The sequence below is a fragment of the Leucobacter sp. 7(1) genome (genome assembly GCF_900163635.1).
Lineage (GTDB): Bacteria > Actinomycetota > Actinomycetes > Actinomycetales > Microbacteriaceae > Leucobacter.
Genome location: NZ_FUID01000015.1, coordinates 1 through 56,515, shown reverse-complemented (window position 1 = coordinate 56,515; position 56,515 = coordinate 1). Strand labels below are relative to the sequence as shown.

At 64.8% G+C, this 56,515-nt stretch carries 63 protein-coding genes (1 of these 63 cut by a window edge); 12 read left to right on the top strand and 51 right to left on the bottom strand.

Translation table 11 applies throughout. The annotated features are described in order from the left end of the window. Together rplM and truA are read right to left on the bottom strand one after the other, a co-directional pair. A protein-coding gene (gene rplM, locus FM113_RS03915) for a 50S ribosomal protein L13 (RefSeq protein WP_087011717.1) crosses the window boundary here: on the bottom strand, positions 1–49 show its 5' end (the start). Its footprint begins 398 nt before the window's first position; 49 of the gene's 447 nt are visible here — the first part of the coding sequence; its start codon is at positions 47–49; the stop codon falls past the left edge of the window. A 373-nt stretch (positions 50–422) separates the two neighbouring features. After that, positions 423–1,325, bottom strand: coding sequence for a tRNA pseudouridine(38-40) synthase TruA (gene truA / locus FM113_RS03910; RefSeq protein WP_087011715.1), 903 nt, complete (start codon positions 1,323–1,325; stop codon positions 423–425). A 106-nt stretch (positions 1,326–1,431) separates the two neighbouring features. Between truA and FM113_RS03905 the strand changes: the two genes are divergently transcribed. Next, on the top strand, positions 1,432–3,372 hold the full coding sequence (locus FM113_RS03905; RefSeq protein ID WP_087011713.1) for an acyltransferase family protein: 1,941 nt from the start codon (positions 1,432–1,434) through the stop codon (positions 3,370–3,372). Between the two features lie 68 nt (positions 3,373–3,440). On the opposite strand, the gene rplQ is transcribed toward FM113_RS03905, so the two are convergent. From rplQ to rpsJ, 29 genes are all read right to left on the bottom strand, one after another. Further along, positions 3,441–3,950 carry a 50S ribosomal protein L17 gene (rplQ, locus tag FM113_RS03900; RefSeq protein ID WP_087011711.1) on the bottom strand — a complete coding sequence of 170 codons (510 nt, stop codon included), beginning with the start codon at positions 3,948–3,950 and terminating at the stop codon, positions 3,441–3,443. A gap of 46 nt (positions 3,951–3,996) precedes the next feature. Next, a complete protein-coding gene (locus FM113_RS03895; protein WP_087011709.1) occupies positions 3,997–4,986 on the bottom strand; it encodes a DNA-directed RNA polymerase subunit alpha in 990 nt (329 codons plus the stop codon). Between the two features lie 150 nt (positions 4,987–5,136). Next, a complete protein-coding gene (rpsK, locus tag FM113_RS03890; RefSeq protein ID WP_025133724.1) occupies positions 5,137–5,535 on the bottom strand; it encodes a 30S ribosomal protein S11 in 399 nt (132 codons plus the stop codon). Positions 5,536–5,583: 48 nt separating this feature from the next. After that, complete coding sequence (gene rpsM, locus FM113_RS03885) at positions 5,584–5,952, bottom strand: 30S ribosomal protein S13 (RefSeq protein ID WP_087011707.1); 369 nt, start codon at positions 5,950–5,952, stop codon at positions 5,584–5,586. A 157-nt stretch (positions 5,953–6,109) separates the two neighbouring features. Further along, positions 6,110–6,226 carry a 50S ribosomal protein L36 gene (rpmJ, locus tag FM113_RS03880; RefSeq protein ID WP_005050492.1) on the bottom strand — a complete coding sequence of 39 codons (117 nt, stop codon included), beginning with the start codon at positions 6,224–6,226 and terminating at the stop codon, positions 6,110–6,112. Positions 6,227–6,294: 68 nt separating this feature from the next. Next, entirely contained in the window at positions 6,295–6,516 is a 222-nt protein-coding gene (infA, locus tag FM113_RS03875; RefSeq protein WP_025133723.1) for a translation initiation factor IF-1, read from the bottom strand. 128 nt (positions 6,517–6,644) lie between these two features. Next, positions 6,645–7,487: a type I methionyl aminopeptidase gene (gene map, locus FM113_RS03870; protein WP_087011705.1), complete on the bottom strand. Its 843-nt coding sequence runs from the start codon at positions 7,485–7,487 to the stop codon at positions 6,645–6,647. A 3-nt stretch (positions 7,488–7,490) separates the two neighbouring features. Continuing rightward, entirely contained in the window at positions 7,491–8,087 is a 597-nt protein-coding gene (locus FM113_RS03865; protein ID WP_087011703.1) for an adenylate kinase, read from the bottom strand. Continuing rightward, positions 8,084–9,409: a preprotein translocase subunit SecY gene (secY, locus tag FM113_RS03860; protein WP_087011700.1), complete on the bottom strand. Its 1,326-nt coding sequence runs from the start codon at positions 9,407–9,409 to the stop codon at positions 8,084–8,086. The genes FM113_RS03865 and secY overlap by 4 nt, the downstream gene beginning before the upstream one ends. A gap of 214 nt (positions 9,410–9,623) precedes the next feature. After that, on the bottom strand, positions 9,624–10,085 hold the full coding sequence (rplO, locus tag FM113_RS03855; protein ID WP_087011698.1) for a 50S ribosomal protein L15: 462 nt from the start codon (positions 10,083–10,085) through the stop codon (positions 9,624–9,626). Continuing rightward, a complete protein-coding gene (gene rpmD, locus FM113_RS03850; RefSeq protein ID WP_087011696.1) occupies positions 10,082–10,270 on the bottom strand; it encodes a 50S ribosomal protein L30 in 189 nt (62 codons plus the stop codon). The genes rplO and rpmD overlap by 4 nt, the downstream gene beginning before the upstream one ends. After that, on the bottom strand, positions 10,270–10,983 hold the full coding sequence (gene rpsE / locus FM113_RS03845) for a 30S ribosomal protein S5 (RefSeq protein WP_087011694.1): 714 nt from the start codon (positions 10,981–10,983) through the stop codon (positions 10,270–10,272). Before rpsE ends, rpmD begins: the two co-directional genes overlap by 1 nt. Further along, positions 10,980–11,354 carry a 50S ribosomal protein L18 gene (gene rplR / locus FM113_RS03840; protein WP_087011692.1) on the bottom strand — a complete coding sequence of 125 codons (375 nt, stop codon included), beginning with the start codon at positions 11,352–11,354 and terminating at the stop codon, positions 10,980–10,982. The genes rpsE and rplR overlap by 4 nt, the downstream gene beginning before the upstream one ends. Positions 11,355–11,357: 3 nt before the next feature. After that, positions 11,358–11,894 (bottom strand): 50S ribosomal protein L6, encoded by a 537-nt coding sequence (rplF, locus tag FM113_RS03835; protein ID WP_087011690.1) that lies wholly within the window; start codon positions 11,892–11,894, stop codon positions 11,358–11,360. 6 nt (positions 11,895–11,900) lie between these two features. Next, positions 11,901–12,299: a 30S ribosomal protein S8 gene (gene rpsH / locus FM113_RS03830; RefSeq protein WP_087011688.1), complete on the bottom strand. Its 399-nt coding sequence runs from the start codon at positions 12,297–12,299 to the stop codon at positions 11,901–11,903. 116 nt (positions 12,300–12,415) lie between these two features. Continuing rightward, positions 12,416–12,994 carry a 50S ribosomal protein L5 gene (gene rplE / locus FM113_RS03825; protein WP_087011686.1) on the bottom strand — a complete coding sequence of 193 codons (579 nt, stop codon included), beginning with the start codon at positions 12,992–12,994 and terminating at the stop codon, positions 12,416–12,418. Then, positions 12,994–13,356 (bottom strand): 50S ribosomal protein L24, encoded by a 363-nt coding sequence (gene rplX / locus FM113_RS03820; protein ID WP_087011683.1) that lies wholly within the window; start codon positions 13,354–13,356, stop codon positions 12,994–12,996. The genes rplE and rplX overlap by 1 nt, the downstream gene beginning before the upstream one ends. A gap of 4 nt (positions 13,357–13,360) precedes the next feature. Continuing rightward, on the bottom strand, positions 13,361–13,729 hold the full coding sequence (rplN, locus tag FM113_RS03815) for a 50S ribosomal protein L14 (protein ID WP_087011681.1): 369 nt from the start codon (positions 13,727–13,729) through the stop codon (positions 13,361–13,363). Between the two features lie 28 nt (positions 13,730–13,757). Further along, entirely contained in the window at positions 13,758–14,030 is a 273-nt protein-coding gene (rpsQ, locus tag FM113_RS03810) for a 30S ribosomal protein S17 (RefSeq protein WP_046456195.1), read from the bottom strand. A 2-nt stretch (positions 14,031–14,032) separates the two neighbouring features. Continuing rightward, entirely contained in the window at positions 14,033–14,344 is a 312-nt protein-coding gene (rpmC, locus tag FM113_RS03805; protein ID WP_087011679.1) for a 50S ribosomal protein L29, read from the bottom strand. Further along, on the bottom strand, positions 14,344–14,763 hold the full coding sequence (gene rplP / locus FM113_RS03800; protein ID WP_087011677.1) for a 50S ribosomal protein L16: 420 nt from the start codon (positions 14,761–14,763) through the stop codon (positions 14,344–14,346). The genes rpmC and rplP overlap by 1 nt, the downstream gene beginning before the upstream one ends. Before the next feature lie 2 nt (positions 14,764–14,765). Beyond that, positions 14,766–15,524 carry a 30S ribosomal protein S3 gene (gene rpsC / locus FM113_RS03795; protein ID WP_024356779.1) on the bottom strand — a complete coding sequence of 253 codons (759 nt, stop codon included), beginning with the start codon at positions 15,522–15,524 and terminating at the stop codon, positions 14,766–14,768. Further along, positions 15,525–15,908: a 50S ribosomal protein L22 gene (gene rplV, locus FM113_RS03790; protein ID WP_087011675.1), complete on the bottom strand. Its 384-nt coding sequence runs from the start codon at positions 15,906–15,908 to the stop codon at positions 15,525–15,527. A gap of 26 nt (positions 15,909–15,934) precedes the next feature. After that, positions 15,935–16,216, bottom strand: a complete 282-nt coding sequence (rpsS, locus tag FM113_RS03785) for a 30S ribosomal protein S19 (RefSeq protein WP_025133706.1) — start codon at positions 16,214–16,216, stop codon at positions 15,935–15,937. A 22-nt stretch (positions 16,217–16,238) separates the two neighbouring features. Then, on the bottom strand, positions 16,239–17,075 hold the full coding sequence (gene rplB / locus FM113_RS03780; protein WP_087011673.1) for a 50S ribosomal protein L2: 837 nt from the start codon (positions 17,073–17,075) through the stop codon (positions 16,239–16,241). Between the two features lie 20 nt (positions 17,076–17,095). Beyond that, entirely contained in the window at positions 17,096–17,395 is a 300-nt protein-coding gene (gene rplW / locus FM113_RS03775) for a 50S ribosomal protein L23 (protein WP_087011672.1), read from the bottom strand. Next, a complete protein-coding gene (rplD, locus tag FM113_RS03770) occupies positions 17,392–18,045 on the bottom strand; it encodes a 50S ribosomal protein L4 (RefSeq protein ID WP_087011671.1) in 654 nt (217 codons plus the stop codon). Before rplD ends, rplW begins: the two co-directional genes overlap by 4 nt. A 3-nt stretch (positions 18,046–18,048) precedes the next feature. Continuing rightward, positions 18,049–18,702: a 50S ribosomal protein L3 gene (gene rplC, locus FM113_RS03765; RefSeq protein ID WP_087011668.1), complete on the bottom strand. Its 654-nt coding sequence runs from the start codon at positions 18,700–18,702 to the stop codon at positions 18,049–18,051. 13 nt (positions 18,703–18,715) lie between these two features. Then, a complete protein-coding gene (rpsJ, locus tag FM113_RS03760; protein WP_025133701.1) occupies positions 18,716–19,024 on the bottom strand; it encodes a 30S ribosomal protein S10 in 309 nt (102 codons plus the stop codon). A 463-nt stretch (positions 19,025–19,487) separates the two neighbouring features. On the opposite strand from rpsJ, the gene FM113_RS03755 reads away from it, so the two are divergent. After that, the gene (locus FM113_RS03755; RefSeq protein ID WP_087011666.1) at positions 19,488–21,926 is read left to right on the top strand and encodes an S-layer homology domain-containing protein; all 2,439 of its coding nucleotides are present in this window, start codon (positions 19,488–19,490) and stop codon (positions 21,924–21,926) included. 136 nt (positions 21,927–22,062) lie between these two features. Here the strand turns inward: FM113_RS03755 and FM113_RS03750 are convergent, their stop codons facing one another. The 11 genes from FM113_RS03750 to FM113_RS03700 form a co-directional block, all read right to left on the bottom strand. After that, positions 22,063–23,160: a UDP-phosphate alpha-N-acetyl-D-fucosaminephosphotransferase gene (locus tag FM113_RS03750; protein WP_087011664.1), complete on the bottom strand. Its 1,098-nt coding sequence runs from the start codon at positions 23,158–23,160 to the stop codon at positions 22,063–22,065. Continuing rightward, positions 23,157–24,956 carry a nucleoside-diphosphate sugar epimerase/dehydratase gene (locus tag FM113_RS03745; protein ID WP_087011662.1) on the bottom strand — a complete coding sequence of 600 codons (1,800 nt, stop codon included), beginning with the start codon at positions 24,954–24,956 and terminating at the stop codon, positions 23,157–23,159. The genes FM113_RS03750 and FM113_RS03745 overlap by 4 nt, the downstream gene beginning before the upstream one ends. A 166-nt stretch (positions 24,957–25,122) precedes the next feature. Further along, positions 25,123–26,316, bottom strand: coding sequence for an elongation factor Tu (gene tuf / locus FM113_RS03740; protein WP_087011660.1), 1,194 nt, complete (start codon positions 26,314–26,316; stop codon positions 25,123–25,125). Positions 26,317–26,476: 160 nt separating this feature from the next. Beyond that, on the bottom strand, positions 26,477–28,591 hold the full coding sequence (gene fusA / locus FM113_RS03735; protein ID WP_087011658.1) for an elongation factor G: 2,115 nt from the start codon (positions 28,589–28,591) through the stop codon (positions 26,477–26,479). Between the two features lie 116 nt (positions 28,592–28,707). Further along, a complete protein-coding gene (gene rpsG, locus FM113_RS03730; protein WP_087011656.1) occupies positions 28,708–29,178 on the bottom strand; it encodes a 30S ribosomal protein S7 in 471 nt (156 codons plus the stop codon). Continuing rightward, the gene (gene rpsL / locus FM113_RS03725; protein ID WP_025134286.1) at positions 29,178–29,549 is read right to left on the bottom strand and encodes a 30S ribosomal protein S12; all 372 of its coding nucleotides are present in this window, start codon (positions 29,547–29,549) and stop codon (positions 29,178–29,180) included. Before rpsL ends, rpsG begins: the two co-directional genes overlap by 1 nt. 305 nt (positions 29,550–29,854) lie before the next feature. After that, on the bottom strand, positions 29,855–30,493 hold the full coding sequence (locus FM113_RS03720; RefSeq protein WP_369676682.1) for a spermidine/putrescine ABC transporter substrate-binding protein: 639 nt from the start codon (positions 30,491–30,493) through the stop codon (positions 29,855–29,857). After that, on the bottom strand, positions 30,493–30,975 hold the full coding sequence (locus FM113_RS03715) for a hypothetical protein (RefSeq protein ID WP_087011654.1): 483 nt from the start codon (positions 30,973–30,975) through the stop codon (positions 30,493–30,495). Before FM113_RS03715 ends, FM113_RS03720 begins: the two co-directional genes overlap by 1 nt. Further along, positions 30,972–32,015, bottom strand: coding sequence for a hypothetical protein (locus FM113_RS03710; RefSeq protein ID WP_087011653.1), 1,044 nt, complete (start codon positions 32,013–32,015; stop codon positions 30,972–30,974). The genes FM113_RS03715 and FM113_RS03710 overlap by 4 nt, the downstream gene beginning before the upstream one ends. Before the next feature lie 208 nt (positions 32,016–32,223). Continuing rightward, a complete protein-coding gene (locus FM113_RS03705; protein ID WP_087011651.1) occupies positions 32,224–36,117 on the bottom strand; it encodes a DNA-directed RNA polymerase subunit beta' in 3,894 nt (1,297 codons plus the stop codon). Between the two features lie 35 nt (positions 36,118–36,152). Then, positions 36,153–39,650, bottom strand: coding sequence for a DNA-directed RNA polymerase subunit beta (locus tag FM113_RS03700; RefSeq protein ID WP_087011649.1), 3,498 nt, complete (start codon positions 39,648–39,650; stop codon positions 36,153–36,155). A gap of 317 nt (positions 39,651–39,967) precedes the next feature. Between FM113_RS03700 and FM113_RS03695 the strand changes: the two genes are divergently transcribed. The 6 genes from FM113_RS03695 to FM113_RS03670 are packed head-to-tail and all read left to right on the top strand — an operon-like array spanning position 39,968 to position 43,872. Beyond that, complete coding sequence (locus FM113_RS03695; protein ID WP_087011647.1) at positions 39,968–40,441, top strand: hypothetical protein; 474 nt, start codon at positions 39,968–39,970, stop codon at positions 40,439–40,441. Next, complete coding sequence (locus FM113_RS03690) at positions 40,438–41,481, top strand: BadF/BadG/BcrA/BcrD ATPase family protein (RefSeq protein ID WP_087011645.1); 1,044 nt, start codon at positions 40,438–40,440, stop codon at positions 41,479–41,481. The genes FM113_RS03695 and FM113_RS03690 overlap by 4 nt, the downstream gene beginning before the upstream one ends. Before the next feature lie 58 nt (positions 41,482–41,539). After that, positions 41,540–42,250, top strand: a complete 711-nt coding sequence (locus FM113_RS03685) for a phosphatase PAP2 family protein (RefSeq protein ID WP_087011642.1) — start codon at positions 41,540–41,542, stop codon at positions 42,248–42,250. Between the two features lie 4 nt (positions 42,251–42,254). Continuing rightward, complete coding sequence (locus FM113_RS03680; protein ID WP_087011640.1) at positions 42,255–42,566, top strand: glutaredoxin domain-containing protein; 312 nt, start codon at positions 42,255–42,257, stop codon at positions 42,564–42,566. 9 nt (positions 42,567–42,575) lie between these two features. Next, positions 42,576–43,430, top strand: coding sequence for a spermidine synthase (locus FM113_RS03675; RefSeq protein WP_087011638.1), 855 nt, complete (start codon positions 42,576–42,578; stop codon positions 43,428–43,430). Further along, entirely contained in the window at positions 43,423–43,872 is a 450-nt protein-coding gene (locus FM113_RS03670; protein ID WP_087011636.1) for a SprT-like domain-containing protein, read from the top strand. Before FM113_RS03675 ends, FM113_RS03670 begins: the two co-directional genes overlap by 8 nt. A gap of 31 nt (positions 43,873–43,903) precedes the next feature. On the opposite strand, the gene FM113_RS03665 is transcribed toward FM113_RS03670, so the two are convergent. Further along, positions 43,904–44,479, bottom strand: coding sequence for an NUDIX hydrolase family protein (locus FM113_RS03665; protein ID WP_087011634.1), 576 nt, complete (start codon positions 44,477–44,479; stop codon positions 43,904–43,906). 60 nt (positions 44,480–44,539) lie between these two features. Here FM113_RS03665 and FM113_RS03660 point away from each other — a divergent pair, with 60 nt between their 5' ends. After that, positions 44,540–45,388, top strand: a complete 849-nt coding sequence (locus FM113_RS03660) for a carbon-nitrogen family hydrolase (protein ID WP_087011632.1) — start codon at positions 44,540–44,542, stop codon at positions 45,386–45,388. 10 nt (positions 45,389–45,398) lie between these two features. On the opposite strand, the gene FM113_RS03655 is transcribed toward FM113_RS03660, so the two are convergent. Then, the gene (locus FM113_RS03655; RefSeq protein ID WP_087011630.1) at positions 45,399–46,658 is read right to left on the bottom strand and encodes a CapA family protein; all 1,260 of its coding nucleotides are present in this window, start codon (positions 46,656–46,658) and stop codon (positions 45,399–45,401) included. 60 nt (positions 46,659–46,718) lie between these two features. Between FM113_RS03655 and FM113_RS03650 the strand changes: the two genes are divergently transcribed. Further along, a complete protein-coding gene (locus FM113_RS03650; RefSeq protein WP_087011628.1) occupies positions 46,719–47,516 on the top strand; it encodes a M15 family metallopeptidase in 798 nt (265 codons plus the stop codon). 30 nt (positions 47,517–47,546) lie between these two features. Further along, positions 47,547–48,005, top strand: coding sequence for an NUDIX domain-containing protein (locus FM113_RS03645; protein ID WP_254908853.1), 459 nt, complete (start codon positions 47,547–47,549; stop codon positions 48,003–48,005). 197 nt (positions 48,006–48,202) lie between these two features. Here the strand turns inward: FM113_RS03645 and FM113_RS03640 are convergent, their stop codons facing one another. The 7 genes from FM113_RS03640 to FM113_RS03610 form a co-directional block, all read right to left on the bottom strand. Beyond that, positions 48,203–48,541, bottom strand: coding sequence for a TfoX/Sxy family protein (locus FM113_RS03640; protein WP_087011626.1), 339 nt, complete (start codon positions 48,539–48,541; stop codon positions 48,203–48,205). A 300-nt stretch (positions 48,542–48,841) separates the two neighbouring features. Then, positions 48,842–50,314 (bottom strand): mycothione reductase, encoded by a 1,473-nt coding sequence (locus FM113_RS03635; RefSeq protein ID WP_087011624.1) that lies wholly within the window; start codon positions 50,312–50,314, stop codon positions 48,842–48,844. An 8-nt stretch (positions 50,315–50,322) separates the two neighbouring features. Beyond that, positions 50,323–51,240, bottom strand: coding sequence for an ABC transporter substrate-binding protein (locus tag FM113_RS03630; protein ID WP_087011622.1), 918 nt, complete (start codon positions 51,238–51,240; stop codon positions 50,323–50,325). Between the two features lie 11 nt (positions 51,241–51,251). Next, positions 51,252–51,914 (bottom strand): ABC transporter permease, encoded by a 663-nt coding sequence (locus FM113_RS03625; protein ID WP_087011620.1) that lies wholly within the window; start codon positions 51,912–51,914, stop codon positions 51,252–51,254. Then, the gene (locus tag FM113_RS03620) at positions 51,911–52,591 is read right to left on the bottom strand and encodes an ABC transporter permease (RefSeq protein WP_087011618.1); all 681 of its coding nucleotides are present in this window, start codon (positions 52,589–52,591) and stop codon (positions 51,911–51,913) included. The genes FM113_RS03625 and FM113_RS03620 overlap by 4 nt, the downstream gene beginning before the upstream one ends. Next, the gene (locus FM113_RS03615; RefSeq protein WP_087011616.1) at positions 52,588–53,400 is read right to left on the bottom strand and encodes an ABC transporter ATP-binding protein; all 813 of its coding nucleotides are present in this window, start codon (positions 53,398–53,400) and stop codon (positions 52,588–52,590) included. The genes FM113_RS03620 and FM113_RS03615 overlap by 4 nt, the downstream gene beginning before the upstream one ends. Positions 53,401–53,607: 207 nt before the next feature. Further along, positions 53,608–54,552: an Lrp/AsnC family transcriptional regulator gene (locus FM113_RS03610; RefSeq protein ID WP_087011614.1), complete on the bottom strand. Its 945-nt coding sequence runs from the start codon at positions 54,550–54,552 to the stop codon at positions 53,608–53,610. A gap of 197 nt (positions 54,553–54,749) precedes the next feature. Here FM113_RS03610 and FM113_RS03605 point away from each other — a divergent pair, with 197 nt between their 5' ends. Continuing rightward, on the top strand, positions 54,750–56,414 hold the full coding sequence (locus FM113_RS03605) for an amidohydrolase (protein WP_087011612.1): 1,665 nt from the start codon (positions 54,750–54,752) through the stop codon (positions 56,412–56,414). Positions 56,415–56,515: the final 101 nt, after the last annotated feature.

The following is a 56,515-nucleotide window of genomic DNA, read 5'->3' as shown; positions in this document are numbered from 1 at the left end:
TCCAGTCGTGCTTCTGATCAGCTGCCTTCGGCGAATAAGTGCGAGTCACTATCGTGCTGCTTTCTATCGAATTGGAGGTGTTTCGTGAATCCCGCTCCGCTGCTCAGTCCCGTGAGGGTGCTGGGGCGATGGAGGGCTCAACAAATCGGATGCTTGCGCACCAAGGGTCAACTTTAGCACAGTACGCCCGCTCCCCGGTTCCTGGCTTTCCCCGGCCCGCCTCGCACCCGCACCAACTTCGCCCCCGGCTACACCCCCGGGCTCACGCCCCGGACTCACGCACCCGGCTCACGCACCCTCCTACCCCACGCGTTTTATCGAGAGTGAGCCAAATATCACCTAATTGTCATCGGTGAGGATAATTTGACTCAGTTTCGGCGAGGTGGCTGAGCGGGGTTCCGGTGGGGGCGGAGCAGCGGCAACTATGCCCCCGCGATCGGGGCACGTCGAGCGCGTGTCGCCTCGGCGCGATCACGGAGCGCGTGCTCGTCTTCGGGGTAGCGAATCTCTTCAAGCGAGAGCCCGTGCGCGGGCATGACCGTGAACCGGCTCGAGCGCACTCGCGCGTCCCGCAGCACCCGCAGCTCGTCAAGTGTCAGCCGCCCACTCCCGACGGCGACAACTGCCCCCACGAGTGCACGAACCATAGAGTGGCAAAACGCGTCGGCTTCAATCCGCGCAGCGAATGCTCCGTCCTCGGTGGTCCGCCACTCGAAGCTGAGCAGATCACGCACCGCGGTGGCACCCTCCCTGGCTTTGCAGAACGTCGTGAAGTCATTCAGTCCGAGCAATTCGTCGGCAGCCGCCTGCATCGCGTCAAGATCCAGTGGAGCTGGCACATCCACGGTGAACCTCGCAGTCAACGGGTCGCGGCGCACTCCACTCGGGCGTACCCGGTATTCATAGCGACGGCGCAGGGCAGAGAACCGCGCGTCAAAGCTCGCAGGTGCGACCGTGGCCGCGTGCACCGCAATGTCTGGGGCGCTCCGTTTCAACACCCCGGTGAGTCGCCGGGCGCGGGTCGCCGAGGCGCTCGCGTCGGGCTCGGATGCCTCGGGATCGTTCCGCTGCCCAGACCACTTCCGTAATTGCTCGTCGGTCACATCAAGATGAGCTACCTGTCCTCGCGCGTGCACACCCGCGTCGGTGCGACCCCCTACGGTGAGTCGCGCTTCTGAGGCCCGCAGCAGCACCCTGAGCGCCGCTTCAAGCTCGCCCTGGACCGTCCGCAGTCCCGGCTGAGCCGCCCACCCCGAAAAGTCCGTGCCGTCATAGGCAAGGTCAAGGCGCACACGGGTCGAAAGTGCTGCAGGCTCGGAAGTCACCCTTCGATCCTGCCAGATCCACGCTCCCGGGCACACCGTGCCCAGCTTCCGCCGCGTACACTAGATCCGGACGCGCACGCTCAGTGCGTGGTCCGAAAGCTTCTCCATGCCCCCTCTTCTTACTCCAGCCGCCACCCGCCCTGCCCGCTTTGGCGGCCTCGACGGCTTGCGCGCGCTCGCCGTGGGCCTGGTCCTCGCTTACCATCTCTTCCCGCTCGCGCTGCCCGGCGGTTTCCTCGGCGTGGACATCTTCTTTGCGATCAGTGGGTTCCTGATCACGTCCCTGTTACTCCGTGAATCCGCACTGAGCGGCACGATACGTCTGGGAGATTTCTGGCGACGTCGTGCGCGCCGTCTCCTCCCCGCGCTCGGCCTGGTGCTCCTCGTCTGCGCAGCACTCGCGCTACCCCTGGGCGGCGACCTGCTCGTCGGCATTGGAAGCCAGATCGCGGGCGCTTCGTTCTTCGTGAGTAACTGGGTGTTTATCGCTAACGGCGCCGATTATTTCGCCCGCGATACGCCGGAGCTCTTTAGGAACACCTGGTCACTTTCTATCGAGGAGCAGTTCTACATCCTGCTGCCGCTTCTCGTACTCCTGCTCCTCAAACTTCGAGGGCGCAGCAGCCGGGCCATCCCGCTGATCATTCTCGGTGTAGTTTCCGCGGCTCTCATGGCCGAACTGTCCCTGCAGGGTGCCGATCCGACACGCGTGTACTTTGGTTCCGATACTCACACGTTCGGACTCTTCTGGGGGGCCGCGCTTGCGGCGCTCATCCAGCCGCAAGCGACCGCTCCCCCGGACCGGGCCGCGGGGCCCGCGAGGCAGACTGGCTGGGGCATCGTCACCGTGGTCTCGCTTGCGGTTCTCGCGTGGCTGGCCGCGACGCTGCCAGAGGGGAGCCCCCAGAGTTTCCAAGGCGGATTCCAGCTCGCCACTGTCGCAGCGCTCGCGCTTGTGTGGTCGGTGACCCGTCCCGGAGCAGTGGTGGGCCGCGCACTTGATGTTCAGCCACTGCGCTGGATTGGCGAGCGCTCCTATGGGATCTACCTGTGGCACTGGCCCCTGCTGCTCATTGCTACCGCAGCGTTTGGCCCCGCGCAGAGTTGGCTTGTCGCAGTTGTGACACTCGTGACGACGCTGGGCGCCGCGGCGCTCTCGTACCGGTATGTGGAGCAGCCTGTGCGTCGCTTCGGGCTCCGACGATCTATCCGCTTACTCGTGCGACCGCTCAACTACACGCCGCGCCAGCGCACCGTAGCGATCGCGCTCGGCGTTGTCCTTGCTGTGGCCATCCCCGCCGGCGTCACCGCGGTTGTGACGGCTCCCGCCCAGACCTCGGCGGCCGAAGCGATCGCACGTGGGCAGGCCGCGCTGGAACGGTCCGAGCCGACAGCCACCTCTCCAGAAACGCAGCCCCCGGACGCGCCCGACACTCAGGATCGGTCCTCACCGGACCCGAGGAACGAGACCAAGGACGGCAGCACTCCCAGCCCTGGCGCCACTCCCACAGCGACGCCGGATGCCCCGCTTGTACCCGAAGGCGCAGAGATCAGCGCGGTCGGAGACTCTGTCATGCTCGCAAGCCTGCCCGAACTCGAAGACGCGTTCCCCGGAATCGCGATCGACGCAGCGGTCTCACGCGGCATGGGCGTCGGAGTTGAACTCACCGCCGAGTGGGCCTCAGACGGATCCCTCCGGCAAGTACTGCTCGTGGGACTTGGCACCAACGGACCGGTCGAGCCGGAATCGCTGGACGAGCTTCTCACGATTGCGGCGGACCGGCCGCTCATCCTCGTTAACGCCCACGCAGATCGCGACTGGATTCCGCAGGTCAACACGACACTCACGGAATTTGCAGCGGCGCATCGCGGCGTTGTCGTTGCCGATTGGACGGGTGCCGTCACTGGCGTTGAGGACGCGCTCGCCGGTGACGATATCCACCCGAATCCCAGCGGTGGCGTGATCTACGCTCAGTCGGTGCAACGGGCGCTTGAAGCGCTCCAGCAGCCCGGTGAAGCGCGTGGCTTCGCGCTCCCCCGCCGGTAGCCCCGCTACACGCATAATGCCCCGCTGATCCGAAGATCAGCGGGGCATTATGAAGGGTGAAGCGAGACCTACTCGGCCTTTTCCTCCGCGGCAGCCTCAGCGGGGGCGTCAGTCGCCTCTGCCTCGGTGACCTCGGTTGCCTCAACAGCCTCCTCAGCGGGGGCCTCCTCGACCTTCTCGGCCTTCGGCTCGGCCTTAGCGGCCTTCACCTTGGGCTGAACGGGCTCGAGCACGAGCTCGATCACGGCCATCGGCGCACGGTCACCCTTGCGGTAGCCGGTCTTGACGATGCGCGTGTAACCACCCTCGCGGTTCTCGACGAGCGGCGCGATCTCCGTGAAGAGCTCGTGGATGACCGACTTGTCGGTGATCTGACGCATCGCACGACGACGTGCGGCAAGATCGCCGCGCTTCGCGAACGTCACGAGGCGCTCAGCGATGGGCTGCAGGCGCTTCGCCTTCGTCTCGGTGGTCTGGATGCGCTTGTGCTCAAAGAGCTGCGCAGCCATCTGGTTGAGCATCAGGCGCTCGTGTGCGGGGCCGCCTCCGAGGCGGGCGCCCTTCGTGGGCTTCGGCATTCTTTACTCCGTTGAATATACGATCGGGCCGGGGACCGACGGATCGTTAGTTGTTGTTGTCGTCTTCGTAGCTGTAGAACTGTGCGCCGTCGAATCCGGGCACTGCATCCTTCAGCGACAGTCCCATCTCGGTGAGCTTGTCGCGCACCTCGAAGACGGACTTCTGACCGAAGTTGCGGATGTTCATCAGCTGGGCCTCGGAGAGCGCAACGAGCTCGCTCACCGTGTTGATGCCCTCACGCTTCAGGCAGTTGTAGCTGCGCACCGACAGGTCGAGATCCTCGATCGGGATCGAGAGCTCGCCCTCCGTGACAACCTCGACCGGCGCGGGGCCGATCTCGACGCCCTCGGCAGCGGTGTTCAGTTCGCGTGCAAGCCCGAAGAGCTCCACCAGCGTCGAGCCAGCCGATGCGATCGCGTCGCGGGGGCTGATCGCGGGCTTCGACTCGACGTCAACGACGAGGCGGTCGAAGTCGGTCCGCTCACCGGCACGCGTAGCTTCCACGCGGTAGGTGACCTTGAGGACCGGCGAGTAGATCGAATCCACGGGGATCCGGCCTACCTCTGCGTCTTCGTTCCGGTTCTGCGCGGCCGAAACGTAGCCGCGGCCACGCTCGATCGTCAGTTCCAGTTCGAACTGTGCGGAGTCGCTGAGCGTCGCGATAACGAGCTCGGGGTTGTGCACCTCAACACCGGCAGGTGCAGAAATGTCAGCCGCGGTCACTTCGCCGGCACCCGTCTTGCGCAGGTACGCGGTGATCGGCTCGTCGTGCTCGCTCGAGACGACGAGATCCTTGATGTTCAGGATGATCTCGGTGACGTCCTCGGTCACGCCCGCAATGGTCGTGAACTCGTGGGCGACACCCTCGAAGCGGACGCTCGTAACTGCAGCGCCGGGGATCGAGGACAGCAGCGTGCGCCGCAGCGAGTTGCCGAGCGTGTAACCAAAGCCGGGCTCAAGCGGCTCGATCGCGAAGCGCGAACGGTGCTCGGAGATCGATTCTTCGGTGAGTGTGGGTCGCTGTGCAATGAGCAAGGTGTGTGGTCCTTTCGCTGGAGTCCGCTATATGACTCATGCGGTATCGGGAATGAGGGTGTCCTCTGTGCACCCGGGGTTCACTCGGAGCCCCGGCGCGTTCCCGGGGCGAACGACGAATCGTTCGCCCCGAGAATCAGCGAATGCTCCTTAGACGCGACGGCGCTTCGGGGGGCGGCAGCCGTTGTGCGTCTGCGGGGTGACGTCGTTGATCGACCCCACCTCGAGGCCTGCGGCCTGCAGCGAACGGATGGCGGTCTCGCGTCCGGAGCCAGGGCCCTTGACGAAGACGTCAACCTTCTTCATGCCGTGCTCCTGCGCCTTGCGCGCAGCCGACTCGGCAGCGAGCTGAGCGGCGAACGGGGTCGACTTACGCGAACCCTTGAAGCCGACTCCGCCGGAGGAAGCCCAGCTGATCACAGCACCGGTGGTGTCCGTGATCGAAACGATCGTGTTGTTGAACGTCGACTTGATGTGGGCCTGGCCCACGACCACGTTCTTCTTGTCCTTGCGACGCGGCTTACGAGCCGCTGTCTTTGGTGCAGCCATTGAGTATTCTCCTGAAAAGCTCTGTGTGATGGTCGAGTGGACCGGCTATTACTTCTTCTTGCCGGCGACGGTGCGCTTCGGACCCTTACGGGTACGAGCGTTCGTCTTGGTGCGCTGACCATGCACGGGCAGGCCCTTGCGGTGGCGGATACCCTGGTAGCTGCCGATCTCGACCTTGCGGCGGATATCTGCGGCCACCTCACGGCGGAGGTCACCCTCAACCTTGAAGTTGGTTTCGATGTAGTCACGGAGCGAGACGAGCTGATCGTCGGTGAGATCCTTGACGCGGATGTTGCCGTCGATCTCGGTGGCTTCCAGCGTCTTCAGCGCGCTGGTGCGGCCGACCCCGTAGATGTAAGTGAGTGCAATCTCAACGCGCTTTTCGCGTGGGATGTCGACTCCGGCGAGACGTGCCATTCTGGCTTCTCCTAGCGGTAGTAGAGGTGTGATGCGCATCGGGGGTTCGGGCCTCTGTCCCGAGGTGTCCCCCGCCCGAAAATCAGGCGGGTTCTTCGATGCGCTGGATCAGTAATGCAATTGCGGGGTTCTGCGTGACCGGCACGCAGCGGGGGTGTTAGCCCTGGCGCTGCTTGTGACGCGGGTTGCTCTTGCAGATCACCATGACGCGGCCGTGGCGGCGGATCACCTTGCAGTGATCGCAGATCGGCTTAACGCTGGGATTTACCTTCATGATGTTTCCTTTAGGATTTCGCTGTCATCGTACGACCGGGATGCCGGGCGCCGTTACTTTCCAGCGACCTACTTGTAGCGGTAGACGATCCGGCCGCGGGTCAGATCGTAGGGCGTGAGCTCCACAATCACACGGTCGCCGGGCAGAATGCGAATGTAGTGCTGTCGCATTTTGCCCGAGATGTGGGCGAGCACTTTGTGTCCGTTGGTCAGTTCAACTCGGAACATTGCGTTGGGCAATGCCTCGACAACCTGTCCCTCGATCTCGATGACGCCGTCTTTTTTCGCCATAGCCTCACTATCGCTCGCGTAGGTTCTACTGGTCTTGCGAATGCGAAACGCCCGCTTTCGCGAACGCGAAAACAGGCGCAAAGCACCAAAGATCAAGGATAGTCCGAGAACTCCGGTTTGTAAAGCTGCTATCGAATCGGGACCGGCGTAACCCCGAGCGGGGCCAACCCACTCGCGCCGCCGTCTTCCGCAGTCAGCACCCAGATTCCGTCTGCGTGGACTGCGACGCTGTGTTCCCACTGCGCGCTCATGGAGCCGTCCGCGATGGTCACGGTCCAGTCGTCGTCCTCGATGTTCGTGTCGATCGTGCCTGCCGAGATGATCGGTTCGATCGCCACAACAAGCCCGGGCTTCACCTCGGGGCTGCGACCCCGCACGGGGACATTGAACACCGGCGGATCCTCGTGCATGCTCCGACCGATACCGTGACCGATGTAGTCCTCGAGAACATTGAAGTCGCTGTTGGCGCGAACGTACGCAGACACGGCCTCGCCGACCTCGTTCAGGTGTGAGGCCTGAGCGAGACGGGCGATCCCCCGCCACATTGCTTGCTCGGTGACGTCACTCAGCTTCTGGTTGGCCGCACTCAGATCAGGGCGTGACGGATCCGGCAACACTGTAGTGAATGCCGTATCGCTGTGCCAGCCGTCGATGACCGCGCCCACGTCAAGCGAGGCGATGTCGCCGGGCGCCAACGGACGATCGGTGGGGATCGCGTGCACAACCTGCTCATTCACGTTCGCGCAGATCGTGTGCGTGTAGCCGGGCTCGAGCATAAAGTTCGGTGCGCCGCCCCGAGACCTGATTGCCTCTTCTGCGATCGCATCAAGCTCAAGGGTCGTGATACCCGGTCGCACGGCCTCGCGCATTGCCGCGATCGCCGCCGCACCAGCGAGTCCAGGTTCGACCATCAGCCGCAGCTGGGCCGGGGACTTATAGATCGAACGTCGAAAAATACCGCGCCGTGACACGACTCAGCGACTCGCCTTCGCGGACAGCTGCGCGGTCAGGCCAGCGGCGATCCGCTCTGCAACCTCTTCGACAGTGCCGAGACCATCGACAGACACCAGGATGCCGCGCTCGGCGAAGAGCTCAACAAGCGGCGCGGTCTGCTCCGCGTAGACATTCTGACGGTGGCGGATGACCTCTTCGGTGTCGTCCGCGCGACCCTCAAGCTCAGCGCGCTTCAGCAGACGGGACACGACAGCGTCCGTATCGACCTCAAGCAGGACCACAGCATCGAGAGCGTCGCCCTCGATCATGCCGTCGAGAGCGTGCACCTGCTCGACGTTGCGCGGGTACCCATCGAGCAGGAACCCGCGAGCCGCATCAGCCTGCGCGAGGCGATCCGCCACGATCTCGTTCGTGAGGGAGTCCGGGACAAGCTCGCCCCGCTCGATGATTGCCTGCACCTGCTGGCCGAGCGGCGTACCGCCCTTAATGTTGGCGCGGAAGATATCACCCGTCGAGATCGCGGGGATATCGAAACGAGCGGCGATCTGAGCGGCCTGCGTACCCTTACCGGCTCCGGGCGGGCCGATGATCAGCAGTCGAGTTGTGGTTTCGGTCACTTGAGAAGCCCTTCGTAGTGGCGCTGCTGCAGCTGTGCGTCGATCTGCTTGACGGTCTCGAGGCCCACGCCCACGATAATCAGGATCGATGCGCCGCCGAACGGGAAGTTCTGGTTGGCCCCGAAGAAGGCCAGCGCGATCAGCGGGATGAGTGCGATGAGGCCCAGGTACAACGAGCCGGCGCTCGTGATGCGGGTCAGCACGTAGTTCAGGTACTCGGCCGTCGGGCGGCCCGCGCGGATCCCCGGTACGAAGCCGCCGTACTGCTTCATGTTGTCCGAGACCTCCTCCGGGTTGAAGGTGATCTGCACGTAGAAGAAGGTGAAGCCAATTGTGAGGAGGAAGAAGACAAGCATGTACAGCGGCTGGTCACCCGTCACGAGGTTGTTCTGCACCCAGACAACCCACGGCTGCGGATCCTCGCCGATCTTCGGCTGGTTGAACTGGGTCAGCAGCATCGGCAGGTACAGGATTGCGGAGGCGAAGATCACCGGGATCACGCCGGCCATGTTGACCTTGATCGGGATGTAGGTGCTGCTGCCACCGTACGTCCGGCGCCCAACAACGCGCTTCGCGTACTGGACCGGGATTCGGCGCTGCGACTGCTCAACGAAGACTACGGCCGCAATCACGATCAATCCGACACCAAGCACCAGGAAGAAGACCTCCCAGCCCTTGGACTCCTTGATCATCCACATCGCACCGGGGAAGGTGGCGGAGATCGAGGTGAAGATCAGCAGGGACATGCCGTTGCCGATGCCACGCTCGGTGATGAGCTCACCGAACCACATAATGAGACCGGTGCCGGCTGTCATCGTGAGAATCATGATGAGGATTGCCCACCACTCCTGCGACACAAGGTTCTGGCAGGCCTGGTTTGCGGAGGCACCGAACAGCTGGCCCGAACGAGCAACCGTAATGAGGGTCGTGGACTGCAGCACAGCCAGCGCAATCGTCAGGTAACGGGTGTACTGCGTGAGCTTCGCCTGGCCCGCCTGGCCCTCCTTGTGGAGCGACTCGAAGTGCGGGATGACCACGCGCAGCAGCTGCGTGATGATCGACGCGGTGATGTACGGCATGATGCCGAGCGCGAAGATCGAGAGCTGCAGAAGCGCTCCACCGCTAAACAGGTTGATCATGTCGTACAGACCGGACGTGCCCTGGGCTTGATTCGCCACGAGACAGGCCTGGACGTTGTTGAAATCAACGAACGGTGCGGGAATGAATGATCCGAGCCGGAACAGCGACACAATCGCGAGCGTAAACACGATCTTGCGTCTCAGGTCGGGAGTTCGAAAGATCCGTCCGATAGCGCTGAACAAAATCTGCCTCCTGGGGGCGTCGTACGGGGCCGTCGCCTGACGACGAGAACCAATTGCACCAGCCTACACGGCGGGTGGGCTCTGTTTCCAACACTCGCATGATATGCGACGCAAAAACAGAAACAGCGGGAGCGGGATGAGCGACATTTCTGACGCTGCACCCCACCCCCGCTGATCGAGACGAGCTCGAGTGAGTAGAGAACCCGAGGGTTCCTTACTTCACCTCTCCGCCTGCCGCGACGATCTTCTGCTCAGCAGAGCTGGAGACCTTGTCAACGGAAACGCTGAGCTTGACCTGCAGGTCGCCGTCACCAAGCACCTTGACGGGCTGGTTCTTGCGCACTGCACCCTTGGCGACGAGGTCGTCAACGGTTACGTCCCCACCCTGCGGGTAGAGCTCGGCCAGCTTCGCAACGTTCACGACCTGGTACTCGGTACGGAACGGGTTCTTGAACCCACGCAGCTTCGGGGTGCGCATGTGCAGCGGCATCTGCCCACCCTCGAAGCCGGCCCGAACCTGGTACCGAGCCTTGGTGCCCTTGGTGCCGCGACCAGCGGTCTTACCCTTGGAGCCTTCACCGCGACCCACGCGGGTCTTGGCCTTCTTCGAACCCGGTGCGGGACGCAGGTGGTGCGCCTTCAGCACGGACTCGCGCTCCTCGTTCTTGTCGCTCATGCGTCGACCTCCTCAACCTCTACCAGGTGAGCAACAGCACGCACGTAGCCGCGGTTGATCTTGGAATCCTCGCGGACGACCGTCTGGCCGATCCGGCGGAGACCCAGGCTGCGCAGCGTGTCGCGCTGGTTCTGCTTCTCACTGATAACGGACTTCTTCTGCGTAATCTTCAGGCTCTTCGCCATTACGCACCTGCCTTTGCCTTCGCGGCAGCGTCGGCCGCGGCCTTCGCCTCAGCGCGCACAATGCGGGCCGGGGCGACGCGGTCGAAGTCAAGACCACGGCGAGCTGCAACGGAGCGGGGCTCCTCGAGCAGCTGCAGTGCCTCAACGGTCGCATGCACGATGTTCAGGGTGTTCGACGAACCGAGCGACTTGCTCAGGACGTCGTGGATGCCAGCGCACTCAAGCACGGCGCGGACGGGGCCACCGGCGATAACACCGGTACCTGCCGCTGCGGGGCGCAGGAGCACCACGCCGGCTGCTGCCTCACCCTGCACGGGGTGCGGGATGGTGCTGCCCACGCGGGGAACGCGGAAGAAGTTCTTCTTCGCTTCCTCAACGCCCTTGGCAATTGCGAGGGGAACTTCCTTCGCCTTGCCGTAGCCTACGCCAACGGTGCCGTTGCCATCGCCCACCACGACAAGCGCGGTGAAGCTGAAGCGACGGCCGCCCTTGACGACCTTGGAAACACGGTTGATCGTGACAACGCGCTCGAGGAACTGGCTCTCGTTGCGGTCACGGCCACCACGCTCGTTGCGGGTGCCACGGTCACGGCTGCCACGACGCTGTTCGCGGGGCTCGTTGCGGTGATCCTGAGCCGGTGCCTCGGCAGCAGCCGTGGACTCAGCGGCCTGGGTCTCTACGGTCACTTCCTGCTCCTTCGTTTCCTTGCTCACAGGGTCAGCCCCCCTTCGCGAGCGCCATCGGCGATCGCTGCGACGCGGCCGGCGTACTTGCTACCACCACGGTCGAAGACGACCGCGTCGATACCAGCAGCCTTCGCACGGTCAGCGACAATCTCGCCAACCTTGCGTGCCTTGGCCGTCTTGTCGCCCTCGAAAGCGCGCAGGTCGGCTTCCATGGTCGAGGCCGAAGCGAGGGTGATGCCCTTCGAATCGTCGACAACCTGGACGAACACGTGACGCGAGGAACGGTTGACCACGAGACGGGGACGCTGCTCCGTGCCGACGATCTTCTTCCGGAGGCGGGTGTGGCGGCGCACGCGCGCAGCCGAACGGCCCTTACCCCGAGATACTGATGCAGCCATCGGTTACTTACCAGCCTTTCCAGCCTTGCGGCGCACAACCTCGCCCGCGTAGCGAATGCCCTTGCCCTTGTAGGGTTCCGGCTTCTTCAGCTTGCGGATGTTCGCAGCGGCCTCGCCGACCGCCTGCTTCGAGATCCCGGTCACCGTGATCTTCGTGTTGCCCTCAACCGCGAGCGAAATGCCCTCGGGGGCGTCGATGTTCACGGGGTGCGAGAAGCCGAGTGCGAGCTCCAGGCCCGTGCCCTTCTGCTGTACGCGGTAACCCGTGCCAACAACCTCGAGCTGCTTGGAGTAGCCCTCGGTCACACCGATGATGTTGTTGTTGATGAGCGTGCGGGTCAGGCCGTGCAGCGCTCGGGATGCGCGCTCGTCGTCCGGACGAGTGACGAGCACCTGTCCGTCTTCGAGAGCAACGCGGATCGGCTCAGCAACGATGAGCTCAAGCTCACCCTTGGAACCCTTGACCGTGACCTTCTGGCCATCGATCTTGATGTCTACACCACCGGGAACGGTGATGGGAAGCTTACCAATACGTGACATGACGGCTTACCACACGTAAGCGAGGACTTCCCCGCCGACGCCCTTCTGCTCGGCCTCGCGGTCCGTGAGGAGCCCCGAAGAGGTGGACAGGATCGCGATGCCAAGACCGCCGAGCACGCTCGGGATCTCGGTCGAGCCCGAGTACACCCGGAGACCGGGCTTGGACACGCGCTTGATGCCCTCGATGGAGCGCTCGCGGTTGGGGCCGTACTTCAGATCCATGGTGATGGTCGTGCCGACGCGAGCGGGCTCAACCTTCCAGTCCTTGATGTAGCCTTCGCGCTTGAGGATCTCAGCGATCCGCTCCTTCAGCTTCGAGCCGGGGAGCGAAACGTCGTCATGATGCGCAGAGTTTGCATTGCGCAGCCGGGTCAGCATATCTGCGACCGGATCAGTCATCGTCATGAGTGACTCTTCTTTCTCGCCTGGTATCACGCACCGTTACACGGAGCGCGACCTGGGTGATACGCGGTGTGGGTGCCCGGGGGAAATCCCCCGGGCACCCGCGCCGCTTGGACTATTTAGTTGTCAGTCTTGAACGGGAAGCCGAGTGCGCGAAGCAGCGCACGGCCCTCGTCGTCAGACTTTGCGGTGGTCACGATAGTGATATCGAACCCACGCACGCGGTCAATCTTATCCTGATCGATCTCGTGGAACACACTCTGCTCGGTCAGACCGAACGTGTAGTTGCCGTTTCCATCGAACTGCTTGGGCGACAGGCCGCGGAAATCGCGGATACGCGGCAGTGCGAGGTTGATGAGACGGTCGAGGAATTCCCAGGAACGATCGCCACGCAGGGTGACGTGCGCACCAATGGCCTGGCCCTCACGCAGCTTGAACTGCGCGATGGACTTGCGAGCCTTGGTGACCATGGGCTTCTGACCGGTGATCTTGACGAGGTCGGCAATTGCGCCCTCGATCACCTTGCTGTCACGAGCTGCCTCGCCGACACCGGTGTTCACGACAACCTTGACGATTCCCGGAACTTCCATGATGTTGGCGTAGCTGAACTCTTCGCGAAGCTGGGGGACGATCTCGCCCCGGTACTTCTGCTTCAGACGCGGCTGGATTTTGCCAGTCGCTGCGGCAGTCTCAGACATTAAAGGTCCTTCCCAGACGTCTTTGCGTAGCGGACGCGGACGGTCTTCTTCTTGCCGTCCTTCTCGACCTCTTCGACGCGGAAGCCCACGCGAGTCGGCTTCTTCGTCTCCGGGTCGACGATGGCTACGTTCGAGATGTGGATCGGGGCCTCAACGGTCTCGATCCCACCCTCACGCGTGCCACGGTCCGACTGGCCGACGCGGACGTGCTTCGTAACGAAGTTCACGCCCTCAACAATGACACGGTCGGTCTCGGTGATGACCTCGATGACCTTGCCCTGCTTGCCCTTGTAGCCGCCGCGTTCCTGCGACGGGCCCGAGATGACCTCAACGAGGTCACCCTTCTTGATCTTCATGCCCATAGGACTAGATCACCTCCGGTGCGAGCGAGACGATCTTCATGAACTTCTTATCGCGAAGTTCACGACCGACCGGCCCGAAGATACGGGTGCCGCGGGGCTCCCCGTCGGCCTTCAGAATAACGGCAGCGTTCTCGTCGAAGCTGATGTACGAGCCATCAGGACGACGGGTCGACTTACGCGTACGAACGATGACGGCCTTGATGACCTCACCCTTCTTCACGTTGCCGCCGGGGATTGCGTCCTTGACGGTCGCAACGATCGTGTCGCCGATGCCGGCGTAACGACGCTTCGATCCACCGAGGACACGGATGGTGAGCAACTCCTTGGCGCCGCTGTTGTCGGCAACCTTGAGTCGGGATTCCTGCTGAATCACTTGCTACTCCTTCTCAGTAAGCCGAGGCTTACTTCGCCTTCTCGAGGATCTCGACCAGACGCCAGCGCTTGGAAGCGCTCAGCGGACGGGTCTCGTGGATGAGCACGAGATCGCCGATGCCGGCGGTGTTCTGCTCGTCATGTGCCTTCACCTTCGAGGAGCGGCGCAGGACCTTGCCGTACAGCGGGTGCTTCACGCGATCCTCGACCTCGACAACGATGGTCTTGTCCATCTTGTCGCTGACGACATAGCCACGGCGAGCCTTACGGTAGCCGCGCTGTTCCTTCTCGACCTCAGCCATGTTTAGGCCTCCTTCGTCTCAGCGGCGGCGTCCGCCTGCTCGGTCTTCTTGGTGCTCTTCTTCGCCTTAGCGGGAGCAGGGGCGGCAGCCGGGGTCAACCGAATACCGAGCTCGCGCTCGCGCAGCACCGTGTAGATGCGCGCGATGTCGCGCTTCACCTGGCGCACACGACCGTGGCTTTCCAGCTGGCCGGTGGCCGACTGGAAACGCAGGTTGAAGAGCTCAGCCTTCGCCTTCTTGAGCTCTTCGGCCAGACGCTCGTTCTCGAAGGAATCGAGCTCCGTGATGGCCAGTTCTTTGGTACCGATCGCCATTACGCGTCGCCCTCCTCGCGCTTGATAATACGGGCCTTGAGCGGCAGCTTGTGGATGGCGCGGGTCAGCGCCTCACGTGCGAGCTGCTCATCGACGCCGGCGACCTCAAAGAGGACGCGGCCCGGCTTGACGTTGGCCACCCACCACTCGGGCGAGCCCTTACCGGAACCCATGCGGGTTTCCGCAGGCTTCTTGGTGAGGGGACGATCGGGGTAGATGTTGATCCACACCTTGCCACCGCGCTTGATGTGACGGGTCATCGCGATACGAGCGGACTCGATCTGACGGTTGGTCACGTAGGCGGGGCTGAGTGCCTGGATACCGAACTCACCGAAGGCGACGGTGTTGCCGCCCTTGGACTGGCCGCTGCGGCTGGGGTGGTGCTGCTTGCGGTACTTGACTCGACGAGGAATCAGCATGCTTACTTCTCCGCTCCTGCTGCAGCGGGTGCAGCCTCGGCCTGTGCGCCACGGGGCGCGCGGCGGCGGTCGCCACGGTCGCGCGACGGCTTCTGGGCCGCCTGCTCGCGAGCGAGTTCCTTGTTGGTGAGGTCACCCTTGTAGATCCAGACCTTCACGCCGATGCGGCCGAAGGTGGTCTTTGCCTCGTAGAAGCCGTAGTCGATGTTCGCGCGGAGCGTGTGCAGCGGCACGCGACCCTCACGGTAGAACTCCGAACGGCTCATCTCGGCGCCGCCAAGACGGCCGGAGACCTGGATACGGATGCCCTTAGCGCCTGCGCGCTGAGCGCCCTGCAGACCCTTACGCATTGCGCGGCGGAACGCCACACGTGCGGCGAGCTGCTCGGCGATGCCCTGAGCGACGAGCTGAGCGTCAGCCTCGGGGTTCTTCACCTCGAGGATGTTCAGCTGGATCTGCTTGCCCGTGAGCTTCTCGAGGTCAGCGCGGATGCGCTCAGCCTCGGCGCCACGGCGACCGATGACGATGCCGGGACGTGCCGAGTGGATATCCACGCGGACACGGTCACGGGTACGCTCGATCTCCACGCGGGACACACCCGCACGGTCAAGCTGCTTGGTCAGGTGCTGACGGATCTTGATGTCCTCGGCAAGGTAGTCAGCGTAGCGCTGACCCTTCTTGGTCGAGTCCGAGAACCAGCGCGAGACGTGGTCAGTGGTGATCCCGAGGCGGAAGCCATAGGGATGAATCTTCTGGCCCATTTACTTGGCTCCCTTCTTCGCGACCTGGAGCTCATCAGCCGTCTGCAGAACGACGGTGATGTGGCTGGTCCGCTTGTTGATACGGAATGCACGGCCCTGCGCGCGGGGGCGGAAACGCTTGAGCGTTGTGCCCTCGTCGACGAAGGCGCGAGCAATGACCAGCTCGTCCTCGTTGAGACGCAGGTTCTCCGCGTCGGCCTTGACCCGAGCGTTCGCGATTGCCGAGGCAACCAGCTTGAACACGGGCTCGGCTGCAGCCTGGGGGGCGAACTTCAGGATGGCGAGTGCCTCCTGAGCGTTCTTCCCACGAACCAGGTCAACAACGCGACGGGCCTTCTGGGGGGTGATGCGGATCTGACGCACGCGTGCGGTCGATTCCACCATTTCTCTCTCCTCCTTCACGTCACCGCTTAGCGGCGACGGCCCTTCTTGTCGTCCTTCACGTGACCGCGGAAGGTGCGAGTGGGCGCAAACTCGCCCAGCTTGTGACCGACCATGGTTTCCGTGACAAACACGGGGATGTGCTTCCGACCGTCGTGCACCGCGATGGTGTGACCCAGCATTGCGGGGATGATCATCGAGCGGCGCGACCAGGTCTTGATCACGTTCTTGGTGCCAGCTTCGTTCTGGACAACCACCTTGTTCAGCAGGTGGTTATCGACGAAGGGGCCCTTCTTGAGACTACGAGGCATCTTCTATTCTCCTACCTGCCGACTAACGCTTTTTACCAGCATTGCGGCGACGTACGATGAGCTTGTCGCTGGCCTTGTTCGGACGGCGCGTGCGGCCTTCCTTCTGGCCCCAGGGGCTGACCGGGTGACGGCCACCCGAGGTGCGGCCTTCGCCACCACCGTGCGGGTGATCGACCGGGTTCATGACGACACCGCGGACAGTCGGGCGAACGCCCTTCCACCGCATACGGCCGGCCTTACCCCAGTTGATGTTGGACTGCTCGGCGTTACCCACCTCGCCGACGGTTGCGCGGCAGCGCACGTCGACGTTGCGGATCTCGCCCGAGGGCAGACGCAGCTGAGCGTAGGGGCCGTCCTTCGCCACGAGGCGAACCGAGGCACCAGCCGAGCGCGCCATCTTGGCACCCCCACCGGGCTTCAGCTCGATCGCGTGGATCACCGTACCGGTCGGGATGTTCTTCAGCGGCAGGTTGTTGCCGGGCTTGATGTCAGCGCCGGGACCCGACTCGACAATGTCGCCCTGCTTCAGCTTGTTCGGCGCAACGATGTAGCGCTTCGTGCCGTCCTCAAAGTGCAGCAGCGCAATGCGCGCCGTGCGGTTGGGATCGTACTCGATGTGCGCAACCTTGGCGTTGACGCCGTCCTTGTCATTGCGACGGAAGTCGATGACGCGGTACTGACGCTTGTGGCCACCACCGATGTGACGCGTGGTGATGCGGCCCTGGTTGTTGCGGCCACCCGTCTTGGGGAGCGGGCGAAGCAGCGACTTCTCGGGCGTGGAGCGCGTGATCTCAGCGAAATCAGCAACGCTCGAACCGCGACGACCCGGGGTCGTCGGCTTGTACTTGCGAATAGCCATAATGTTCCTTTTCGCCCCTTCTACAGCGCAGCCGTGAAGATGTCGATGGAGCCGGACTTCAGCGTGACGATGGCACGCTTCGTGTCCTTGCGCTTGCCCGCACCGAACTTGGTGCGGCGGGTCTTGCCCTTGCGGTTCAGCGTACGAACCTTCTGGACCTTGACACTGAAGACCTGCTCGATGGCGAGCTTGATCTCGGACTTGTTCGCCGTCGGAGCAACCTCAAAGGTGTACTGACCGTTCGCGTCGATGAGGCCGTAGCTCTTCTCGGACACGATGGGGCGAATGATGACGTCGTGTGCAGACTTGTTCAGGCTCACTTCGAGTCCTCCTGAGCGGCACGGCCGGCAACGAACTGGTCGAAGGCAGCCTTGGTGAAGACGAGATCGTCGCTGACGACTACGTCGTAAGCGTTGAGCTGATCCTGGAACAGCACGTGCACGAACGGCAGGTTGCGCACGCTGAGGGGGGTGAGCTCGTCCGCGCGGTCAACGACCACGAGTACGCGCTTGCCCGGAGCGACCTGAGCGAGGAACTCGCGTGCCGTCTTCGTGCTGGGCTTCTCACCGATGCCGAAGCCATCAACGACGTGCAGACGGTTCGCGCGAGCGCGATCCGAGAGCAGGCCGCGGAGAGCTGCTGCGATCATCTTCTTGGGGGTGCGCTGCGAGTAATCGCGGGGCACGGGCCCATGAACGACGCCGCCGCCGCGGTGCTGAGGCATACGGACCGAACCCTGACGAGCGCGGCCGGTGCCCTTCTGCTTGTGCGGCTTGGCACCCGAACCGGACACCTCGCCACGGTTCTTGACCTTGTGCGTGCCCTGACGCGCAGCAGCGAGCTGAGCGGTGACCACCTGGTGGATCAGCGGGACGTTGGTCTCGGCACCGAAGATCGCCTCGGGCAGGTCAACCGACCCAGCCTTCTTGCCCTTCGCGTCGAGCACCTCGAGCTTGGTAGCGGTAGTCATGAACTACGCCCCCTTCACTGCGTTGCGAACGAATACGAGACGACCGCGCGCACCGGGAACCGCACCCTTAACGAGGATGAGACCCTTGTCGGCGTCAATCGCCTGCACGGTCAGGTTCTGCACGGTGACGCGCTCGCCACCCATGCGTCCGGCCATCTTCTGACCACGGAACACGCGACCGGGGGTCGCAGCGCCGCCGATGGAACCGGGCTTACGGTGGTTGCGGTGTGCGCCGTGCGATGCCGACACACCCTTGAAGTTGTGACGCTTCATCGTGCCCGCGAAGCCCTTGCCCTTCGAGGTGCCCACGACATCGATCTGCTGACCGGCTTCGAAGGTGCCCTCTACGGTGAGCTCCTGACCCAGCGCGTACTCGGCCGCGTCAGCGGTCCGAATCTCGGTCACGTGACGGCGCGGCGTAACGCCGGCCTTCTCGAAGTGACCTGCAGCCGGCTTGTTGACCTTGCGCGGATCAATCGCGCCCGCGGCGATCTGCACGGCGTTGTAGCCGTCGACCTCGGGGGTACGGATCTGCGTGATCACGTTCGGTGCGACCTCGATCACGGTGACAGGGATAACCTTGCCATCCGCGTCCCAGACCTGCGTCATACCGAGCTTGGTGCCCAGAAGACCCTTCACATTGTGCTCTACAGCCATGATTCGATCCCCCCTAGAGCTTGATCTCGATGTTGACATCAGCCGGGAGATCGAGACGCATGAGCGAATCGACGGCCTTGGGCGTGGGATCGACGATGTCGATCAGACGCTTGTGCGTGCGCTTTTCAAAGTGCTCGCGGCTGTCCTTGTACTTGTGGGGCGAACGGATCACTGCGATCACGTTCTTCTCCGTGGGGAGCGGCACGGGGCCGATCACGGTTGCACCCGCGCGGGTCACCGTGTCAACAATCTTCCGTGCGGAGTTGTCGATGACCTCGTGGTCATACGACTTCAGTCGAATGCGGATCTTCTGTCCCGCCATGACATCTCTACTTTCTACTTGCGTCGTACCACTCCCCCAAAACGGGATCGCGGCATTGGACGTCTTACGTACCAGCGCCCTGGCGCCACGCTTCCAAGGAAGCGCACTGTGCTGGGTCTCTGTTCACCTGTCAAAACCACCCGAGAGTGGCCCCACACGTACAAAAATGGCCGGACTCACGTCTGACCATCCATTGCCGTGCAGGTTGCGTTCGCTACCCGCGGCCTAATCCCGGCGAACCGGGTCTTATGCACTGCCTGGCAGTGATCCACACCGAAGCGTGGAGTACTGAACCTGTCTATTCTGACACACGGACCCAAGACCGTGCAACCCGGGCGTGTCGCAAATCCGAGTTGCCGGATTCTTACGCCTGGGTAGTGTGCCGAACACTTCATCCGACTATTCTTTTCCTGCCCAGGGCACATAACCGGGAGGGGATCCCATGCAAGGAAATACACGATCATTGAGACGAGCGAAGGGGATCCGACACCGCATCGTCGGGGTCTTGGCGGCAGCAGCAGTTGTTGCCACCGCAGCTTTCGGAGCGCTCAGTTCACCCACCGCGGCCTCGGCCGTGACGACCGAGGCCGCGGCACCGGGGACCATCGCGGGGCACATCAATTTCCCTGCGGGCGTCGATCCCACGCGGTACCAGCTACAGATCGATTCACAAGACGAGAAGCTGGGGCTCAGCTCGAGCCCGATCACCGCGAACGGCGATTTTTCCCGCGATGACGTCCCGCCGGGAAACTACCGGGTGACCATGAAGGAACGCAACGGGAACACCGACGTGAGCGTGCAGACGCTGCGCCCCACCGCGGGCCCCACGACGTTCGCGGTCGCCGCGGGGCAGACGACGAACGTCACCTTCGCCTACGCACCGCCCACGTCGCGCATCAGCGGAACGATCGACGTTCAGGGCTACGATCGCCTGGTCATCACCGTGTACGAACTCCTCGAGGGCGAGTGGCGGCACAAGAACTCTCAGATCTACGACGGGTCCGGCGAGGCCCCCGTCAGTTACACGACGCCGAAGTACACGCCGGGCACGTACTCGCTCAACATTTACGTTGAAGACGATGTGCTCCCCGATGAGGTGTACAACTACGGGAGCGAAGAGCCCTGGGGTGATCCCGCCCCGATCTCCGTGGGCGCGAGCGATCTCACGGGGATCAACTATCTCATCAAACGCTCCTTCACCGCCCCGAACCCGACGTTCTCCGGCACTCCCCGGGTCGGCACCGCGTTCACCGCAAATATCGGGACCTGGCAGCCTGCTGCGGACACGCTGAGCTACGAGTGGTACCGCATGGAGGGCGAGATGGGTGAGCCTGTTCCGGGTGCCACGGGCCCGAGCTACGTTCCGACGAGCGCGGACGTCGGAAAGCAGCTGCAGCTCATAGTGTCCGGATCAAAAACCGACTACCGCAAGGCATACCGCTACAGCACACCCTCCGCGGCTGTGACGGCAGGTGCGCTCACCGCGCCCACGCCGACCATCACCGGCACGGCAAAGGTCGGGCAGACGCTGACTGCGGTCCCCGGAGCCTGGGGGCCCGCTCCGGTCACCCTCGCCACCCAGTGGCTCCGCGACGGCACCGCCATCACCGGTGCCACCGGCACCACCTACCAGTCCACGACCGCCGACACCGGCAAGAAGCTCTCCGTGAAGGTCACCGGCACCAAAACCGGGTACACGACCGCATCGAAGACCTCCGCCGCCACCGCCGCGGTCGCCGAAGCCGACCCGCTGAACTTCACGGCAACGCCTACGCCCACCATCACCGGCACGGCAAAGGTCGGCGAGACCCTCACCGTGAAGCCCGGCACCTGGACACCCGCACCGGACAAGCTCGCCACCCAATGGCTCCGCGACGGCAGCGCTATCACCGGTGCCACCGGCACCACCTACCAGGCCACCACAGCCGACACCGGCAAGAAGCTCTCCGTAAAGGTCACCGGCACCAAAACCGGGTACACGACCGCATCGCAGACCTCCGCCGCCACCGCCGCGGTCGCCGAAGCCGACCCGCTGAACTTCACGGCAACGCCTACGCCCACCATCACCGGCACGGCAAAGGTCGGCGAGACCCTCACCGTGAAGCCCGGCACCTGGACACCCGCACCGGACAAGCTCGCCACCCAATGGCTCCGCGACGGCAGCGCTATCACCGGTGCCACCGGCACCACCTACCAGGCCACCACAGCCGACACCGGCAAGAAGCTCTCCGTAAAGGTCACCGGCACCAAAACCGGGTACACAACCGCATCGAAGACCTCCGCCGCCACCGCCGCAGTCGCGAAGGCCGACTATGTGCCGCCGAAGACCTCGCCGTTCAGTGACATGAAACCGAATGACAAGTTCTTCAAGGAAATCGCTTGGATGTTCGATACGGGTGTCTCGACGGGAGTGAGCCAGCCCGATGGTACCCGCGCGTACCAACCGAAGGTCAACGTCACACGTGAGGCGATGGCCGCGTTCTTGTTCCGCATCCACGCGGAAGCTGACTACCGGGCCCCCGCGAAGTCACAGTTCACCGACGTGAAGCCCGGGGACAAGTTCTACAAGGAGATCTCCTGGATGTACGACCAGGGCATCTCCACAGGCGTGAAGCAGCCAAACGGCACGCGAACGTATCAGCCTAAGGACGGGGTCACCCGCGAAGCAATGGCCGCGTTCATGTACAGGCTGGACACGGGATCGAAGCCCTCGGCTCCAAGCGCATCCCCCTTCCAGGACATCACCGTGGGCCAGAAGTTCTACAAGGAGATCGCGTGGATGTCCACGAGCGGCCTCTCCACGGGGATCATGCAGCCCAGCGGGAAGCCGATCTACGCACCGAAGAGTAACGTGACACGCGAGGCAATGGCCGCGTTCCTGTTCCGCGCCGACGGCCGCTAACGCCTCAGGCCTCAGGCCACAGGCCACATCGAAGGGTGAGTTGTGGCTGCTTCCCGACCGTGAAGCAGCCACAACTCACCCTTCGGTGTATGCAGGCGAGGTGTGTGTAGGCGCGGTGTATGTAGGCGCGGGGCGATTAGGCGCGGTGAGGGAGGAGCTTGGGGAGCGCGAGATACACCACGAGGACCGCGAGCCCGCCCGCGAGCAGGAACAGCGTGCCCCAGAGGCCGGTGAAGAACGAGGCGAGTCCGAGTAGCGACGCGGCAAGTGTGCAGGCAGCGGTGATCCCGGAGGCCTGCACGTGGGAGTAGCCGAGTTGCTGGATCCGCTGGTACGTGTGCTCCTTGTGCGGCTCGTCCCAACGCTTGCCCGCGCGAACGCGCTTCGCAAGCGTCACCCCGACGTCGCCAAAGTAGATCACCATCGGCCCGATCGTGGCGAGAAGCGGTGCCCCCGCAACGAGCGCGGCAAAGCTGGTGAGGGCGGTTGCCCCGCCAAGGAGGTAGCTCCCCACGTCGCCGAGGAACGCGCCTGGTTTGGTGAGGTTCCACGGGAGGAACCCGGCGAAGCCCGCAGCGAGAATGAGACCGGCTGCAAGGAGCCAGGGCATGTCGACAAATGCCCCGCAGGCCGCGAACGTGAGCCCGGCGATCACGCCGTGGAACCCGCTAATACCGTTCAGGCCATCCATGAAGTTTGCGACGTTGATGTAGCTCGAAATGAACAGCACCGCATACGCCACAAGCAGGGCACTCCCCCAGAGCGGGAGCGAGAGCCCCTCCAGCCCGGTTCCGGCGAGGCCGCTCAGCCCCGGCCCGTGACCGAGCCCGGTCTCACCATCGGCGGCCACGAGTACGCCAATCGCTGAGCCCGCGGCAATCAGGAGCAGAGCTGCGCTGCGCACGGGGACGCTCAGCCCCCGCAGGTCCTCGGTCAACCCGAGAAGGCCAGCAAGCAGGGATCCAACACCGATGACAAGCAGCGCGTCCCAGACCGCGTGCCCACCCCAACCGGGGCGCGCGAACAGGATGAGCGCGATTCCGGTGCCGAGCGCCATCGCAAGGAGCACCGCGAGCCCAAGTCCGCGCAACACGGGACGTTCGTGGGAAGACCGGGCGTTCGGAACATCCATGATGCCCAGCCGGACGAGCAGCGGCTTCACCGCGAGCGGGAGTGTGAGGCTGAGCGCGAGCGTCACTCCCCCGGCAATCAGGGCAACGATAAGCGGGCTCACTGGACTCGCTCCTCGGCAGCTTCCGTCAGGTTCATTCGTGCAACCCACCCCTCGTGGTTCAGCACCTCCGGGGAGATCGTGTCCACGTGCGCGTGCGTGATCTTGGGGTGGAAGGGGCGTTTATTGCCCTCGCCTCGACCCACAAGTTCCTCGTGCAGTTTCTCGCCGTGCCGAAGCCCGGTAAAGACAATGTCGATGTCCTTGCCCGACTGCGCGACCATGCGCTGTGCGACGTCAAGAATCTTGACAGGCTCCCCCATATCGAGGATCAAGACTTCTCCGGGACGCCCGATACCGCCGGCCTGGACCACGAGCTGACATGCCTCGGGGATTGTCATGAAGAACCGAGTCACGTCCGGGTGAGTCACGGTGATCGGACCCCCCGCTTCGATCAGCGCACGGAACGTGGGCAGCATCGACCCGCGGCTGCCGATCACGTTGCCAAAGCGCACCGAGAGGTAGCGCTGGCCGGTCTGCTCCGCCATCCAGGCTGTCAGTTTCTCGGCCACACGCTTCGAGTGGCCGAGCACGCTTGTCGGGTTTGCCGCTTTGTCCGTGGAGATGTTCACGAAGGTGCCCACGCCCGCTTCCCGGGCGGCCTGCAACACGTTGAGCGTGCCCAGCACATTGGTTTTCCACGCCTCGTCCGGGTACTGTTCGAGCATCGGCAGGTGCTTCAGCGCTGCGGCGTGGAATACAACCTCGGGCTGGCGTTCGACGAAGAGCTGGCGGATCGTTTCGGCGTCTCGGATGTCCGCGAGCACGACGTCGTTTGTGTCGAGGAGCCCGTGCCCGCTGATCGCGAGCTGACTCTCCTGGAGCGCGGTCTCATCCCGGTCGAGCATGATCAGCTCGCGCGGGGCGAAGCGGGCAAGCTGACGGCACAGCTCCGATCCTATGGAACCGCCCGCACCCGTAACGAGCACTCGCTTGTCCTGGAGATATTCCGCGATGGACTCGGTCTCGAGACGCACGGGATGGCGGCCGATGAGATCCTCGATGGAAAGGGCACGAACATCGGAAATTGCCGAGGAGTTGCGCAGGATCTGCTCAAGCGGCGGCAGCACCATCGCTGACATTCCGGCGCGATCCGCGGCCTCGTCGACACGACGCATCATCGCGGCATCCGCATCGCCGATGCACACAATCAATCGGGTCGCACGCGTGTCGCGCGCCACCTCGGCGAGATCGTCGAACCCGCCGAGCACGCGCACGCCGCGCACCTCCTGGTTGCGTTTCGTCGGATCGTCATCGATAAAGCCGACCGGAAGGGCCGATCCGGCGGCGTCGGTCAGCAGCCGCTTCGCGGTCTGAACGCCCAGGTAACCGGCACCGTACAGCAGCGTCCGCTCAGCCTCTGCGCCAGGCATCAAACTGCGCTCGTTCGAGAGACGACAGATGTATCGCGCCACACCCATCAGGCTGAACGCGATCGGGGCGGCGATAACCATTGTGCTTCGAGGCACCCCGTTCCCGTAACCGACAAGGTACGCGACCACCCACGCAAGCACCATCACGCCGGCGACGCACACAACAAGTGCACGGACCTCGTCAAAGCTGCCCACCGCATAGCGGTTCCGGTAGAGCCAGGACAGCCAACCGCCGATCAGCTGCAGCAGGGCAGTGGCACCGATCACCACCAGGGTCCAGCCCCAGTGGATCCGGAGCAGGTTGAAATCGAACCGCAGCACCAGTGCCGCCAGGATTGCGACAGCCCAGGCCAGCGCGTCAAGCGCAAAGAGGAGGCCGTACTGCCGTGCAAAGTGCGCGATTCGCTCGCCTACCGTCTGCGGCACTCGTGCTCCATTTCGTTGGTGATGCGGGCACCCGGTACGCGGTGTCCATCATTCGAGGATACCGCTCCCGTTTCTCCCGGGCGCACCGCGGCACTGAGAAACGGGAAAAGCCCCCGGGATTTCTCCCGGGGGCTTTCGGCCGAGGCCGTCTCCGTCGTCAGATGACTTAGGAGAGAACCTTCGTCACCGTGCCGGCGCCGACGGTGCGGCCACCCTCACGGATTGCGAAGCCGAGGCCATCCTCCATAGCGATCGGCTGGATCAGCTCGACCGTCATGTCGGTGGTGTCGCCGGGCATAACCATCGGCTTGTCCTCGGGCAGGGTGATGACACCGGTCACGTCAGTCGTACGGAAGTAGAACTGCGGACGGTAGTTCGTCTCGAACGGGTTGTGACGGCCGCCCTCTTCCTTCTTGAGGATGTAAGCGGTCCCCTCGAAGTTGGTGTGCGGGGTGATCGAGCCCGGAGCAACGATAACCTGGCCGCGCTCAACGTCCTCGCGCTTGGTGCCGCGGAGGAGGAGGCCACAGTTCTCGCCAGCCCAAGCCTCGTCGAGCTGCTTGTGGAACATCTCGATACCGGTGACGGTGGTCTTCTGCGTCGGACGCAGGCCCACGATCTCGATTTCCGAGTTGATCTTCAGCGTGCCACGCTCGGCGCGGCCGGTGACGACGGTTCCACGACCGGTGATCGTGAAGACGTCCTCAACGGGCATCAGGAAGGGCTTGTCCTTGTCGCGGACGGGGTCCGGAACGCTGGAGTCCACTGCTTCCATGAGCTCGAGAATGGAGTTGACCCACTTCTCTTCGCCCTGGAGTGCCTGGTAGCCGGAAACGCGGACGACGGGGACGTCGTCTCCCGGGTAACCCTGCTTGGAGAGCTCCTCGCGGACCTCCATCTCGACGAGCTCGAGGATTTCCTCGTCGTCGACCTGGTCGCACTTGTTCAGCGCAACGAGCAGGTACGGCACGCCGACCTGCTTTGCGAGCAGGATGTGCTCCTTGGTCTGAGCCATCATGCCGTCGGTCGCCGCAACCACGAGGATTGCGCCGTCCATCTGAGCAGCACCGGTGATCATGTTCTTGATGTAGTCGGCGTGGCCGGGTGCATCAACGTGAGCGTAGTGGCGCTTGTCGGTCTCGTACTCAACGTGCGAGATGTTGATGGTGATACCGCGCTGGCGCTCCTCAGGAGCCGAATCGATCGTTGCGAAATCACGCTGCACGTTGACCTCAGACGGGAACTTGTCCGCGAGAGTCTTCGAGATCGCCGCGGTAAGAGTCGTCTTACCGTGGTCGACGTGACCGATCGTTCCGATGTTTACGTGCGGCTTGGTCCGCTCGAACTTGGCCTTCGCCACTATGGTCCTCCTCAGGACTTCGAGTACCGCTTCCCGCCGAGGAATTCGGTGGGCACGAGTACGGGGTGTGTACTTATGTTACAAGCTCAGGACGGTGATCGCGACCTGAGCCGGTCGGTCGGCAGCAACACGGGGTGTCGCTGCCGACCGGCGGGCAGTGTTACTCGCCCTTAGCCTTCTGAACGATCTCATCGGCCACGGCCTTCGGAACCTCAGCATAGGAATCGAAGGTCATCGAGAACACTGCACGACCGCTGGTCTTCGACCGCAGATCGCCAATGTACCCGAACATCTCGGAGAGCGGGACAAGAGCGCGAACGACCTTGACGCCCGATGCGTCTTCCATGGACTGAATCTGTCCACGACGCGAGTTGAGGTCGCCGATAACGTCGCCCATGTACTCCTCGGGCGTACGAACCTCAACAGCCATCAGCGGCTCAAGGATGACCGGCTGCGCGAGGCGAGCGGCTTCCTTGAACGCGATGGAGCCAGCGATCTTGAAGGCCATTTCCGACGAGTCAACGTCGTGGTACTGGCCATCAAGCAGCTGTGCACGGACACCCACGACGGGGAAGCCAGCGAGGATGCCGTACTGCATGGCGTCCTGGATACCAGCGTTGACCGAGGGGATGTACTCGCGCGGGACGCGGCCACCGGTGACCTTGTCCTGGAACTCGTAAATCTTGTCGCCCTCAACCTCGAGCGGAGCAAGCGAGATCTGCACCTTAGCGAACTGACCGGATCCACCGGTCTGCTTCTTGTGGGTGTAGTCGTACTTGGGGACCTCGCGGCGGATGGTCTCACGGTAGGCAACCTGGGGCTTGCCCACGTTTGCCTCGACGTTGAACTCGCGCTTCATGCGGTCGACAAGGATGTCGAGGTGCAGCTCGCCCATGCCGGCGATAACCGTCTGACCGGTCTCCTCGTTCTGGCTCACGCGGAACGTGGGGTCCTCTTCAGCGAGCTTCTGGATGGCAACACCCAGCTTCTCCTGGTCACTCTTGGTCTTGGGCTCAATCGCGACCTCGATGACGGGCTCCGGGAAGGTCATCGACTCGAGTACAACCTGCTTGTCCGGATCGGACAGCGTGTCACCCGTGGTCGTGTCCTTCAGACCGATCACTGCGTAGATGTTGCCCGCAGTGAGCTGCTCAACGGGGATTTCCTTGTTGGCGTGCATCTGGAAGATCTTGCCGATGCGCTCCTTCTTGCCCTTGGTCGTGTTGACGACCTGGGTGCCCGACGGTGCGTGACCGGAGTACACGCGAACGTAGGTGAGACGACCGAAGAACGGGTGCACGGCGATCTTGAACGCGAGTGCCGAGAACGGCTCGTCAGCAGCGGGCTTGCGCTCGATGACGATCTCTTCGTTGCGGGGATCGTGTGCCTCGATAGCGCCCACATCGAGCGGGTTCGGCAGGAAGTCAACAACCGCGTCAAGCATCGGCTGGATGCCACGGTTCTTGAAGGCCGAGCCGCAGTACACGGGGTAGATCTCGTTGTTGACGACGAGCTTGCGGATGCCGCCCTTGATCTCGTCGATCGTGAGCTCTTCACCAGCAAAGAACTTCTCGAGCAGAGCGTCGTCGGTCTCAGCGACAGTCTCGACGAGCTTTGCGCGGTACTCTTCGGCCTTGGCCTGGAGATCCGCGGGGATCTCCTGCGTCTCGTAGTTGGCGCCCAGGGTGACGTCACCCTTGGAGTCGCCCTCCCAGACGAATGCCTTCATCGACAGCAGGTCGACGACGCCGATGAAGTCAGACTCAGCGCCGATCGGGAGCTGCATGACGAGCGGCTTGGCACCCAGGCGGTTGACGATTGTGTCTACGGTGAAGTAGAAGTCAGCGCCCATCTTGTCCATCTTGTTGACGAAGCAGATACGCGGAACTTCGTACTTGTCTGCCTGACGCCAGACTGTCTCCGACTGGGGCTCAACGCCCTCCTTGCCGTCGAACACCGCAACAGCGCCGTCGAGGACGCGGAGCGAACGCTCCACCTCGACGGTGAAGTCGACGTGCCCGGGGGTGTCGATGATGTTGATCTGGTTTTTGTTCCAGTAGCAGGTCACCGCGGCACTGGTGATCGTGATGCCGCGCTCCTTCTCCTGCTCCATCCAGTCAGTGGTCGACGCGCCATCGTGCGTCTCGCCCAGCTTGTGGTTGACACCCGTGTAGAACAGGATGCGCTCGGTCGTGGTGGTCTTGCCAGCATCGATGTGAGCCATGATGCCGATGTTGCGGACCTTACTCAGGTCAGTGAGCACGTCTTGTGCCACGGGGTCTCCTCCGGGTGGGGGGTGAAAGTTTCGGAACGCGGGGCATGGCCCCGCACACAGCGAGTCGGATCACCCAGGGCGATCCGACTCGCCAGTGCAGTACTACCGGGTAGTGACTACCAGCGGTAGTGAGCGAACGCGCGGTTCGACTCGGCCATCTTGTGAGTGTCCTCACGGCGCTTCACAGCGGCACCGAGGCCGTTGGATGCGTCGAGGATCTCGTTGGTGAGACGCTCCGTCATCGAGTTCTCGCGACGTGCCTTTGCGTAGCTGGTGAGCCAACGCAGGGCGAGCGTGTTTGCACGGTGAGGCTTGACCTCAACGGGCACCTGGTAGGTGCTGCCACCGACACGACGCGAACGAACCTCAAGGGTGGGACGCACGTTATCGAGCGCCTTCTTGAGAACCGTCACTGCGTCCTGGCCGGACTTCTCAGCAACAACTTCGAGTGCATTGTAAACAATGCGCTCGGCGAGACCCTTCTTGCCATCAAGAAGAATCTTGTTGACGAGCTGGCTCACAATGGGGGCGCCGTATACCGGATCGGCAACAACGGGGCGCTTCGGAGCAGGACCTTTACGGGGCATTACTTCACCTTCTTTGCACCGTAGCGGCTGCGGGCCTGCTGACGGTCCTTGACCGCCTGCGTGTCAAGCGCGCCGCGCACGATCTTGTAACGAACACCGGGAAGGTCCTTCACACGACCACCGCGCACGAGCACAAGCGAGTGCTCCTGCAGGTTGTGGCCCTCACCCGGAATGTAGGCGGTGACCTCGGTCCCGTTGCGAAGCTTCACACGAGCGACCTTACGCATCGCCGAGTTCGGCTTCTTCGGGGTGGTGGTGTAGACACGGGTGCAGACCCCTGCCTGCTGCGGGTTCGCCTTCAGGGCGGGCGCCTTGGTCTTTGAGACCTTCGGCGAGCGGCCCTTACGAACCAACTGCTGAATAGTTGGCACTAGTTCTCCTATGTACTCCTGCACGGTGACAGGAATGCTTCAAATGGTTGAGCATGTGCGGCTGCTTGCGCTGCCGCGGAGCTGCTGGCCCCGATGCCACGCGAGCGTGGTGCCGGATCCCGAGTGCAGCTATGCCGTGGGGGTGTCGCCCGTGGGGCGATGTTCCCTTGGCGGGCTCCCCCGTCCGTCGCCGTGCGGGCACGACTCAAGGCGATGGAGCACACCAGGGACCAACTTTACGCCCTCTGTCCTGCCGGCGCAAGAATGAGCTCTCAGGCGTTGCTCGGCCTGGACTGGCTGGGTGCTCAGCTTGGCGGTTCAAGACCCTCGCAGAGTTCGCTGAGCAGTGCCTCGATCTGCGGCTCAATAAAGCGGTCGAGCGCGGAGGCGATGCGGTCTCGGTGCCCCACAAGCGCGAAGCACACCTCGCGCCCGCAGGATTCGGCGAAGTCGCCGGCGCGCGCCACGTCGGCGCGCAATTGTTGTTTCTCCTCGGCACTGAGCGGGGGGCGCGGGAGCGGCGGCGCGGGCTGCGTCTCGGCGGCGAGACCGCTGAGCGTGAACAGGAACGGTTGCGAGGAGTCGCCAGGCTCAGGATCAGGGTCTAGGCCGTCATACTCGGGCGCAAGGTTCGCGCCCGGGTCATAGCCGCCGGCCCGCCAGACTTCCTCACTCGCAAGTTCTGCGTGGAGAGCCGGCAGCTCTGCCTCGGTGAACTCGTCCACCCGTCGATCGATGATGCGGTGCATACGCGACAGCAGCGCGTGCACAACCTGATGCGGCACCCCGCCCGGCAATCCCGCGGCGACAATAAGTGGTGAACCTGTACATCTGCGGCACAACCGAGCGCGGCCGCGGTGACTCCCGGGACGCCAACTCGGCACCCACCGGAGCCAGGCGTCCACGGCGACGCTCACCCGGTCCTCGATCGCACCGGCCGCCACTATGCGGCGTCCTCGTCGCGTTCCCAGGGCCACCGCGGCGGCGGCCGGTCGGTGTAGACCCGGCGCATCAGCACGGCCCAGTACAGCAGCCCCACAAGCAGCCAGATCGCGGGAATGGCCGCACCAAAGGGGCTCAGCACGGTCTCTTCTACGCGCATCCCCGCGAGAAAACCGCCGCCGCACCAGAGCAAGAACGAGGCCCCCGCGAGGCCGATCAGATGCCCCCAGGCGGGCGCTCGCTGCCCGCGGAGCAAGACCAAACTTTGCAGCCACAGCGACCCAGCGAAAAGCGCTAGCGCAAGGAACACAAGCGCAGGCCCCACGAGGCGCGAAACACCCGGGCTCATCACCGGGTCCCGATTCAGCGCGAGCGTCAGCATCCCCCAGGCCGCGATGAGCAGAGCAGCCGCAACGATCGTCGCGGCCAGGATCAGGGCCCCCACGTACCCGCGGGTGACCCCGCGGCGGGGGCCCCCACTCATGGCTGCGTGACCTGTGCCTCGGCGAGCGCAGTTTCGTATTCGGCGAGGGCCTCGGCATTGCGGAGCTTCATGCGCCGGCCACGCGCCCCGATCCACGCACCAAACCAGATCGACACCTCACGCGCGATCAGCGCGGCCGCGATAACCGGCGTGGTCATCGCGAAGCGGTTGAGAATCTCCGGCAGCGCATCGAATCCGAAGCGGAAGCCCTGCAGCATCTCCTGGGGGGAAGCGTAGGGAGTCCCGGACAGGCTGAGCGTTATTGTGGCTGCGACCGCGACGAGGAGGGCAACAAAGAACCCACCCAGCACATACGCCCACCAGCCTGCGCGGCCTACGATCAGCACGAGAAGGGAAAGCGCCACGAAGAAGGCCACCGTCGGAACGATGAACAGCCAGGAGGTGAGCCAGGGCATGAGGCCGGAGTCGATGAACTGAGAGGGCGGGAAGTCGGGGGCGATCCAGAGCGCGATCGCGCCCAGGTAGAGCGCCGCAAACACCACAGTTGCGAGCAGCGAGATCAGAATCCCTGCGCCGCGGTTGCCGCGGATCTCGGGAGGCATGGGCGTTTGCATGTAGAGCGCCGCCATGGGGTGATCGGCGCTGATGCGAATCTCACCGTCCCGAACTGGCGGGAGCGTCGCGGCGCCCAGCGCCGCGGTCGGTGCCGCCGCTGCGCCTGCGGGGCTCGCAGCGCTCGGGAGGTCGTCGTAGCTCGGGGCTGACTCACCGGGCAGCGCTGTCGTTGCGGGCACCATGTCGAGCTGTGTGTCGACGGCGGAAATTGCCTCACGCCGCTCCCGCTCAGCCCGCTCCGCGTCGTCGGTATCCGTGTCTGCGCGCTCCGAAGGGCTCACCGCATCTGCTGCGGGGCCCGGCTCGGGTTCCGCAATGCTTGAGTCCTGCTCACGGGCGCGTTCTACCGCGCGCAGCACCTCAGTCTCGCTGGCCAGGGTTTCCTCGACGGGCGCGCCGGGAACGCCGGCCGGTTCTGGCGTCTCGGCAGCCCGTGCCGGGGGCGTTTCGCGCTCTTCGCTCATCGCTGCACCTCTCGTTCGTGTCCGGGCTCAGGATCGCCGAACACACTCTCTGTGCCGCCACAGTACAACCTTGCCCGGGATTTGTCGGGCCTACGCGCCCGGATTCGGCCAAATACCGCCGTTCTTGTCCCGGACAACGCAGAAGCGGGCGCCCGCACCGAAGTGCGAGCGCCCGCGTCAGGCTCCGGGACGGAGCCGGGCCGAGACCCTAGCTGTAGTTCCCGGGGTTGAACTCGTCAGCGGTGAAGCTGTCGAAGTCCACGAACGAGAGATCGTTCTCGTCGAAGGTGCCCTCGGTCGCGAACAGACGGTTCGGGTACCGCTCCGCCTTTGCTTCCTCGGTCGCCTCCACGGTGACGTCGCGGTAGGTGCTCAGACCCGTGCCAGCCGGGATGAGCTTACCGATGATGACGTTCTCCTTGAGGCCGATGAGCGGATCGCGTGATCCCTCCATCGCAGCCTGCGTGAGCACGCGGGTGGTCTCCTGGAAGGAGGCCGCCGACAGCCACGACTCGGTTGCCAGCGAGGCCTTGGTAATACCCATGACCTCGGGGCGGGCCGTTGCCGCACGCTTCGTCTCGAGGATCGCCTCACGGTTGATGCGCTGGTAACGCGCCCGGTCGACGAGCTCACCCGGGAGCAGCTCGGTCTCGCCGTGATCAACGACGGTCACCTTGCGGAGCATCTGACGAACGATGACCTCAATGTGCTTATCGTGGATCGGCACACCCTGCGAGCGGTACACACCCTGCACGCCCTCAACGAGGTACTTCTGCACGGCACGCTCACCGGGGATGTGCTTGCCGTTCTCGGTGGAGCCGACCTGGAGGATGTCCTTCGGGTCGAGCGTTCCCGCGAGGAACGGCTGGCCGAGCTCAACGTGATCTCCGTCTGCGACGAGCAGGGTGGCACGCTTCAGGACCGGGTACGCCTTCTCTTCGGTGCCGTCGTCCGGCATGAGGAGAATACGACGGCTCTTCTCGGTGTCCTCGATCATGACGCGGCCTGCGGCCTCGGCGATCGGGGACGCACCCTTCGGGGTACGTGCTTCGAAGAGCTCCTGCACGCGGGGCAGACCCTGCGTGATGTCGTCAGCCGACGCGGAACCACCGGTGTGGAAGGTACGCATCGTCAGCTGGGTACCGGGCTCACCAATCGACTGTGCCGCGATGATGCCGACGGCCTCGCCGATGTCGACGCGCTGACCGGTCGCGAGCGAGCGGCCGTAGCAGGTGGCGCAGACGCCAACTGCCGACTCGCACGTCAGGACCGAGCGCACCTTGATCTCGATGACGCCACCCGCAACGAGCTTCTCGATGAGCACGTCGCCGACGTCCTCACCGGCCGAAGCCACGACGGTGCCGTCCGGGGCCACCGCGTCAGCGGCGAGCGTCCGGGCGTAGACCGAGTTCTCAACGTTCTCGTCGCCCACAAGCACGCCGTTGGCGTCCGGAGCAGCGATCGGGAGGTCAAGGCCACGGCGGGTGCCACAGTCCTCTTCGCGGATGATGACGTCCTGCGACACATCCACCAGACGACGGGTCAGGTACCCGGAGTCGGCGGTACGCAGTGCCGTATCGGCCAGACCCTTACGCGCACCGTGGGTCGCGATGAAGTACTCCGCCACCGACAGGCCCTCGCGGTACGAGTTGATGATCGGGCGAGGGATAATCTCGCCCTTCGGGTTCGACACCAGGCCACGCATACCGGCGATGTTCCGGATCTGCAGCCAGTTACCACGAGCACCCGAGGACACCATCCGGAAGATGGTGTTGTCGACGGGGAACTGATCGCGCATGGCGGCGGCGACCTCGTCGGTTGCCTCGGTCCAGATCTCGACGAGCGCCTTGTGACGCTCGCTGTTCTGGATCATGCCGCGGTCGTAGTCGCGCTGAACCTTCGCGGCGCGCTTCTCGTGCTCCGCGATGATCTCGCTCTTGTTGGCCGGGGTCACGATATCGGAGAGTGCGACGGTGACGCCCGAGCGCGAGGCCCAGTAGAAACCGGCGTCCTTGATGCGGTCGAGCGTGGCAGCGACCTCCACCTTCGGGTACCGCTCTGCGAGGTCGTTGACCAGGCCGGACAACGAGTTCTTGTCGGCAACCGCCTCGAAGTACACGTAGTCCGCGGGCAGCGCCTCGTTGAAGAGGGCGCGGCCGAGGGAGGTCTCGACGAGCACGGGCTTGTCGTGGGTGACACCCTGCGCATCGGTGTAGCCGGTCAGACGGATCCGAGCCTTCGCACCGAGGTCCAGCGTGCCCTCGTCCATCGCGAGGATCGCTTCAGCAACCGAACCGAATGCACGGCCGGTGCCGACGGAATCCGGCTTGATGGTGGTGAGGTGGTGCAGACCGATGATCATATCCTGCGAGGGCAGGGTGACCGGGCGGCCGTCCGAGGGCTTCAGGATGTTGTTCGAGGCGAGCATCAGCACGCGTGCCTCAGCCTGAGCCTCGACCGACAGCGGCAGGTGAACTGCCATCTGGTCGCCATCGAAGTCGGCGTTGAACGCAGCACACACGAGCGGGTGCAGCTGGATCGCCTTGCCCTCAACAAGCTGCGGCTCGAACGCCTGGATGCCGAGGCGGTGCAGGGTCGGTGCGCGGTTGAGCAGCACCGGACGCTCGCGGATGATCTCCTCGAGCACGTCCCAGACCTCGGAGCGTGCGCGCTCAACCATGCGCTTTGCGGCCTTCACGTTCTGCGCGTGTGACAGATCCATCAGGCGCTTGATCACAAACGGCTTGAACAGCTCGAGCGCCATCTGCTTCGGCAGGCCACACTGGTGCAGCTTCAGCTGCGGGCCAACAACGATGACCGAACGGCCCGAGTAGTCGACGCGCTTGCCGAGCAGGTTCTGACGGAAACGACCCTGCTTGCCCTTGAGCATGTCGCTCAGGGACTTCAGTGCGCGGTTGCCGGTGCCCGTGACGGGGCGGCCACGACGACCGTTGTCGAACAGGGCGTCAACGGCTTCCTGGAGCATGCGCTTCTCGTTGTTCACGATGATCTCGGGAGCACCGAGATCCAGCAGGCGGCGGAGGCGGTTGTTGCGGTTGATCACGCGGCGGTACAGATCGTTGAGATCCGAGGTCGCGAAGCGGCCACCATCGAGCTGCACCATCGGGCGCAGCTCCGGCGGGATCACCGGAACAACGTCGAGCACCATTGCGGCCGGGCTTGCACCGGTCTGCAGGAAGGCGCTGACGACCTTCAGGCGCTTGATCGCACGGATCTTCTTCTGACCCTTGCCCTCGGAGATCTGCAGGTGCAGCGTCTCCGCTTCCGCCTCCAGATCGAAGGCTTCCAGGCGCTTCTTGATCGCCTCGGCGCCCATGTAGGCCTCGAAGTAATCGCCGTAGCGGTCCATGAGGTCCGCAAAGACTGCGTCCTCGGGCTTGAGGTCGCCGACCTTCAGGTTGCGGAAGTCCTCCCACACACGCTGCAGACGAGCGATGTCGTCGTCGAAGCCCTTGCGGATCGCGGTCATTTCCTTCTCGGCCGAAGCCTCGGCGCGGCGGCGCTGATCGGCCTTCGCTCCTTCGGCTTCAAGCGCAGCCAGGTCGGTCTCGGCCTGCTGCTGGCGCTGTGCGATCTGGATGTCACGCTGGTCCTCGAGCGCCTTGAGCTCGAGCCGCAGCTCGGCTTCCAGCTCAGCGAGATCCTCGTGGCGGCCCTCGTCATCGATGTCGATGATCATGTAGGCAGCGAAGTAGATGACCTTTTCGAGGTCCTTCGGTGCCATATCGAGCAGGTAACCCAGGCGCGACGGGACACCCTTGAAGTACCAGATGTGGGTGACCGGCGCGGCAAGCTCAATGTGGCCCATGCGCTCACGGCGCACCGAGGACTTCGTGACCTCGACACCACACCGCTCGCAGACGATGCCCTTGTAACGGACGCGCTTGTACTTGCCACACGCGCACTCCCAGTCGCGGCTCGGACCGAAGATCTGCTCACCGAACAGACCGTCCTTCTCCGGCTTCAGCGTGCGGTAGTTAATTGTCTCCGGCTTCTTGACCTCGCCGAATGACCAGCTACGGATGTCGTCAGCGGTCGCCAGACGGATCTGCAGCTCATTGAAACTCGTACCCTCGAGCAAAATGTTCTCCTTGGTAACTATACGTCTGGGGCGGCTTAGATGTCGTCGATCGACGACGTCTCGAAGCGGCTGGAGAGGTTAATCCCCAGCTCTTCTGCCGTGCGGTGGGCCTCGTCGTCGTTGTCGCGCAGGCTGACGGCATTGCCGTCTGCACCGAGCACCTCGACGTTCAGGCAGAGCGACTGCATCTCCTTGAGGAGAACGCGGAACGACTCGGGCACGCCCGGCTCCGGAATGTTCTCGCCACGGACAATCGCCTCGTAGACCTTGACGCGGCCAAGGATGTCATCCGACTTCACCGTGAGGAGCTCCTGCAGCGCGTATGCCGCACCGTAGGCCTCGAGCGCCCACACTTCCATCTCACCGAAGCGCTGTCCGCCGAACTGTGCCTTACCACCCAGCGGCTGCTGCGTGATCATGGAGTACGGACCGGTCGAACGCGCGTGGATCTTGTCGTCGACAAGGTGGTGCAGCTTCAGGATGTACATGTAGCCGACCGCAACCGGGTACGGGTAGGGCTCACCGGAACGACCGTCGAACAGGCGGGTCTTGCCGCTTGAGTCGATGAGGCGCTCGCCATCGCGAGTCTCCAGGGTGGAGTCCAGCAGACCGGCGATCTCGGCCTCGGATGCGCCGTCGAACACGGGGGTCGCAACCTTGGTGTTCGGGGCAGCCTCGAGTGCCTGCTGCGAGAGCTTCGCAGCCCACTCCGGGGAGCCGTCGACCTTCCAGCCCTGCTTCGCGATCCAGCCGAGGTGCACCTCAAGGACCTGACCGAAGTTCATTCGACCCGGAATACCCAGCGGGTTCAGGATCACGTCAACCGGCGTACCGTCCGCGAGGAACGGCATGTCCTCGACGGGCAGGATCTTCGAGATGACACCCTTGTTGCCGTGACGGCCGGCGAGCTTGTCACCCTCGGTGATCTTACGCTTCTGAGCGATGTAGACCACGACGCGCTGGTTGACGCCCGAGCCCAGCTCGTCATCGTTGTCGTTCTCTGCGTCGAAGACCTTGACGGACGTGACCGTACCCGAGACGCCGTGGGGCACCTTCAGGGACGTGTCGCGCACCTCGCGGCTCTTCTCGTTGAAGATCGCGCGCAGCAGGCGCTCCTCAGCGGAAAGCTCGGTCTCACCCTTCGGCGTGACCTTCCCCACGAGGATGTCGCCGGGCGAAACTTCAGCGCCGATGCGGATGATGCCGCGCTCGTCGAGATCCTTCAGCGCCTCCATGCTGGCGTTGGGGAGGTCACGGGTGATCTCTTCCTTGCCGAGCTTGGTGTCACGAGCATCGATGTCGTATTCCTCGATGTGGATCGAGGAGAGCGTGTCGTCCTTCACCAGGTTCTGGCTCAGGATGATCGCGTCCTCGAAGTTGTGACCCTCCCAAGACATGAACGCCACGAGGAGGTTCTTGCCGAGCGCGAGCTCGCCGTTCTCCGTCGCGGGGCCGTCGGCGATGACCTCGCCGGCCTCGATGCGGTCGCCAGCCTTCACGATGACGCGGTGGTTGTAGTTCGTGCCCTGGTTCGAGCGGTCGAACTTGCGCATGAAGTAGCTCTTCGTGCCGCCCTCATCCTCCTGGATGGTGACGACGTCAGCCGAAACGTCAGCGATCACGCCAGCCTTCGCTGCGGTGACAACGTCGCCCGCGTCGATGGCTGCGTAGCCCTCCATACCGGTGCCCACGACGGGCGACTCGGAGCGGACGAGCGGCACAGCCTGACGCTGCATGTTGGCACCCATGAGGGCGCGGTTGGCATCGTCGTGCTCGAGGAACGGGATCAGCGAGGTCGCGACCGACACCATCTGGCGCGGCGAAACGTCCATGTAGTCAACGCGCTCAGCGTCGACGAGAACAACCTCAGAGCCACGGGGGCGCGCAAGCACCTGCTTCTCGGAGAACTTGCCGTCCTTGGTCAGCGGAGCCCCGGCCTGTGCGATGAGGTACTCGTCCTCTTCGTGCGCGGTCAGGTAGTTGACCTCGTCGGTGACCTTGCCCTGCAGCACCCGGCGGTACGGCGTCTCGATGAAGCCGAACGCATTGATGCGCGCGAAGGTTGCGAGGGCACCGATCAGACCAATGTTCGGGCCTTCCGGGGTCTCAATAGGGCACATGCGGCCGTAGTGCGAGGGGTGAACGTCTCGCACCTCGACGCCTGCGCGGTCACGGGACAGACCGCCCGGGCCGAGCGCAGACAGACGGCGCTTGTTGGTCAGGCCCGCGAGCGGGTTGTTCTGATCCATGAACTGCGACAGCTGCGAGGTTCCGAAGAACTCCTTGATCGCGGCCAGCACGGGACGCGTGTTGATCAGGGTGTTCGGCGTGATCGCCTCGATGTCCTGCGTCGTCATGCGCTCGCGGACCACGCGCTCCATCCGGCTCAGGCCCGTGCGGACCTGGTTCTGAATGAGCTCACCCACGGCGCGGATACGACGGTTGCCGAAGTGATCGATATCGTCGGTGTCCAGGCGGATGTCGATGATCTCGCCGTCGCGGACGCCGGGGAGCTTCTCGGTGCCGGCGTGCAGGCCCACGAGGTACTTGATCGTCGAGACGATGTCCTCGAGCGAGAGCACCGAGTCGGTGATGGGCGCGTCGATGCCGAGCTTGCGGTTGATCTTGTAGCGACCCACCTTTGCGAGGTCGTAGCGCTTATCGTTGAAGTAGCTGTTGTCGAGGAGCGCACGTGCGGCTTCGATGGCCACCTGCTCGCCCGGACGCTGCTTCCGGTAGATGTCCTTGAGCGCTTCTTCCTGGGTGAGGATTGCATCCTTCTCCAGGGTGAGTGCGATCGACTCGTAGCCGGCGAACTCCTCGAGGATTTCCTCGCTGGTCATGCCGAGGGCCTTCAGGAAGACCGTGACCGACTGCTTACGCTTGCGGTCGATACGAACGCCGACCTGGTCGCGCTTGTCGACCTCGAACTCGAGCCATGCACCGCGGCTCGGGATCACGCGTGCGGTGAAGACGTCCTTATCGGAGGTCTTCTCCTGCGTGCGGTCGAAGTAGACGCCCGGGCTACGCACGAGCTGCGACACGATGACACGCTCGGTGCCGTTGATGATGAAGGTGCCCTTGTCGGTCATGATGGGGAAATCGCCCATGTAGACCGTCTGGCTCTTCAGCACCTGCGTCTCGGTGTTGTAGAACGCCGCCTCGACGTACAGCGGAGCCGCGTACGTCTTGCCGCGCTCCTTGCACTCCTCGATGGTGAACTTCTGCTCGTCGAGAATCGGGTTCTCGAAGGACAGCTGCATGGTGCCAGCGTTGTCCTCGATCGGGGAGATCTCGTCGAAGATCTCCTCCAGACCGCTCTTCAGTGCGATGTCGTCGCGTCCCGCGGCCTGAGCCTCGACGACGCGCTCCTTCCAGACATCGTTGCCGACGAGCCAATCGAAGCTCTCAAGCTGCAGTGCCAGCAGATTCGGCACCGACAGTGTGTCGGAAATTTTGGCGAAGGAAAGCCGCTGATGATCGCGACCGTTCTTCGGTTGGGTGGATGACGATGCGTTGCGCGCAGCAGCCAAGGAAACTACCTCCGTGGGCCCCGTCGGGCCGGTTGACCTGGTCTTGCGAGAGTGTGCGTAGCTACCGAAACACGACTTCGAGGCTCATCTGCGTTTTCACGCCAGCTCCCGGGGCCCACCGCTATTTGCGGGCACACAAGTGTCCGTAGTGCAACTGTCGACTCTACCACTGCTATCGCGTGCTGTCCAGCGCAGAAGTCACTCTCTTTTTCTTCCTTCAGGTCTATGATGAAGCCAGAAAAATACATGGGTTTGCGATGAGTCACCCATGAGGCACGCGCACTGGGCGCAGGCGCCACATCACCAGGAAGGATCCCGTGCTCACCGAACTCTTCAACCTCACGAACCTGGCGGGCCTCATTCTCGGGCTCGCCACCGGCCTCACCACCGGATTCTTCTTCGAACGCCGCGCCACGAAGGAGGCACGACGGCAGAACGCAGCGACGCGCGAGAGCAATGCCGCACTGCGCGACTACATTGCCGAGCTAGAGGCGCAACAGCGTGCCGGCCAACACGAGCTGCAGCAAACCGTGCAGCGCGTCCGAGAAAGCGTGTACTCCTCTGCCGCCCCGACCCGAGCCACCTCGGCCACCGGGACAGCTCTCACGCCTGAACACCTCCTCTCCGAGATCCGGCGTCGCCTCGACGTGTCTGGCAAGACATCCCTCCCCAGCCTCTTCAGCGGCTGTGCAGCGGCGGGCCACCCACGCCCCGAAGTCGAATCGGTGCTCAACGCACTGCATGATTCGGGCACCATCGTCATTACCGGGAAGTATGTGGAGTTCGTATGAGTGCAGTGTTCATTTCAATCGACACCGGTGGCACACGCACCAACGTGGCGGTCGCCGCTCCCGGGACCGACTGGGTGAGCCGCAGATTCGAAGTCGCAGCAAGCCTGTCCGGGGTGCTCGCACGCGCAGAGTACGTGCCCACACTGCACCGTATTTTCGCCCCCATCGAGAACTACTGGCAGCAGCATGACGTGCCGGACATGCCGGTCTACGTCTTCATCGGCGCCGCAGGCTTCGCAGCCCCCACTCGACTCCACCTGCAAGAGGCCATTCACGAGGCACTCCCCGGCTACCTCTCGGGGAACCTGCACGCGGTCGGCGCCTGCAATGACACAGCGTCCCTCCTGTGGGGCTACGACGCCGACGGAGCGGTCATCGCGGGGACCGGCTCCAACGTTCTCGTGCGTGACCGCGGCGGCGAACTCTTCCAATCGGGCGGGAACGACTGGGTGGCAGCCGACAACGGGGCCGGATTCTGGGTGGGACTCCATGCGATCCGGCAGGTGGCCCGAGATCTCGAAAGCGGCGAGAATACCGTCCTCCTCAGCCGCTTCTGCGAGGTGTATGGCCTCCTGGAGGGCGACGAGCCCGAGATCATCGCCCGGTTCCGGGCACTCGCGGTCGCCGACCATCGGCTCAAGGCAGACATCGCCCGGTTCGCCGCGGCCACCTGCGCCGCCGCAGAACTTGGGGACCTCGATGCACAGAACATCGTGAAGTCGCAGGCCGAGGAACTCGCCGACGCCGTCGCGCGCACGATCCGGCGCAGATTTTCACGCGACGAAATTGCTGGCGGGCTCAGCCTGGTGCAGTGTGGCAGCCTCCTGTCCAACGATTTCTACCGAGCAGCGTTCGAGGCCCAGGTACGCATGCGGCTCGCCGGTGGCATGCCCGGCGGGGATGCGCTGCACTGGGAACGCACAAAGAACGGGATCGAGGCCGTGATGCACCTCGCCCAGATGCTGCCCGAGTGGCCGGAAGCGCTACTCCAGGCGTCTCCCGCGTTTCGCCCGGTTGTCGTCCGATTCGGCGGTCGCTGAGCACTGACGTGACTCAGCTCCCCGAGGCTTCGGAGGGGACCCCCACTATCGTGGGCGAATGACTCAGATCGTTTCCCCCAGCAAGCGCACCGCGGCGCGCGTTCGCGCGGCGACTCCCTGGGCCGTCGCGGGCGTCCTGCTCGTGGTCGCGGCCGGACTCCTGATGCGGTTTGTCCTGCCTGGTCCGATCGGGGCGCTCGGGCCCGACGAATGGTGGCACGGGGTCGCCGGGCTCACCCGGGGGTCTGCCCCCTTCGCCGTGGCCGTGTTCGGAGCGGAGATCGGCGGCGGCTTCGGGGCGGCCGCCTGCGCCGCCATCGCCATTGCGCTGCTGCTCGCGCTGCGTCGTCCCCGGGACGCGGCTGCCGTCGCCACCGCAATGGTCCTCGGCGTCGGGCTTTCCGAACTCCTCAAGGCCGTTGTGCTGCGCCCCCGGCCCTGGGATCAGCTCTACTCGTCGTCCGGGAGTTCCTTCCCGTCTGGCCACTCGCTCGGTGCCGCCGCTCTGGTCATATCGCTCGCGCTCGTCGTGTCCGCGACCGACGAGCTCCCCCGCGCCGCCGCGCGCTGGGCGTGGGCCATCGCGATTGCCTGGCTGCTCTTCATGATGTGGAGTCGCACCGCCCTCCACGTCCACTGGGCTACCGACGTGACGGCCGGCGCACTCCTCGGCGCGTCCGTCGCGATTCTGTCACGACGATTCTGGTTCCGAGATATCCACAGTTCGCCGAGAGCGGGATCCGGCACCCCGGCCCGCGGCGTATCATGACGGCATGACCGAAACGACAGATCCCACGCCCTCCGAGCCGGCCCAGGCCTCGGCCACCCCAGCTGCAGAGACTGTCATGTTCGGTGCGGACTGGTGCGGTGATTGCCGCCGCGCGAAACTTGTGTTTGATCGCGCCGGCGTGAACTACCGCTACGTCGATCTCGTGCAGGATCCGGCGGCCGCGGACGTCGCTAAAGACATTAGCGGCCGCACCAACATCCCGGTGATCCTCTACCCGGACCAGAGCCACCAGGTCGAACCGTCAAACTCGGACCTGCAGCGCAAGATCGACGAGCTCGGTCTGGCACGCGGCTAAGGCGCGGGCGTGAACCTTCCCGACCCGATTACGCTCAGCTCCGGCCTGACCGCCGAGTTCGAGATCGACCGCTGGGTGCCAGGCGCCATCCAACTCCTCGTGGATGGCACCCCGCAATCGCACGTGCACCTCAGCGATCCGAGCGAGCTCTTTTTCGAGTACATCCGCCGGATCGGGCACGTGATCGACCTCTTCCGCACCCCCGGACAGCCGATCTCCGCGCTGCACCTCGGCGGCGGGGCCTTCACCCTCCCCCGCTACGTCGAGGCCACCCGGCCCGGCAGCCGACAGCAGATCGTGGAACTCGAGGGAGACCTCGTCGACCTCGTGCGAGCCGCAGCACCGCTGCCCAAGCGCGCCAGCATCCGCGTGCGACGTGGCGACGCTCGGGCGGTGCTCGGCAAGCTGCCGGAGGGAATGCGCGGCGCCATGGATCTCGTCGTTGTCGACATCTTCGCCGGGGCACAAACACCGGCTCATGTTTCCAGCGTCGAGTTTTACGAGCTCATCCGACCGCTGCTCGCTCCGGGGGGCCTTGTGGTGGTCAACGCTGCCGACGGCGCCGGCCTGCCGTTTGTGCGCGGCCAGGCCGCAACGCTCGATCACCTCTTTACCTCGGTCGCCGCGATTGCTGAGCCGCAGGTGATCAAGGGGCGGCGCTTCGGGAACGTCGTGTTTGTCGCCTCAGACGACGACCTGGAGTCGCTCGACTGGCTGCCGCGGCTGCTCGCGGGCGGGCCGCACCCCGCGCGCATGCTCGTGGGGCGCGAGTTCGCCGAGCTCACGCGCGGCTCCCGGGCCGTCACCGACGCGACCGCAGTCGACTCCCCCGCACCCGCCAGGGAGCTTTTCGAGCGTGGCTGATCTCGCCAGGGTACGCGTGTGGGCGGACGCCCTGATCCGGCTCCACCTCGATCCCACTGTGTGGAGCTTCGGCTTCGACCGGGCGAAGCGACGTGCCGGGCTGTGTAACTACACGGACCACCGGATCACGGTGTCTCGCTACCTTGCCGAAAAGTTCGATGACGACGAGATCCATCAGGTACTGCTCCACGAGGTCGCGCACGCAGTTGCCGGATCTGCCGCCGGGCACGGCCCCGTGTGGAAACGCGTCGCGACCGAGCTTGGCTACGTGGGCGGCCGCACCCACACCGGCGAGATCGCGCACGAGAGCGCTCCCTGGATCGGGCGCTGCCCTGCCGGACACGAGCACTACCGCTTCCGGGCACCGACACGATCGAGTTCCTGCGGGAAGTGCTCCCGCGGCTACTCAGCCCGCCACGCAATCAGCTGGCAGCGGCGTTAGCTCAGGCCTGTGTGGCGCGGCCTCGGCTGAGCTAGCAACCGACGCCGGCGAGGGCCTGCCGCAGGAGCGTGCCACGCCCACCGATGAACTCGTCGAGGGTGTCAGGAGAGAGCGCTTCCTCGGGCGACATCCACGTCACCTCGAGCGCATCCTGGCGCGGGTTGCAGGTCCCGGTCACCGGGACCACATACACAAGCGACACCGCATGCTGACGTTCGTCCACAAACGCAGAGATTCCGGGCATCGGGAAGTACTCCGCCACCTGCACCGGGCGCAGCTCGATCGGCATCTGGGGGAACGCCATCGGCCCGAGATCGTCCTCCAAATGGCGGAACAGGGCCTCGCGCAGGGGTTCGCCAAAGCGCACCCGACCCGACACGAACGCCCGAGTCATACGCCCCTCTGGCGTGCTGCGCAGGAGCAGGCCGACCTCGGTCACCTGGCCGAGCCCGTCGAGCCGCACCGGCACCGCTTCGACGTACAGGATCGGCAGGCGTCCGCGCACAAAATCGAGCTCGTCCTGGCTGAGCCACCCGGGGTTCCCGGCCGGTGCAGGCCGATCCTCGGGCCCCTCGGGCTCAGGCAGTTCAGCGGTGTCGATGCTCATGGTGCCATTCTGCCCCACTTTCCCGTGGAACCCCCGCTTCGCCGTGGGTATGGTGGGGACATGACCGCCGCCCTGTCTCCCTCCGCTGCCCGCCGGATCGCCCTCGTCCAGGTCGCAAGTCCTGAGCACGAGTCCCGGGAGGCGCGCATCAACCGCGTCGAGTCCTTGATTCGCCAGCACCCCGGCGCAGACCTGTACGTGTTGCCGGAGCTGTGGAGCGCTGGCTACTTCGCGTTCGAGCGCTACGACGAACTCGCGGAGACACTCGACGGCCCCACGGTGACGATGATCCGCCGCCTCGCCCGGGATCTGGGGGCGGCGATCCACCTCGGCAGCATCGTGGAACGCAGCCCCGAGGGCACACTCCACAACACCGCGGTGCTCGTGGGCGCAGACGGTCTGATCGCCCAGACGTACCGGAAGATCCACGTCTTTGGGTATCAGTCGCTCGAGGCGGAACTGTTGACCGCTGGATCGACGCTGAGCGTCGTCCACAGCCCGCTCGGGGCGACGGCAAGCACGACCTGCTATGACTTGCGCTTCCCCGGCCTCTGGCAGGAGATGAGCGCCCGCGGCGCCGAGGCCGTGATCGTCCCCGCCGCGTGGCCCGCCGCGCGACGGGAACACTGGCGGGTGCTCACCCAGGCGCGCGCGATCGAGCACCAGGTGTGGGTTGTCGCCGTCAACGCCTGCGGTGCACAGGGCGGCGTCGAACTCGGCGGGCACAGCCGGATCGTGGACCCCGCGGGCCGCGTACTCGCAGAGTGCGGCGACACAGAGGAGGTCCTCGTGGTTGAGGTAGATCCTGCGCTTGCCACCGCGGTGCGGCGCGAATTCCCAGTGATCGGGGATCGGCTTGCGGCCGACGCCTACGGCACGCTTGCCGCCGACACCGGCGCGGAGGCGTAGCCCGCCCGCGCTATTCCACGGTCACCGTCACATCGGGACCGAGGATCGCCATCGACGCCGCCACCTGATCCATCGCCGTCACCCCGAAGCGGGTGCGCTGCAGCAGCTCGTCCGACGCAGCAAGCGGCGTGATGGACAGGGTGTTGCGCGCCATCAAGTCATTTGCGGCTTCCTGCTCGGCGCTCCAGTCGTAGTGCATATAGGTCAGCAGCGCCGTGGGGTTCGTGACCTGCACGGTTCCCGCGTCGTCGCGGGCAAGCTCAAAGCCGGCGATCACGCCCGTGCGCTGATCCAGCTCAAGCTGTGTGTTCAGCATGTTGCCGATCGAATACCAGACGAGGGTACGGCCGCCGTCCGCGCGATCCACCCAGCTGACCGGCTGCAGCACGTGCGGGCCAGTCCCGATCACCACGTCGGCACCCAGATCCGCCACCTGCTGCGTGAACGCCCGCTGGGCATCGTTCACCTCGTGCGAATCCTCCGTGCCCCAGTGCGCGGACACGATCACCACGTCGGCGTTCGCGCGCGCCTGCGTCATCAGCTCTGTCACGAGAGCGGTGTCGCCCATCATGTTCAGCGAGACCCCGTCGATCGGCGCGTTCGAGTACTCCGCAAACGCGACGAAGGCGATCTTCATGCCATCCTGCTCGAAGATCGGCACCGTGCGCTGCTCCTCCGCGGAGCGGTTCGCGCCCGCGACGGCGGCCGGTTTCAGTCCGTCCCACACATCCCGCGTCGCCGCGATCCCGGCAACACCCTTGTCGGCAGTGTGGTTCGTTGCCGTGTTCACCAGGTCGCAGCCGACACCCTCGTGAAGATCCCGCGCAAACTCGGTATACGTGTTGAACGTCGGATACCCGCTGATCCCGAAATCGACGCCGGCGCTCGGCACCTCCTGGTTGCAGAACGTCACGTCGGCGGCGTCGAGCTGCGACTGGATGCCCGCGAAGAACGGGGCAAAGCTCACGCTGCCGTCCGCGGCCACCGCGTTCGCGTTCACCGAGTCGTGCGGCAGCATGTCCCCCATCGCGATCACGCGCACAGGCTTCGGGGCGCTGTCCGTGGGCGTCGGAGTGGGGGGCTTCGTCGCTTCGGGCGTCGGTGTGGATGCTGGGCTCGCGGTCGCTGCCGGATCCTGCGCGGCATTCTCCGGCAGCCACAACGCCAGCGCCGTCCCCGCCCCAGCGAGCAGCAACGCGGTCGCGCAGATCGTGATCGTCAGGCGCGTGTGGCGGGACAGGCGGCGCCGGGGGCCAGGTGCGTCGGTCATGCGGCCAGCCTAACCGGTCCTGCCCCGCCCGAACCGGGCGTGAGGCCGTAGGCTGACAGCATGTCACGTCCTCGATTCCGCAGCTCATTCGTGTTGGCCTGCGGGCTCGCCGTCACGCTCGTGGGCAGGCTCGCAGCCTGCGCACCAGAGCCCGACGCCCCTGCACCCACCCCTGCTGCGAGCGCCACCCCCGCGCCCACTCCGGAAGCCGCGCCCACCCCGACGCCAGCGGAACCCGAGTTCGATCGTGCGGCACACTCCCTGGATGATCCCGCGTCGATCTGGGTGGTGAGCAACAAGCTACGCCCGCTCTCCCCCGCGGACTGGGCACCGAGCGACCTCGATATGCCAGTGGATGTGGAGAACGAGTTCGCGCAGCCTCTGCGGGAGCCCGCAGCGCGCGCCGCGGAGGCACTTATCGGGGCCGCCGCTGAAGCGGGCCACACTGTGCGCATTATCAGCGCCTACCGGGACTACGCAACGCAGGTCTCGCTCTACGGCCGCTACGTGGAGCGCGACGGGCAGGACGCGGCAGACACCTACTCGGCTCGGCCCGGGCACTCCGAGCATCAGACCGGGCTCGTCATCGATCTCGACGACTTCGGGGACTGCTACCTTTCCGCCTGCTTCGGGGAAACCCCCGCCGGGGCTTGGCTCGGCGAGCACGCCGCCGCGCACGGTTTTGTGGTGCGCTACCCTGCTGGCAAAGAGACGGTGACCGGTTTCACCCCGGAACCCTGGCACTTCCGCTATGTGGGGCCGGAACTCGCGCAGGAGATGCAGCGCACAGGGGTCGCCACACTCGAAGAATTTTTCGGCCTGCCCGCGGCACCCGGATACGCCGCGGCGGAGGGATAGTCCGGTGCCTGGCGACGTTACACTCGACGGGTGAGCACCGATCCAAACATCTCATCCGCACTGTCTGCCGCGCACTCCCCGGAGCCCCGCGTGATTCGGGTGAGCGCTGTGGTGATGCGCAACGCCGAGGGGCTCGTACTGAACGTGCGCAAGCGCGGTACCGCGAGCTTCATGCTGCCGGGCGGCAAGCCGGAGGCGGGCGAGGATGCCCGCGCCACCGCGGTGCGTGAGGTGTCCGAGGAGCTCGGGCTGGCGCTGGATCCGGCGCAGCTCCAGGATCTCGGAGTATTCCGTGCCACGGCCGCGAACGAGCCGGGCTTTGTCGTCGAGGCCGCGGTGTTCGAGCATCCGCTCGTGCCGGGCGCTGAGTCCGCCGAGGCGCAGGCCGAGATCGAACGGATCGAGTGGATCGATCCCGCCGCAGCCCGCACGGATATGGCGCCGCTGAACACTGATTTCGTGTTCCCGGCGCTGCGCGCCCGCGGCTAGTCCGACTCGCCCGGCCCGCCCGTCCGGCCCGCCCGTCCGCCCGGCTCGCCCGTCCGCCCGGCTCGCCAGGCTCGCCCTCCCCGAGGCAAATTATCCGAACTATGCCGCTTTCCGCGGAAAAAGGCTCGGTCTCGCGAAACATCGTCGGTTTGGGCGCGCGCTGGGCATCGCCCACGGGCGCCTATCGCACCCGGCACTCACGTCTTCGGCTTGCGCGCGGGCTTCGGCTTCGGCACGGGGAGCTCCGCCGCGGTGCAGTCGATGAGGCCTACCAGCCAGTCGCGGTCCTCCCAGCGGTCGCCGTCGACCTTGAAGTAGAGCTTGGACCCCGGGTAGGCGGGTGCCTCCTCCGGGGTCTCCAGGTAGGCGCGCCCGGCCTCGGTCGGCTTCACGAACAGAGTGTCATCGCACACGAAGGCAACGACCTTTTCGTCGCAGTACACTCCGTACTCCCCGAACATGCGGCGAGTGCGCAGGCTCGGCAGTGCGCTGAGCTGGTCGGTGAGAAACTCGATGGTCTCGGCTCTGGTCCCCATGCGCCCACATTACGCCTCGGGGGCCGGGCACCGCGCGGGACCCGGCCCGGCGTTCCCCGGCGTGCCCCAGCGTTCCCCGGCGTTCCCCGGTCGGGTCCGGTCGCGCCTTGCCTTGCCTCTGCCCCACCCAAACTGACGGTTTTTATCTAGCTTGAGCCGTTTTCCACGATATTTGCATCGCGCTCGATAAATTGCCTACGTTTGGAGGCGGCACGGCACGACACGGCACGGCACGACACGGCACGGCACGGGTGAGGCAGGCCGGCAGACAGGCAGGCACCAATCCTCCCGCCGGGCCACTCATAGCGGCGGGCGCTCGCCCCGGGGCACATCAAGCCCCAACAGAGCGTTCTCCACGACCTCCATCAGGGACGGGTGCGGCCAATACTGCCCGCGCGCCACGGTGTGGGCATCGATTCCGAAACTCATCGCCATCACCGGGAGCTGGATCAGCATGGACGCCTCATGCCCCACAATGTGCGCGCCAAGCACCTGACCGTTCCGCCGATCAGCGACCACAGTGCAGAGCCCTTCCGTGTCCTCCAGCGCCCAGCCGTAGGCCGTGTCCCCGTACTGCTTGGTGAACGCGGTCACATGCTCCGCCCCGATCCGGGCGGCTGCCTCGGCCTGCGTCTCCCCCACTGTCGCAACTTCGGGGGCACTGAAGATCGCCTCCGGGACGGCCTCGTGCCGCGCCGCCCGCAGATCGTCCGGGTGCTCCAGGTTGTGGGCCACGACCCGCGCTTCGTGATTCGCAACGTGCTTGAGCTTGAACGGCGTGCACACGTCCCCGAGGGCGTACAGCCCGGGGACCGGCGCGCCGCCCGAAAGCACCCGCTGCTCGGCATCGACCGCAATACGACCATCCGGGTGCAGGTCAAGCCCCGCTTCCGCGGCACCCACGAGATCGGAGTTGGGGCGGCGGCCGATCGCGACGAGGACGATATCGACCTGCACACGCTCACTCGCGGTGCCGGATCCGGACGCCGATTTCGCCTCGTCCGTCGCGGCTTTCAGCTCGACAACGACGCCATCTCCGTCGTCCGCAGGATCGATCCGGCGGACCGCGCTACTGAGGCGCAAGCCCCAGCGCCGTCCGGCGGCCTCGGTGAAGCGCTCCGCGATCTCCGGCTCCGCGTGCGACAGCAGGTGTGCGCGCCGGTGCACTTGAATCACCTCGGATCCCAGCCCCGAGAAGATCGAAGCAAACTCGCTCGCGATGGCACCACCACCGATGACGAGGACGCGCGTGGGTAGCTCGGCCAAGCGCATCACCGTTTCCGAAGTGTGCACCTCGGGCAAGCCAATGCCCGGGAACTCGGGCAGCACGGGCCGCGAGCCCGCGGCAATCACGAGCTGGCGCGCGGCCACCCGGGTGCCGTCCTCCGCCACGATCGCGTGGGTGCCGTCCAGGCGTACTCGCTGCGAGATCAGCTCGACATGAGCTTGCTCGTCGCGCCTGTAGCGCTCTCCCGAGGCAGATATCGGGTCAATTCGCCCAAATATCCGGTCCCGGATCGCCGGCCAGTCAACCGCCTCAGTGTGGAGGGTGACGCCGAGCCGCGCCGCTTCCTCTGGGGCGCGCGCAAGTGACGCGGGTCGCACAAACATCTTGGTCGGGATACAGCCGACGTTGAGGCAGGTTCCGCCAAAAACGCCAGACTCAGCGATGACCACACGTCGGTCTTCCCAGAACGGAGTAACGAGGGTGTTTCCCGAGCCGGATCCGATGATTGCGAGGTCAACCGGATTGTCGGAAGATGTGACTGACATGGGTCTCCTTAGATCAGACTCTTCGCGGTGAGCCATTCCTGGGCGATCTGAGAAGCTGGAAGCTCGTCCTGCACACTGCGAGCATTCATCTCCCGGAGGTCGTCCGGTGTCATCGCGGCGCTCACCCGATCAACGATCTTCTCGGCTCCCGCATCCACCCGGTCGCTTGCGAGCGGCACCACGTGGGAGGCCAAAAAAATGCCCTCCGTGTCCTCAAGCGCGACGAGTTCGTTTTCGGCGACGCTCGGATCAGCGGTGTAGATGATTGCGAGTTGGATCGTCCCGTCGGTCAGCGCCTTCACCGTGAGCGGTCCGCCGCCATCCTCGACCGGGGTGAACTTCACCCCTCCAATGCCGTAGGTTTCTTCGAGCCCGCTGGGCCCATAGGGCCGGGTTTCCGCCTCAGAGTTTGCTCCGAGCGTCAGCGGGACGTCGACCTTCGCGAGATCCGCGATGGTGCTCAGATCCCACTCCTGCGCGAAGTCGCGCGTGACTGTGTACGCGTCCTGGTCGGTCGCGGGCGACTGGGCGAGCACGCGCAGCCCGTCCGGGGTGGTCGTCTGCAGTTCCTCATATACAGGCTCCGAGAGCCGGGCCTTGGTCTCGGGCGTCCAATACTGCAGCAGGTTTCCGGTGTATTCCGGGAACAGATCAATGCTGCCCGCTTCGAGCTCCGGCAGGTATGCCTCGCGCTGCCCGATCCGGAACTGACGGTCCACGGTGTAGCCACCCGCTTCGAGAGCCTGCGCGTAGCTTTCCGCAATGATCTCGTTGGAGTAGTAGTCCTGGGAGCCGATCACGATTGTCTCCCCGGCGGCCCCTGATCCGCCGCTGTCCTCGGCGAGGGGATCACTCGTGGCGCATCCGGTGAGGACGAGCGCGCCCGCGAGAAGCGCGGTGGAGAACAGTGAGATACGTCGATGCATGGTTCGTCCTTTCAATCGGTGGTCGTACGGAACGTGGCGGCCCGCTGTGCCGCCGCGAGCACGAGTTCGCAGGCGACGGTGAGCGCCACGACAAGCAAGGCACCCCCGAGCATTTGCGGGTAGTCACGCGACTTCAGCCCGGCAAACAGGTACCGGCCGAGCCCAAGATCAGCGGTGTAGGCAGCCAGTGTCGCCGTCGAGACAACCTGCAGGGTGGCCGCGCGCACACCGCCAATAAGCACGGGCAGGGCAAGGGGAATCTCAGCGCGCATAATGACCTGTGCGGGGCTGAAACCGATGGCGCGGGCCGCCTCCGGCACCGCCGGATCCACCGATTGCACGCCCGCGTAGGCTCCGGCGAGGAGTGAGGGGATGGCCAGCACGATAAGCGCGATCACCGGCGCGGCGAGCCCGATACCGAGCCAGAGTCCGAGCAGGGTGAGGAGCCCGAGCGTGGGCAGCGCCCGCGCCGCACCGGCGAACCCGCCGATGAGGCCAGCCCCGCGTCGGGTATGACCGATCAAGATCCCCGCGGGCACCGCGAGCACCCCCGCGGCCAACACCGCAAGCAGCGTGACGCCCAGATGTTGGAGCAGCCGCACCGGAATCCCCCCGGGCCCCGCCCAGTGCGCGGGGTCCGTGAGCCACGCCCACGCTTCAATAAAGAGATTCATGAGGCCGCCGTCCCGGTGAGCGAGACTGGCTCGACGCCCTCGGTCGCGCGGCGCGTCCACGGGGTGAGCACCCGCCCGAGGAGCAGGATCAACGCATCGAGAAGGAGTGCGAGCACAACCGTCGCGATCACCCCACTCCATATCTCTGCGGCGATCCCCCGCTGGAAGCCGTCGGTGAGGAGGCTTCCGAGGCTCCGCACTCCGATCAGGGCGCCGATAGTGACGAGACTGATCGTGGAGACAGCGACAACTCGGATTCCTGAAATCAGCACGGGAACCGCGAGGGGCAGCTCTACCCGCCAGAACACGCTGCGGGGGGAATGCCCGATGGCGACCGCCGCGTCCCGAAGCTGTGGATCCACCGCCGCGAATGCGTCGCAGGAGGTTCGCACCATGAGGGCAACCCCGTAGACGGTCAACGCCACGACCATTGTCTGCCAGGACCGCAGCGGCGTCCCGATCAGCGCGGGGATGAGGATCAGTAGCGGCAACGCAGGAATTGCATAGGCCAGACTCGAGACCCCGAGAAGCGGGCCGCCCAGCCGCGGGGCGCGGAACGCGAGCCGACCGATGGGTACGGCAATGAGGATGCTCAGGAGAATCGCGGGCAGGCTGAGCAGCAGATGATCCACCGCCGCAGCGAGGATCAGCTGTCCGTTGGCGAGTGGCCAACTCACCGCTCGAGCACCCCCACGGGACAGCCCGCGTCGTCGACGGCGAGCTGCCGGCCGTCAACCTCAACAATTCGGAGATTTCGTTCCGCGCGGTCTGCGCCCACAAAATCGCGCACGAACGCGTTCGCGGGGCGACTCAGGATCTCTTCCGGAGTGCCACGTTGAGCGACGACGCCGCCCTCGGCCAGCACCACGACCTCGTCGCCCAGCAGGAATGCTTCATCGACGTCGTGGGTGACAAACACGATTGTCTTGCCAAGCTCGGCCTGGAGCCGCAGCAATTCACGCTGGAGTTCGCGCCGCACAATCGGGTCAACGGCTCCGAACGGCTCATCCATCAGGAGAATGTTGGGATCGGCGGCGAGCGCCCGTGCGACACCGACGCGCTGTTGTTGGCCTCCGGAGAGCTGGGCGGGGTATCGCTGTCCGAGCGCCGGATCGAGCCCCACCCGTTCGAGCAGCGCAATCGCCGCGTGTCGCGCCTCACGCTTCGGGGTGCCCGTGAGCCGGGGGATCGCGCAGATGTTGTCGACGACTGTGCGATGCGGGAGGAGGCCACCATGCTGCAGCACGTAGCCGATCGAGCGCCGCAGTTCGACGGGGTTCCGCTCCCGAACGTCCTCGCCATCGATGAGGACCCGGCCGGAGGTGGGCTCCACCATACGGTTGATCATGCGCAGCAATGTCGTCTTCCCTGAACCAGAAGAGCCAACAAACGCGACGGTGCGGTGTGAGGGGACCGTGCAGGAGAAGTCTCGGATCGCCTCCGCTCCCCCGGCATAGGTCTTTGTCACGTGTTCAAACTCGATCACGACGCACCCCCTGAGGTCGGGCGAACGGCACCCTGTGTGTTCCCACCACCTTAGTAGGACGGCCCCAGGGCAAGGCAAGGGCCCACCGAGATCGAGTGATTTTCTCGAGATGTAGGGAAATTCCCCGGAATATCCCTCGGGCTAGATAGATTGGCTCGGTTTGGCCGGGCCGGGCCGGCGACAGCAGACCTGCCGGTGCCGCCGGGGTCAGCCGGGGAACAGCGGGGTACCCGCAAGCTGGAGCCGCTCCAATCGGTCGAGGCTCCACTCGTAGCGTTCGAGCCACACCGCGGCGTGGATCCACGTTTCGACGTGAGTGACACTTGGATGCTCTCGAATGCTGCGCACGATCGCGGTGTAGTCCGCGATTGAGCGTGCCGCGATCGTCGCAATGAGGCCGTACCGGCCCAGCGTGCGGGCCGCGAACTCGATCGTTGGGATGCTGAGCAGAAGTTCCTCCGCGGAAGCGAGCCCCTCGGCATCTCCGGAGAGCACGATGCCGACGCCGGAGAGCACCGAGCTTGTGGCGTTGAGTCTGCTGCGGACCGCGCCGATCCGCATCACCCCCGAGTCGAGGAGCCGCAGCACGCGGGTGCGGCAGGCCGAAGCTGAGCGTCCCGTGCGCCGTGCAAGCTCGCCGAAGGTGAGACGGCCATCAAGCTGCAACTGCGCCATGAGGTCGATGTCGAACTCGTCGAAGGAGAGCTGGTTCGGATCAGGGTCCTCCCCCAATCGGAGCCGCTTCAACACCCGGTCATAGAGGGAAAACTGGACGTCGCGCACCCCGGGGATCGCCTGAATGGCGCGCACCGAGCGGCTCACGTCTTCGAGGTCGGCCGCCCACACCTCGACAACACCCTGAGCTTGCCCACTGATCTCAGAGAGGAACACAACGTTCGTGAACCCGAGCAGGTGCTCGAACACGGGAGATGTGGGGCCGGTAATGCGAAATTGCAGGTTCACCTGCACGGGCAAACCCACGGCCCGGGGGTGCACCGCTGCGAGGATCCGGATCTCACCGCTCTCGATGAGCTCGTGGACTCGCTGCGCAACAACCGTCCGGTGTACGCCGAGCTGTGCGGCAAGCGCCGAGAACTGTGCTCGGCCATCCAACTGCAGCGCGCGAATCAGGTCTTCATCAAAAGCTTCCACCGGGTTATCCTGGCAGAAGAGTCTGCCCGGGGGCTGACAAAAGATCTGGACAACTCACGTGATCCACAATAATGCGGGCCTTTTGGCCCTTTTGATCGACAAAAACACGTTGTAAAGCCGCGGACGGCGCTACATGGTCTTCCTTTCGACGGGAACGTGAGTACGCTCGTATCGATTCACAACGAAGGAGTCTCCCCGTGCGCAAGCTCGCGTTTACCCAGGCCCCGGCCATTCAGGCCCCGACGATTGTCACCGCCGCCAAGATTCACACCCTCGACGAGGCGGGTTCCACTCCGGAAGCCTTCCTCGTCATCGATGACCGCATCCGAGCCGTCGGCTCCGTTGCCGAGTGCCGCGCCGCAGCGGCCGAGGTTTCCGCGCTCACCCCCGAGCTCGTCGATCTGGGCGACACCACCGTGGTCCCTGGCTTCATCGATGCGCACGCGCACCCGCTGATGCTCGGACAGATGATGAGCTGGGTGGATTGCGGCCCCGAGAAGGCTGGCTCGATCCCCGAGATCGTCGCGCTGCTCCAGGAAGCCGCGAAGACGCTGCCCGCAGGTCGCCCAATTCGCGGCTACGGCTACGAGCAGCGCAACCTCGCCGAGCAGCGCCACCCCAACCGCTTCGAACTCGACGAGGTCGCCTCGGACCGCGAGGTCTACCTCATGAACGCGTCGGGACACGGCGGTGTCGTGAACTCGTACACCTTCGAGCTGCACGGCGTCACGAAGGACACCCCGAACCCCAAGGGCGGCGAGTTCTTCCGCGACGAAAACGGCGAGCTGACGGGTGAGCTGTCCGACGCGGCCTGCAACGTCCTCACGGGCCTGGAGGGTGTCAAGATCGGCCACCACGGCCCCAACTTCCACCTCGCGGACGAGCCGGCTGAGCACAAACTGCAGCTCGCCGCAGCCCAGGAGAACTTCCTCGCCGGCGGCGTCACCACGATCGGCGACGCCCAGGTGAGCCGCCGCGAGTTCGACATGTACCTGCGCCTCGCCGAGTCTGGCGACCTCAAGGTCCGCGTCAGCATGTACTTGCTCTCGCACCTCCTCGACGAAGCGATCGAGATGGGGCTGCACGGCCAGTTCGGGAACGAGCACCTCAGCTTCGCGGGCATTAAGTTCTACTCGGACGGCACCCTCGGTGGCTGGACCGCTTACTTCCCCGACGGCTACGTCGGCGATCCCTGCCGCACCGGCCAGCTCTACCACGAGCCGGGCGACTACACCGAGCTGATCAAGAAGGCGCACCGCGTCGGCCTGCAGACCGCCACGCACTCGCAGTCCCCGACCGCCCTCGAGATGGTCATTGGCGCGATCGAGGCGGCCCTGGCGGATCGCCCCGATTCCGATGCACGCCACCGCATCGAGCACTGCGGCTTGCCCACGCTCGAACAGATCGACCGCATGGCGAAGGCCGGCATCATGCCGGTCAACCAGCCGCAGCACCACTTCAACTGGGGCGAGGGCGTCGAGCAGGCTATCGGCACCCCGGGCGAGCGGTTCAACCCGCTCGGCGACTTCGAGCGGGCCGGCGTGCCGGTCACGATCTCGTCGGACGCCCCGGTGGCGGATCCGCGGCCGATGGAGGCCATCCAGGCCGCCGTCTCGCGCATCACCCGTCGCGGCACGCAGCTCGGCTCCGATGATCTCGCGGTCTCGCTCGACACCGCGCTGCGCGGCCACACGATCTCCGCGGCCCGCGCCCTCGGTCGCGAGGACGAGCTGGGCAGCCTCGAGGTTGGCAAGCGCGCCGACTTCGCGGTGCTCGCACGCGATCCCTACACCACCCCGGTCCCCGAGCTCGCTGCAGTCGCCGTGGCCTCGACCTGGGTCGGTGGCGAGCGCGTCTACTAAACCCCATCGGTGGGGCGATCACCCAGATCGCCCCACGCAACGCTTGCCTCCTTCGGCACCTACGCGGTCGCGTTCTTTATGCGCCCGCACGGCGGGATTAA

Bases quoted from the DNA above. Each gene is read 5' to 3' on its own strand.
- FM113_RS03905 (WP_087011713.1), top strand. From the start codon at position 1,432: ATGCCCCCTCTTCTTACTCCAGCCGCCACCCGCCCTGCCCGCTTTGGC.
- rplQ (WP_087011711.1), bottom strand. From the start codon at position 3,950: ATGCCGAAGCCCACGAAGGGCGCCCGCCTCGGAGGCGGCCCCGCACAC.
- rpsK (WP_025133724.1), bottom strand. From the start codon at position 5,535: ATGGCTGCACCAAAGACAGCGGCTCGTAAGCCGCGTCGCAAGGACAAG.
- rpsM (WP_087011707.1), bottom strand. From the start codon at position 5,952: ATGGCACGTCTCGCCGGAGTCGACATCCCACGCGAAAAGCGCGTTGAG.
- rpmJ (WP_005050492.1), bottom strand. From the start codon at position 6,226: ATGAAGGTAAATCCCAGCGTTAAGCCGATCTGCGATCACTGCAAGGTG.
- infA (WP_025133723.1), bottom strand. From the start codon at position 6,516: ATGGCGAAAAAAGACGGCGTCATCGAGATCGAGGGACAGGTTGTCGAG.
- rplO (WP_087011698.1), bottom strand. From the start codon at position 10,085: ATGAGCGACAAGAACGAGGAGCGCGAGTCCGTGCTGAAGGCGCACCAC.
- rpmD (WP_087011696.1), bottom strand. From the start codon at position 10,270: ATGGCGAAGAGCCTGAAGATTACGCAGAAGAAGTCCGTTATCAGTGAG.
- rplR (WP_087011692.1), bottom strand. From the start codon at position 11,354: ATGGCTGCATCAGTATCTCGGGGTAAGGGCCGTTCGGCTGCGCGCGTG.
- rplF (WP_087011690.1), bottom strand. From the start codon at position 11,894: ATGTCACGTATTGGTAAGCTTCCCATCACCGTTCCCGGTGGTGTAGAC.
- rpsH (WP_087011688.1), bottom strand. From the start codon at position 12,299: ATGACGATGACTGATCCGGTCGCAGATATGCTGACCCGGCTGCGCAAT.
- rplE (WP_087011686.1), bottom strand. From the start codon at position 12,994: ATGTCTGAGACTGCCGCAGCGACTGGCAAAATCCAGCCGCGTCTGAAG.
- rplX (WP_087011683.1), bottom strand. From the start codon at position 13,356: ATGGGCATGAAGATCAAGAAGGGTGACCTCGTTGAGGTCATCTCGGGC.
- rpsQ (WP_046456195.1), bottom strand. From the start codon at position 14,030: ATGGCTGAGGTCGAGAAGGAACAGCGCGGCTACCGTAAGGCTCGCCGT.
- rpmC (WP_087011679.1), bottom strand. From the start codon at position 14,344: ATGGCGATCGGTACCAAAGAACTGGCCATCACGGAGCTCGATTCCTTC.
- rplP (WP_087011677.1), bottom strand. From the start codon at position 14,763: ATGCTGATTCCTCGTCGAGTCAAGTACCGCAAGCAGCACCACCCCAGC.
- rpsC (WP_024356779.1), bottom strand. From the start codon at position 15,524: ATGGGCCAGAAGATTCATCCCTATGGCTTCCGCCTCGGGATCACCACT.
- rplV (WP_087011675.1), bottom strand. From the start codon at position 15,908: ATGGTGGAATCGACCGCACGCGTGCGTCAGATCCGCATCACCCCCCAG.
- rpsS (WP_025133706.1), bottom strand. From the start codon at position 16,216: ATGCCTCGTAGTCTCAAGAAGGGCCCCTTCGTCGATAACCACCTGCTG.
- rplB (WP_087011673.1), bottom strand. From the start codon at position 17,075: ATGGCTATTCGCAAGTACAAGCCGACGACCCCGGGTCGTCGCGGTTCG.
- rplD (WP_087011671.1), bottom strand. From the start codon at position 18,045: ATGACTACCGCTACCAAGCTCGAGGTGCTCGACGCGAAGGGCAAGAAG.
- rplC (WP_087011668.1), bottom strand. From the start codon at position 18,702: ATGGCTGTAGAGCACAATGTGAAGGGTCTTCTGGGCACCAAGCTCGGT.
- rpsJ (WP_025133701.1), bottom strand. From the start codon at position 19,024: ATGGCGGGACAGAAGATCCGCATTCGACTGAAGTCGTATGACCACGAG.
- rpsG (WP_087011656.1), bottom strand. From the start codon at position 29,178: ATGCCCCGTAAAGGTCCTGCTCCGAAGCGCCCCGTTGTTGCCGATCCG.
- FM113_RS03715 (WP_087011654.1), bottom strand. From the start codon at position 30,975: ATGAGTGGGGGCCCCCGCCGCGGGGTCACCCGCGGGTACGTGGGGGCC.
- FM113_RS03710 (WP_087011653.1), bottom strand. From the start codon at position 32,015: ATGAGCGAAGAGCGCGAAACGCCCCCGGCACGGGCTGCCGAGACGCCA.
- FM113_RS03690 (WP_087011645.1), top strand. From the start codon at position 40,438: ATGAGTGCAGTGTTCATTTCAATCGACACCGGTGGCACACGCACCAAC.
- FM113_RS03685 (WP_087011642.1), top strand. From the start codon at position 41,540: ATGACTCAGATCGTTTCCCCCAGCAAGCGCACCGCGGCGCGCGTTCGC.
- FM113_RS03680 (WP_087011640.1), top strand. From the start codon at position 42,255: ATGACCGAAACGACAGATCCCACGCCCTCCGAGCCGGCCCAGGCCTCG.
- FM113_RS03665 (WP_087011634.1), bottom strand. From the start codon at position 44,479: ATGAGCATCGACACCGCTGAACTGCCTGAGCCCGAGGGGCCCGAGGAT.
- FM113_RS03660 (WP_087011632.1), top strand. From the start codon at position 44,540: ATGACCGCCGCCCTGTCTCCCTCCGCTGCCCGCCGGATCGCCCTCGTC.
- FM113_RS03655 (WP_087011630.1), bottom strand. From the start codon at position 46,658: ATGACCGACGCACCTGGCCCCCGGCGCCGCCTGTCCCGCCACACGCGC.
- FM113_RS03650 (WP_087011628.1), top strand. From the start codon at position 46,719: ATGTCACGTCCTCGATTCCGCAGCTCATTCGTGTTGGCCTGCGGGCTC.
- FM113_RS03640 (WP_087011626.1), bottom strand. From the start codon at position 48,541: ATGGGGACCAGAGCCGAGACCATCGAGTTTCTCACCGACCAGCTCAGC.
- FM113_RS03635 (WP_087011624.1), bottom strand. From the start codon at position 50,314: ATGTCAGTCACATCTTCCGACAATCCGGTTGACCTCGCAATCATCGGA.
- FM113_RS03630 (WP_087011622.1), bottom strand. From the start codon at position 51,240: ATGCATCGACGTATCTCACTGTTCTCCACCGCGCTTCTCGCGGGCGCG.
- FM113_RS03625 (WP_087011620.1), bottom strand. From the start codon at position 51,914: ATGAATCTCTTTATTGAAGCGTGGGCGTGGCTCACGGACCCCGCGCAC.